Origin of the sequence: Anaeromicropila populeti, from assembly GCF_900112775.1 — a bacterium.
Lineage (GTDB): Bacteria > Bacillota > Clostridia > Lachnospirales > Lachnospiraceae > Anaeromicropila_A > Anaeromicropila_A populeti.
This window is the reverse complement of the sequence record NZ_FOYZ01000010.1, coordinates 115,343-173,013: the sequence shown is the minus strand read 5'-3', so window position 1 is coordinate 173,013 and position 57,671 is coordinate 115,343. Positions and strand designations below refer to the sequence as shown.

Sequence of the window (57,671 nt, the reverse complement as noted above, 5' to 3'; positions counted from 1 at the left end):
GAGCTCTGCGATTTTTTGAAGGATCAGCCGCAGAAAATCACAGGATTTGATGAAAACCTCGTCCGCAGGCTGCTGCAAAAAATCACCGTTTTTGATGACCACTTCACGGTGGAATTCAAATCCGGTGTTAGTGTTGATATAAACGAATAAAGAGCAGGTCGCCCTGATTGTTTTATTTCATAGGGTGGCTTGCTCTCTTTTTTCTTTCCATTATCTAATAAAAATCCATTTTCATAGCCAAAGATTTCTGTGACAAATTTATAAATTTAGAAATAAAAGGAAAACCAACTTGTATTTCTGTCGGACTTTAGGTAACATCGAACTGTCGGACAAAAAGTGAGGTGATTGAATGAGTCCACGAATCGGCAGACCGCCGGCAGATAACCCGAAAACAGACAAGCTTACCGTCAGACTGGATGCAAACTGTACAGACATTCTTGACCGTTACTGCAAACAGCAAGAGGTAAAACGTTCCGAAGCCATGCGGCAGGGAGTTCTGCTGTTGGAAAAAAGCCTGAACTAAAAATAGAGCATGACGGGCATCTTGTTTGACCACAAAACCCATCATACTCGGTTAGAAGTTTCCTTCTGTAAATAGTATAATACATTAGGGAAGTTCTTTCAATACAGAATTTTAGGAGTGGTAAAAATGAGCAGCAACAAACAGGTTGAATTCGATTATTCGAAACTGCGGGGGAGAATCAAAGAATATTATGGAACCCAGGAAAAACTGGCAGATGCATTAAACATCGGAAGAGTTTCCCTGTCCCAGAGATTAAATAACCGGATTGATTTTTTACAAAGTGAAATCAACCAGATGAGTAAACTGTTAGAAATTGAAAAGTTTGATATCCCAGAATATTTTTTTAAGGTTAAAAAATAATCTGCTGCAGTTCCCGCATAATCCTGATGGTAACTGGCACGTTGAAATTTTATAAAGGATCAGTCGCAGAAAATCACAGCATTTGATGAAAGTCTTGTCCGCAGGCTGCTGCAGAAAATCACCGTGTCCGAAGACCACTTCACGGTGGAATTCAAGTCCGGGATAAGCGTTGATATTGAAGGCTAATGCCATAGACAACAAAAGCTCCTCACCACTGGGATAATATCCGGTGATGGGGAGCTATTTCTTTATTTGCAATATTTGACTATTCCAGACAAATCACCATTTGAATGCTTCGATTTTATTGAATAATCAATATCAAATCCATCTTTCAATGGTCTTATCAATAATGCAGGGCCTAACCACTTCTTTTCTTTTGGCCTAAGAGAACCAATGGAAAATTCAAACTCATTCTTGCTATTAGCGTTTGGTATTGCAATATATTTTGATATTTCTCTTTCGTAATCATCTTCATCATACCTTGGATTTCCATTAATTCCACCAGCGCTAAAGTGTGCTCTTATTGACGCCTGATTCTCTGCCAAACTGTCAGCAATACTGTATGTGATATCACTATCATATGAAATATCTGACGATTCAAGCATCAACAAAAGTTCTTTTATAATGCCTTCTTCAAAAATCAATCCCTCCAATCCTTGCATATCTGGATTTATTAATTTCTTCGATGGGCAAATTGCACCAGCATCACTTTCTTTTATCTTTACATGTATATCTATATCTTCATCATACACTGTAGATGCATTTTCAATTGCAAGTGGTATAAAAAGCATTCCATCAAAAGTCGTTACATACCAATCCAGCATTTGCACACGGTGCAATTTGTATTCTAACTCCATTATCTTATCATATTTGTCTTCTTCCTCTTTTGTTCCCTCATAAGAATATGATGACAATACGTCATACTTTCTTTCCAAATTTCCAATATTGAAGAATTCTATTTCTTCAGATATATCTATACCCAAATAATCTTTGCACAAATCTATTATCGAATTTTTATCATCGCCTTTGATGAGTACCCTCCGTAATTTAAAAAGGTTCAGTTTTAAGGAGTTTTTGATTGGGGTTAGCACCGAACCATCTTTTCTAATAATTGCGGTTTCGGCGGTCGCTTTTTCCTCAACAGAATTGTTTTCCTCTTCTTCACTTAAAAGCTCAGATGGTTCTGTGATTTTTATACTCCTGATTTGTTCTATCAGTTTCAAGCATTCTTTTATTATTTGCTCTCTGTGTTTAACAAAAGAAACCGATTTCGATATTTCAATCGGATGAATCAAATTTGAGATAGCACCATCAACAAAACAACCAAGACGCAAGTCAGAGAATCCAGTTTTAACACGCTTTCCATTTTCTAATACATTTTGGACAGTATCTTGAATTACTCCTTTTATATATCGCTTTACCTCTCCCTTACTTTTTCCATCTTTCAATGAAAAAGGTGTTAATCTTCGACTTGCAATATCAAAAGGCATATCCTCTGGCGCACCATAATCAGCGTTTAATACACAAATTACGTTATCCCAATCAACAACATGCGCAGCATATCCTAATTCAAGCATCACATTAGGATTAGGCATATATTTCACCTTTTTGTTTCCATCTTTATCAACTGTCTCATATTGACATACCGCACTAACGTCAGCAATAAAAATATCACAGTCGTCAATTTTTGAAAAAATAGTCTGCGCTATATCAGGTGAGCCATACTCTCCTTTTGTATCACGGTCAGCTTCGATATCAACTGTATCTCTCAATAAGCGAACTGCATCTTTTATACTCTCCTGAATGATATTTCTTGTCTCACTTCCTGGCAAATCAGACTGCCATGAGTAAAATATGGTTATTTCCGAGTTGTCCATTCTATATGTTCCTTCCTCTTCTATTCTCAATATCCAATCCGATGCCTAAACTCTCGCTGACAACAAAATCGGCAACTCAATGCCCGGCATCTAAATCGGCGCCTAAACTATACACACTTTTTATGTTCCTTGCTTATCGCCCTGTTCCCACAAAGCGTTAAGTTTAGACCTCGGATTGAATGTTTTCGTACTCCCAATAGCAAAAAAGACCTGAAATCAGGCCTTTTTCACACTTATTTACCTGACCTTAGACATCAGAACTACGGTCTCCACGTGCAACGAGCCGGGTGGATTGATGTCTTTTACATTGTCGGTAGTCGGAAACACGTCATCGGCACTTTTTGCACTATCGGTAGGCGGGAACATATCGACTAATTATAAAAACAAATTGATTTTTGGTGCTTGTTCGTATACTTTGCCTGATTTGTCTCTTGCAGCATTCTTCAATCCAAATCCGATACACATCCCCATTTGCATTGCTTCTGGACCATGAAGATTAGCATAATACGTATAAGCCATCTGTGTTTCTTCATCCCAGGCTCTCCACAACAAAGGACTAAGCACCATATTCTCAGAATATAGTGGTAAGATCATATTTAAGTAAAATTTAAGTTTATCTATTGATACAGTTTCAAGCTGGTTAAATAATTTTTCATAAATATGTTTTTCCGATTCTAGACAACTTAATAGTAACCACGACTGTGTTATTTCTGGGAAAATAGTAATTGCAATTCTATGCATAATTCCTTTTTTTGTATGTTTAATTCTTTTACCATTTACATCAAAGTCAGGAGCAATATACGCATAACCCGCAAACTTTATTTGTTCTGGAATCCTAATTGCACAAGTTACAACTCCTTCAAATGTATTTCCGATTATTTGTGAATCAAAATGTTGTTTTATAGGTTCAAACTCCTGCATCTTAAGCTGTAACATTCTATACATGCCAATCATTTCTGGAGATTGAAATGCTATCGGATTGTCTCTAAAGTTACTTTGAAATATATCAAATGCTATTCTCTGCTTGTAATATTCAAAAATAAAAGCTTTATAAGCATATACAAATTTCATCTCTTCGCTTGTTTCATCAAAATCCGGAGCATCTTTTTCTATAACAGCAAAGGCTATATTATCATGATAATCACAAAAACAAGTTTCAGTAGTTGCATCATTAGCGCTTACTCTACTCAGTTCCACTATAGGGACTACTTCACCATTATATAAAGGAATGAGAAGAGGTTGTTTTTTTGTGTTTAACATATATACATGACGTTCCGAACCAGCTAATAAAGAAATAATCTTGTTGTTCTGTAACGCATGTGCTCCTTTGATTGGTCCTTTGCATTTTTCTTGATCTGGATGCATACAAAACTTCTTCATCGAAGCCCTCATTTTTTCCATTACCTGAACTTCTACGGGCTTTTTAGAAGGTTTTATTATTTGCGGTTTTCTCCCCTTACAACATTCTTGAAACCTTATATTGCTACCACATGGGCATGGTTCACTATCTTTTAATTTAAATTTTGGTAAGAACAAAACTTCACCCCTTACTTAATAATAATTCACTTTTCATCTGACTCCATGAAATTATCCTCAAATACAAACAAGTTAGAAACTGGAATTTGTTGGCGCAAATAAAAAGTTATATCAATATCTCCGACAGTCACTCCACCGCAAAGTGAACCTTTGAAAGTATGTACCTCACCTTTGGTATCTGTAATGGTCATTTCCCAAGTTCCTATATCGGTAGCATAGCAAGTCAATTGATCACTATCTAGATACTGGGAGAAAAGCTCCAATATTTTCTTTACTGCGGATTTCCCTATATTAAACTGTTGCTTTCTAGAAATCTCGAACCGACCAAAACCATTTCCATATTTATATCCTGTAAACCATATTCCACCATTAGCAGATATGGTCAAATGCTGTTCTACTTCGTCATCAGGAAGTGGTTCTGGACCGAAGCATATATTATTTGAAATAATTCTTACTTTTTGTATCTGCAATTGGAACACCTCCTCCGTAACTACTTAATACTTCTTCGGAAACTTTTCTTTTCCAAGCTGCCATAGGTATTTGTCTATGTCTTTTAGGCTATAGGATTCAAGATTATAAAACTTACTGAATTCCAGCAATATTTTTTTGAATTTAACATAGTCCTTTAGGTCGTGATTATTAAAACTATAAAACCCATCAACATCCCGAAAATAACGAAGAAGCCTATCTACATAACTGTCATAGATAGGGAAGTTCAGGGGTTTATGATGGCTACAATATTTTGTTGCAAAGGAATAAAATTTTTTTACCGTACCGTTATCCATATCGACTCTTGCTATTTCATTTACTAAAGTAACATCACCCGCCGCCAGTCTTTCATCAATATCTAAATCGATGATGTGCTTTGCTACTTTAAATGGTGAGAATATATTTGTACTGTAAAAGTCATTTAAGACCGATACTTTTACAAGAACATCATCTATATCTTTATTGTCAGGGTAAGTCTGGTAAAAGAGTTTGTTTAAAGCACTTTCTTGTAATGCGTAGTTTTCTAATTGCTCCCAAGCTAATAAATACCTATTCACTTCCTCACAACTTGGCCGCAATACATCAGGTCTTGCGTCTTTTGTTTTTTTGGTTCTAGGAACTTTTTCAATAACCATTTTTTCAATCTTGGGAGGCTGATTTGTCTTAGCAAATTCTATGTAGCCATCCACACTTCCATAGGTATTATCGATAAATTCCTTAAATATTTTGAATGTACGCATATAGCCATAAGAATTCATTCTAGGGTTCTTGTGGGATTTCTCATTGCTGAACTTAATTTCTAATAGTTCACGTGCTTTTCTTAAAGAATTATCGTCAATAAATATATCCCAAAAATCCATGCCAATGTCATGGCGATAAGGATAAAAGGAATCACTGTAAATTACACTTTTATCTTTCAGATGTTTATAGTTATCATTTAAATATTTCTTGAACTGCTTCCTTAGTGCTTCTATATGTGAATTGCTGATTCTATTCTTCAATTTTTCTCACCCTCAGCAAGTCTTAAAGTATAACTACTGCCTTTCTTTTCTTTAATAATCTTTCCATCTTTAGCAAGCCCATCTACCGCCTTACGTATAGTGGCTTGTGGTACCTCGGGAATTAACGGGTAAAGTTTCCGTTGAGAAATACCATTATCGTTACTAATAATATCTAATAAAATCGTATCAAGCCGACTCTCTTTCTCAAAACGAATTTTGTATGTATCATAATTTTCTGTAAGCTCTATAAGGTAATCTTTAGTGCTTTGAATATAACTAAAACAAGGATCTTTAGAATTGTGACAGTGTTCCCACATATCATCAAAATAGATTTGACCGCCTTTACTCTTTTTATAACAGTAATTCCTAAAAGCTTCGAAAGCATCTATAGCTTTATGACATTGCTCAATATTCTTATCTATAGAATCCAGCGTACCTACTTTAGCTGTCTCAGAATATATGGCATCCTCATATTTCTGAATTGCCGATGCCCATTTTTGTGAGAAGTTAAATGACAACTCTTCTTCCTTTTCTGTTCTGTGGAACTTTGGATTTATACTTTTTTTCTCATCTGCTATAGCTTTTTTCAAATCATGCTCTAATTGATCTACAGAAGTCCTACCTGTCTGCAAGATTTCTTTATTCCCGCTTATTGCTGCTTGAACTTTATCATCATACTCAGCTTTCTTCTTATTACAGCGATTACAAACTCCATCTTTCCACTTGTGACCAAACAGCCTACATATTAATGACAAAACGATCCCCCCTCATGAATAGTTAAATTATTTACAAACCTTTTCGTACCTCTGCTGGTTAGATGAGGTCTTTTCAATTGCCTTTATATTACCTTCCATTTTATTTACGTAGTTTAAAAATAAAGTCCCAAGCAGAAGTCGATCCTTTCTGGGTATTCTATTCCATACATAACCCTTGAACAAATCTTTAACAAGAAAGACTTCACCTTCATTCAAGTTTTCAGTTTCCTTAATAGCTTCTTCTAGTAACTCATTAACATCACCCATGTTGTCATCTCCTTATCAATAACAATATCAACAACATTGTTAATAAGATTATATGCCTTTTACCAATTCCAGTCAATGAAAGAAAACCACCAATCAAGAGAATATATCTCCTGAATGGTGGTCATTCATGAAGGTTATGTTTATACATCTACTTCTACACCAGATTTAAATTCAATAGTTAGTTTATCATCATAGACCGTTATTTTCTCTATAAGTCTCCTTACTAGCTGCTCATCATATTCCTCAAGGAGGCTGGATTGTTCATTTAGAAATTTTTCCATCTCTTCTAGTCTTTGCTTGGAACCTTTTTTGCCAGCTTCTTCTGCTAAAGCCTTATGTCTTTCCTCTCTGAGCCTGTAAATCTCATCGGCTATATCGTTATAATCTTCTTTGGAATTTGCCAGTCTCAAAAGGTCTTTTTGTAATTCCTCTAGCTTTTTATCTATCTCGGAAACAATATTATTGTCCGTTTCACTTATCACTGTTTCTATATTTTCCTTTAAGATAGTTAAAAAGCCATCCTTTTGCCCTATTAGTTTATTAATTGCATCCACCGTAGCAAGGCCTATCATATCCTCCAGCACGGTTCGGGAATGACAAGTTAACCCTGTATTCTCAAGTCTACTGACGCATCTCCAAACAATCGATTTTTTACCTCGGTTATTCCAATGAACTCTACGGTATATTTCGCCACACTCTCCACAGAAGATAATTTGTGAAAATACATGATTTGAACTAAAGTTTCTTTTCTTTCCACTAGTACTTATATGTCCTCTACTTCTACGAACTAACTCTTCTTGTACCTGCATGAAGATTTCACGCGGGATAATGGCTTCATGGTTATTCTCTACATAATACTGAGGTACGATTCCGTTATTTACAACCCTCTTTTTTGTAAGAAAATCTACCGTATAAGTTTTTTGGAGCAATGCATCACCAATGTATTTTTCATTGCTTAATATTTTCCTTATAGTACTGGTATGCCACCTTTTTTTTCCCGCTCCCGTAAGTATGCCATCAGCTTCAAGTCCTTTTTTGATTTTATCCATACTTGAGCCTTCAAGATACTCTCGGTAAATCCTTTTAACTATTTCAGCTTCCTCCGGCACAATTACTAATCGCTTATTTTCATCTTTGGTATATCCTAAAAACCTAGAACAATTGACCATTACCTCTCCCTGTTGGTATCGGTATTGGTAACCAAGCTTTACATTCTGGCTTAATGACTGGCTCTCTTGTTGCGCTAAGGATGCCATAATGGTAAGCATAATTTCACCTTTGGCATCCAGTGTATTGATATTTTCTTTCTCAAAATATACCGCAACATTTTTATCTTTAAGTTTTCTGATGTATTGTAGACAGTCCAAGGTATTTCTAGCAAATCGGCTTATTGATTTGGTAATAACCATATCAATTTTCCCAGCCATGCACTCATCAATCATTCGATTAAATTCGTCGCGATTTTTTGTATTTGTGCCGCTGATACCATCATCAGCAAAGATCCCTGCAAATTCCCACTCTGAATTCTTCTTAATAAACTCTGTATAGTGTTCAATCTGCACTTCGTAACTACTAGCCTGCTCATCACTATCTGTAGAAACTCGGCAATAAGCAGCGACCCGAAGTTTTGGTGTTTCATCTTCTTTTCGATTGTTGCCTACACGTTTTATTGCAGGTATAATCATTACATTTTTATTAACTGCCATCTTGCTGCACCTCACTTTCTATTAAGCTGTATACATATTCCGCTTGTGTAAAAGGATTTGTATACTTCTGAATTATTTGTCCTATGGAAAACTTCTTATAAATAGTAGGTTTATCTTCTGTCTTGGGTTCAAAGATTCTGCCTAGCTTTTTTGCTCTCTTTACCCTCTCTGTTTCTGCTCTTTCGTAGGTCTCTTTGTCAATGATGGCAGGGTAATAATCATCACCAAGATAACGTTCATTTCTTAGCATCCTTCCAGCAGTTCCATGATAAGCATCTATTCCAGCAGACTTTGCTGCGACCGATAAGGAAAGGCCTGATAAGTAACCCTTATATAAATTCCTAACCTTTTCAGCTTTTTCTTCATCGATAACTGCTATTCCATTCTCTATCCTATAGCCATAGGGCGTGTGCGCCATTTTTCTCACATCCTTTCCCTTAGTGTGATTCCACATTTCAGAACAAAACCTATCTCTACCCTTGAGAAAACGATAATTTTTTCAACATAATCATTGAAAATTTGCTCGCTAAAGGTATTTATCATTTCAGCCTTATTTGTAAACTTTATTAAGTTACTGACTTCCTGCACCTTTGATAATTCTCCATTTAAAGCATGAATTAAAGCTTCTTTTTGCCCCATATAATTATCTGCTTCCATTTGCAGTTCATTGTTTTCTCTGTTAAAAAGGGCTGGTTCTAGATAACCCTTTGCCATAAGCTTTACAAGCAGTTCTCTCTGTTCTGCATTTTTTTCAATTTGCTTCTCTAATTCCTGAATTCTTGAAAGGTTATCTGAGTTGCTCATTCCACGCAAAGCATCTAATAGTGGTTGTAGAATAAGTTTTCTACCGAAAATCAGCTTGTTAATCATAGTAACAAAGGCCGTCTTTATATCCTCATCTCGAATAAACTGCATGGAACATTCTGTTATCTGCTTTAAGTGTTTACTACAACACCAGGCTACATATTTTCTTGTGCCGGATGAATGAATTCGTCTTTTAAAGGTGCTACCACATTCCGAGCAAATAATTTTCCCGGAGAAAGAATACCGGTTTTGGTACTTATCATTACGCTTTTCTATTCCCTTTTCTTTTGCCCTTTGATTTAAGGCAGCTTCTACTGCTTCAAACACTTCATGGCTGATAATTGCCTCATGGTGATTTTCTATTAAATATCTGTTTTTCTCACCATAATTGGTGCGCTTATTAAAACGGGAATCTGTATAGGTTTTTTGCAGTATAACATCCCCGGTATATTTCTCATTTTTTAGAATTCCTCGAATTGTGGTAGCAGTCCAACGACCACCTCTTTTGGAGGGGATACCCTTTTGATTAAGATCATCTGCTATTTTCTGTGTACCCTTGCCTGATAATACTTCTGCGAAAATATACTTCACAATTTCTGCTTGCTCAGGGTTTACCACCATTTGACCATCAATGTTGTCATAGCCATATGGTGGGTAAGAAATCTTAAAAGTTCCGTTCTGAAATCTCCTTTGAATTGCCCACTTGTTATTTTCCGAAATGGAGATTGACTCACTTTCTGCAAGCCCGCTTAATATAGAAAGCATCAGTTCACTTTCCATTGATTGGGTATTGATATTCTCTTTCTCAAAGTAGATATAAATCCCAAGGTCCAACAGTTTACGAACCATCTCCAAACAATCCGTAGTGTTTCTTGCAAACCTACTAATGGACTTTGTAATAATTAAGTCAATCTTCTTGTTTTCACAATCTGACAGCATTCTTAGAAGTTCCGTTCGGTTTTCTTTTTTAGTGCCACTAATTCCCTCATCATAATACAAGCCAACATACTCCCATTCTGGGTTTGCCTTTATGTAAGTCTCATAATGGGATTTTTGTGCTTGTAGACTTACTAACTGTTCATCACTACCCGTAGAAACACGACAGTATGCGGCCACTCGTAGTTTAGGTTTGATAATCGATGCAACCTTATTTCCTTCTATTTTCGTTATCTTTTTCATCGCCTCACCTCCTTCTTGGTAGGTCACATATTACCTCTGAAACCCTTATATATCAACGACTTCAGGGCATTATCTCTGCTAAAAAAGGAGAGAAAGTTTGGCGGTTGAGTGCGTCTATCTTGTTGAATTCTGCCTCCGTTATTAAACCTTTTTGAAGCATCTTTCTAAGTAATTTCTCTGCTTGAATATAATCAAACTCACGCTTTAGCTGCTCCTGTGACATTTTCTTTAATTCGATGCTTTTGTCTATAACCCCATCTGAGATCTTCATAACTTTTTTATCCTCATGCTGATTCATGTAGAATCACCTCCTACCTAATAGCCGCGGGAACAGGTCGAAGTTGAGGATTTGTAAAAATAAAATAAAACCAGAGCATAAAAAAAGAGCCTGCAAGGGAATAACCCCCACAGGCTATATACATCTAATAGTTAGTTTTTTTTAGGGAAACTCTGTGAAGCTAAAGCAAAAATACTTTTTTACTCGCTCCCTTTGATTAATCATACTTAATAAATGCATCCGTAAATCCTGCCTTTTTAGCTTTGGCAAGCTGTGCCTCAGCATTTGCTTTGACAGTGTATGCACCTATTTGTACACGGTAGTATTTCTTTTGCACTGGTTCTGCTGATTTTACTCCTTCGCTTAGAAGTTTCTTAACGTCTGCTCTAAAAGTATCCATGGTCTTGCCATGCTTAGGAAACCAGTGCATAACATCTGCATGGTTACTGGCTATACCTTGCTTATAGCCTTCACTATGACAGATGATATCCTTCTCACTAAGTCCATAGAGTTTGCAAAGATGTACACAAAGCTCTACTGCTTCCTTATAAACTGCATTAAAAAACGAGGTATCGGTCAAACCGTCCTCGCAGATTTCAAATCCAATATGAGTATTATTTGCATCTCCTCCAGCATGCCAACCTCTGTGATTCCAAGGCAATGTTTGATAGGTGGCAATGGAACCATCTGCTAATTTGCCAATAAAAGCATGGACACAAACTTGACGACCTCCAGGTTTATCCTGATTCCAATGATTATTGTATTGGTTCTTTCCGAGCAAACCGTCATCTGGGCCAACATATCTCTTCAACCACGGGTTGTTAGCCCCTGTTGAGTGAATCATTATACCATTCGGTTTTATTGTTTTACCTGCCTTGTAGCAGGCATTGTTCGTAAGTATTAGTTTGTATAATTTCATTATAATCACCTCAACATTTAATCATTTGGCTCAGGTGTAAGATGGACAGGGTACAGGTGATAGGTAAACTTTAAATCACAATAAGCATTTGATGATGTTCCATCACTTCCCATACAGATATACAGTCCGTAACCTGCTGGAACTCTGGCCTGCCGCATTTGAATATGAATGTGCAAGGATTCTGCTGAAGTATTCGACCCGATAGGAGTACTCCGTTGAATTCTGGTAAACGTCTCCTCATCATTGGAAATATACAAGTCCAGTTCCTTTTCACTAGTATCCGATTGACGACAAAGAGTTATCAAATGGCAATCATAAGCCGTTGGATACAGTTCTCCGCCCTGACCGCCAATAACCACACTATTAATAGGTAATATCGTGTGCAAAGGGCCACGGACACTGTTTACACCGCCTGAACCTGAGACATTGCCAGACAATATATATCTTGAATAGGCCGACCGGGTGAAGTCACTAATAATAGCCGTTGCAGTGGATGAGAGAGGTATCGCGGAAGTCACGTTTTCTGCTCTTTCAAGTAGGAAAAGACTCTCACCTGCCTCAACGGTAGTACTACCTATGGAAAACCTTTGACTTGTCCAGTAAGCTGTACATATTGGGTTTGGATCAGTCCCAGTTCCATAGGCAATATTCATTTCGTCATCAATGCCCCTTATAGCTCTAGCAAGTGTCTTAACTGTATTACGGAGGGTGTCTTGAATTAGAACCTGCACATTATTTGCAGCTGGACTGCCCAAAGCTGTAACGAAAGTATATGTTATCGTGCCAATTACTACATCGTTTCCATTTGCTATATTGCTAAATGTGATGGCTGCCCTCCGGCTAATCATATCCGGTGCACTAGCTGTTTCTATTGGATGCAAATGGTTGAGTAGAATACCTGTCCGCCTATATAGATTTTCGCGGGTATCCTCAACCAAATTGTGTGTTGTATTTAGCAAATCATAGTTGTTGTTTAATAGATTGTAAGTGAGGTTGAGCAGATTATTTATTTCATCAATATCCAGTTCAGCTAAAGCTGAAAGCACTTTATTTAACCATTCCTGTGCAGGAGGTTCTGGTGGTTCAACAATTCCATCCACAAGAGCATCCTCGACTATGGTTAGTATTCTTGCACTCTTTCCAACCACATCACCATAAGTAACCCTTATTTCAAGCCGACCAACACCAACAAATGATGTGTCCGTTGCATTGGGCTGCCATGTAAGGACACCATCAGCGTAGTTCGTGACTACCGGATATGCAACCCCATCAGGCCTTTTGTAAATCGCATTTAAGGAGGCACTTGGGTAGTTATTTTCCAGTAGGCTTGATACATCAAACTCAATATTTCGGTAATTGTGTTCACCGCGTCGACCAATGAATACCGTTACCGCTTTTGTTAAGTCAATCATATTTCATCACCTGGCTTAGGAGGTTCCTCATCACGACCATGTAGTTGCTTAAGAACAGCCTTTAGTTTTTCTGGGATGGGTAGCCCAATATGACCTGCATTCTCCAAAATGGATACACCCTCGTTACTTAGATAGAAAAAGATTACCGCCGTTCGCAAAGCGCTGCCATTGTATCCTGCACTCCCCAAAATTTGTGTATCAAGAATATGAGCGATACCTACCATTACAAAGATGAGCACCTTTTTGAAAATTCCCTTGGCACCAATTTCGCTGGACAGCTTTTTATCTGTAATCGCACAAAGGACACCTGTCAGATAATCAATAGCTACAAAAGTGACCAGTGTATATAGAAATCCGTCAAACCCGCCGAGAAACCATCCAAGAAAAGCACCAACAGCCACAAAAGCTAACTGTATCCAATTCCAAATCTCTTTCACTGTAAACACCTCCATTACATTAATTTGTGTATTTAAAAAAGCACCCCTGTAAAATACAAGAGTGCTGTTGCCGTATCACACACCTTACAGCATCAGTATAAGATCGTGGATTTGTTGCATCACATCCGCCTTTGGACGCCCTGTTCCAATAGGGAGCCATGTCACAGGTGGTATATCAAATGCTGCAGAAGAGTCAAAACCATTAACCACTGTAATGATAGTATCAATAGCTTTTCGGATTTCAGTAATGTGAAATGACCATTTTTTAACTGTTGTTCTTCCCGCAATAATCTCTTCACTCCAAATTACAGGGGATAAGTTGTAATAACTTAGCACTATATTTAAAGCGGTTCGAAGCGTCTGAATATGTGCTGCCTTTACGACAGTCTCGTTTGCAGTAATCGTTTCAAAAGGTGGCTGTAGTATAGTAAATGTCCGAACAACTTCTGTGCTTGCCGACTCAATATCACTATCAAGACAGCGGAAGATTACAGTATGGTTTCCTACTGCAAGCGGTTCCGCTTGGTACACCGTACTAACACCATTTCCCAGATAGCCACTCGTAGAAAATCTCTCAGGATTATCCACACTATTAACCCACTCACCTGAATCAATCTTTACTTCCACAATCTGTGTCTGACCGTCTGGTTCAGTGCCTGTAGTAATCATAAAGCGTGGTGTCGTGTTATAAGTAGACTTTCCGGTCATAGGACTGACGATGATCGGAGCAGCAGGCGGACTGTTTTTCTTTACCGTGTTACTAACCACATGGCTTGAAACTGCATCAAGTGTATCTGTTACGCTTATTCGATAGCGGGTATACATTCCAGGTACCGGGGAAGCATTTACCTGATGGGTACCTGAAGTAGCACTTGAAATAATAGTAGTCAATGCTTCATATACCGACCAATTTATACCGTCTGCTGATGTAGCTTGTTGAATAACATATTGCTTGATGGCACTGGTTCCCGGTATCGTTCCGCTCCACATAAGAGTTACTGTATTCGTCTCATATATTGGCGGAGTAGCAGTGAAAGAAGTAGGCGGAATGGGCAGTGTATTTCTGCGGACAGTGTTGCTAGATATAGTCCAGTCAGAATAAAAACTCTCTCCAGCCGTACCACGTGTCCTAACTCTAAACCTACGGTAATAACCGCGAGTTGTCGGTGGGCTAACAACTACGCTGCCACTTGTTGTTGAGGAAATCGCTATTGTTAATGCTGTCCATGCTCCCCATGTGCTGTTATCTGCCGAGTCACTATATTGAATCTCATAGGATGTGATGGTGTTGCCTGCGCCACTAGATGCACCACTCCATGAAAGAGTAACATTTCCTTCAGCTAAAGTTGAACTTACCGAGCAAGCGGTCGGTGCTCCACAAGCCGTGATATCACAGTAAATGCTATTACTGATTTTTTCCGAGGAGTAGACATCGAGATTATCTATCGTCCATACACCAAATTGAGTATATGTTCCTGGAACTCGTGACACGTTAGGGCTATAACTACCTCCACTAGCCGATAGGGCCAATATGGTTAGAACGTTCCACGGACTCCATGTGCTGTTATCCGTAGATGTTCTACTGGCAATCTGGTATCCCTTGATTGCACTCGTACTTCCAGAAGCACCACTCCAAGTAAGCGTGATTGTTTCATCACTATAATTGATTGGAGTAGCAGTCACTGTAGTTGGTGGGCTAGGAACTGTGTTTCTGCGAACAGAGTTCGACGATACTCTCCAGCCTGAATAATAACTTGCTCCTGCTGTACCTCGAGTTCGCACCCGAAACCTACGATAATTACCCCGTGTTGATGGTGGTGCAACTGACAAGCTGCCACTAGTGGCCGTGGTGGTTACTGTAGTTAGTGCTGTCCACGATCCCCAATTCAAGTTGTCAGCAGAATCACTATACTGTATCTCGTAGGAGGAGATGGCATTATTTGTACCACCGGAAGCACCACTCCATGATAATGTAACATTGTCCTCCGAGAGAGTTGCACTCAATGAACAGGATGTAGGAGCACTACAAGCTGTGGTTCTTATTGCCCAGTTAATGGTTAACACTATCTGGCTTAAATCATCTCTGGCTCGAAATCCCATATAGTTTAGTGTGCTGGAGCCAGCATCCATGAATAAACAATTACTAGCTCCACTACCGATGGAATCAATGAGTGCGGTGGAAATTGCGATATCCTTTGTACCTTGTCCGGCAGAAACAGTATAGCTATACCCAGAGGTAACTTTCGTAGGTCTACTCCCGGATATGCTGGTACCCGAACTAGGAGATGGCAAACCATATGCATTTCCAGCATATAGTGTTATAGTTCTGGCTGACCCCCAATCACCTGCAGCTATCCTAACAAGACGAATACTGGCGGAGGTAGGATAATAGTTTGCATAGGTATTTCGAATACTTGTAAGGTCAAATAACATGGCGCCAACATTCTCATAATTATTGGCTGGGGCATAAACCCCTTGTCGAACGTAGTCGGTTACACCCGCAATCCAACTGCCATTACGCCATGTACAAGCATTTATCGCTTGATAGGTTGCCATAGAAATTCACCTCACTCGTAAACCGCTGATACCAATGAGTTCACTAACCCACAAAGGCTGGTATTTAATCTGGTATCAGTAATGTTATTTGCTGCTATTGATGTAGCCGCAGCAGGTATAATAACATCTGCAATACCGAGTTCATATACATCGCTGGTTCTTGTTAAGTCTGGAGCCACTGGTGTAGCAGCTGGAGTCCCGGTAACAACTGCAAGCTGAATATTCCTGCTGATTTGGCTTAAGCGAACAACAATCCGGTCAATGCGTGGATTGCTACCGTGCGCTGTAGTGAGAGGCATATTTAACGCATCTGTATTCTCATATCTATATCCATTAATCCACGCACTTCCAGCCGCCACGCTTACTGCCAATCCCATCCCTGGTGATACCTGCAGATTTGTAGCTGTTTTATAAAATATCCCGTTTGAAACAAGACTTCCAAAGTATGCTGCAAAATCCGTGGCATCATAGACTCTATCTCCATCGGATGAATTGAAAAATCCGCTTTTCTCCATACAAAAATTCCTCCTTCCTAGATGGTTTTCGTATACTCGATAACCACATAGCCCGTATAATCTGTCCGGTCAACACCAGGTTCAACAACGACATTTGTTTTATCCACATAAAGACCGATTTGTGAAGCGAAGTTGTTATACCGTGCAAGCGGTAGTGGCAAGAAGTTGGTGCCATTTGTTGCAAAGCCGGATAAACTAACAACTGTACTTAGGTTTGCTATGCCATGGGCTACACTCCCAGGAGTAGCGTTGGGAAGGGAGCCGAGGTTTACTACTTTTCGATATATTGCCTTACCATCTATCCATAGACGCCCTGTGTTTTGTTCTGTCATAGAGTAATCAGTAAACGCAGAGGAGATTTTAGTTGCAGTAATCGTGCGTTCTGCAATCTTGGCACCAGTGACCGCTCCATTTGCAATCCGTGCTGTAGTTATTGGATCGTTATTAATATTCAACCAGTTCGCTTCACCAGACGGATTGTTAAATACAAAAACAGATATCACATAAAACGTCATTGTGTTGCGAGATATAAAAAATCCCATTGCCCGCTGATATCCGTTTCCCGTGTTATCCCCGCTATGCTTTACCAAAAAGACATGCCCGTCATCGCTTGGCTGATCACTGAATTTGTTGCCGCTCCACGAGGTGAAATAAAAAGCATCTCCAGGGCTCATATGGTGCAGGGCATACTGACCGATCGATATAGCTCCTTCTCCAACAATTACCTCAAGTGAGGGCAGTTTCCCAAACAGATTGTTGATACTATCGGTAACAGTATCTCCTTGGATATTGGGGTCAAGATCATGAATATCTCCAAGTGTTTCTGACACATTGCCTAATGCTTCTGCAATATCAGAGATGCCAGTTGGGGCAGATAATGCCGTTTTAACCTCACTCATATCAGAGCGAATTTTTTGAGCTATTGTTAGCTCGCTCTTTCCGAATACTACGCTGATGCTTTGACCGTCCGCGTCATAAGTCTCCTCCACTTCAGCGATTCGTGTTGTCATAGATACACCCCATGCTTTGGAAATAACCTTAACAACCTGGCCAAGGTCAAAGTCTACCTTATAAGTCAGGTTGCCATGTGGGTTAACTGATGTATCAAAGGAATAACGTATTACTTGCTCATTTAGCTTGCTCTGCCCACGAAAAATCAGTGTATTGATATAATCCACTCCAAAATCTTCTGCCCGTAGGTCTTTAGCATCCACAAAAATCTCATGTCGAGATTCTCCTGATCCACTTGTAATTGCTACAAATGTCCGCTCTGCACCTTCGCCCTCTCCACCTATAAGAGCAGTGTTAGCAAAATCTGCTGCACTTACTGTATAAACCTGCTCAGTTAGGTTCTCATACTCCTTAGAGAACACTGCCTGTGATTCAGTCCCCTTATACAGCATTATTGTAAAAACCCCTGTTTCAGGAGTAAAAATAGTCTTGATACCAACCTCCGAAACTTCACATAGTTCCGTCACTGCGTCCATCAAGTTGCGGTACGAAATTTGGGTGCTAATGGGTATATCTAGGCTTGGGGATGAAAAGGATATACCGCTGATCTTTCTTGCTACATCAGAAGGATTGATAAGATTATTTTCTATAAGTTGCTCCACACAATCAGAAATGTCACCGGACAATTTCTCCGTTTGCCATACAATGCGTCTAGCAAGAAAGGACGTGGCAAAGCGACCACTTACCGTAATAAATTCCTGATCCGTCTGAGACAAGGAAAGATGCTCAATAATCCCAGCTTCTTCATCATCGTTCTTCCAAATGATATTTCCTTCTTTTAGAAGTTCGGCATTCTCTTGTGTAGCGATGGCTTTTAGTTCAAATGAACCACACTGAGAATAACGCCGCGTCCATCGAAGATATTCGAAAGATTCCACGATGCCCACAAGCTCCCGGTATGTATTAAAGATATATAGTTCCATACTCACACCCCCAAAAATTGTGGACGAAAGTAAATACTGACCTCCAACAGTTCCATATTGACTGAAGCGTCATAGCGCAGTGTGTTAGTACCTGCAGCAAGCTGAAAAAACGTTGAATTGGTGTCCAACAGTGAAAAGGCATTTGTAACCGTTGACCCTACAACCTGGGCCACACGCTTACCAGCGAAATGGGTATACACACGAAGTTCATCACCAGCACTCATTGTAGTGAGAAGCCGGATATATTCTCCCGTGTCTATGTTTAGTAGTTCAGGGTTGGTAACCGTACCCAGTGCTCGAAATACGATTTCGCATCCACAAGATACATCACCAATGTTTTCTACTGTGATGATTTGGCTCGGCTGACGCATTCCAAACTCCATACCACTTACTGGTATCTCCAGTTCAAACTCAAATAGAGGTATCCATGATGCCAGTTCCTCTCTCACCTCATCTAATGTTTCGAAGAAAGGGGATGGACATAGTAAACTTACAAAGAAGTTTGGTATGCGTTGTCTAGTAGAAACAGTAAATCCTGCTTCCTCTACCACACAAGCAATTTGCCGTCCACGATATAAAAGAGTTCCTCGCATTTTTGGAGTAAATATCTTAAGAAATCTCTGTCTCCGTACATAAGCCTCGTCAAGAGAATCCGCTACGACCGTACCTTCTAGCGTGATATTACGCATATCCAGTGTGGAGGAAATATAAAAAGCACCGTCTTGATCCGGTGCCTTAAATGTATTAACGGTCTGGCGTATGTTGCCTGTTCCGTCTATCTTGGTAAGAAAATACGGGCGGCTTTGTTTTAGGGTGATACTCTCACCGTTTGAGTTAATATAAGTAAGTTCCACTGCCAGACCTCCTTTAATATTCTAGTGCCAGTTTGCGAGACAGATTTTTGAATTCCCTGGCTAATTCTTTTTCAGATAGAGGCTTTGGTGACACAACAGAGATATTTTGAGTGATACTTGTACCATTGGCATTCCCTTGCCCAGATAAACCTCTGTAATTAAAATCAAAACTAGTTGGTACAGCATTTTGCATATCCCTTGAAACTGCTGTCATTGCATCCTCAAAACCTACACCAATACCTTCACCCATATTGTGGCCAATTCCAGCAAATAGCTTTGAAGGTGAACTGATGCCGAAGAAATTCTTAATCTTTGATACAACATTGCCGAAAAATCCAGAGATTTTACTCCATAGCCATGCACCTGCATCTGAAATACCTTGCCACAAACCTTTGATTAAGTTTCCACCTACTTTAGCCATCTGGCTTATATAACTGGTAAAAGCATTGACCAATCCTGAGATAATCTGAGGTACAGCCTTGACGATCTCTACGATTATCCTTGGAAGATTCGCAATTAATGCCACAAACAGCTGAACACCGGCCAAGATGATCTTGTCGATGTTACCTACAATAGCGTTTACCAAGGATGTTATTATTTTCGGAATAGCCCCAACCACAGTAGTGATAATTTGTGGGAGTGCCTGTATGAGTGATATTAATAGACGTATGCCCGCATCTATAATCAATGGAATTGACCCAATAACTGCACTGATAATACTGTCGATAATCTGCGGGATTGCTTCCACGATTGCTGTGATGATAGTAGGCAGTGCTGTAACCAATGAAGTCAATAATTGAATACCAGCATCAATAATCTGTGGAATGGATTCAACTATAAAATCCACTATTGCTTTTATGATGACAGGTAAGGATGATGTTAGTTGAGGTATTGCATCTACCAATCCCTGTGCTAATCCTATAATCAACTGCAAAGCGGCATCCAAAATAAGTGGTAGGTTATCCATTAATCCTTGAACAATCTGCGTGACTGCCGAAACTGCTGCGGGTATGAGTTGCGGTAGAGCCATGCCAATACCCTCCACAAGTGCGGTTACCAGTTCTATTGCTGCATTTATGAGCAGTGGAAGATTATCAATCAACGCACCGACAATCGTCATTACTGCATCTACTGCCGCTGGAATCAGTTCAGGCAATAAGTTCAAGAGTGTCTCCAACACCTGCGTGAACAGGCTCGTGACAGTTTCCAACAACATCGGAAGCAGGTCACCTATTGCTGTTAATATCGCATCGAACGCAGGCGGTAGTGAGGTTACGATGTTTTCTAAAACAGGCACGATATTTTTAACGACTGCACGGAATGCATCCACAAGATTTCCCGTCAAATTTGTCATGTCTGCATTAGCGTTACCGAGTCCTGCTGTAAAAGAGCCAAGTGCAGCTTGTAATAACCCAATAGAACCAGAAATGGTCTCAGTTGACTCTCTCGCAAAGTTTCCGGCATACTGCTGTGTGTTTTCAAAAAACATCTGCATTGCCACTTCGGCTTTTTCGGCTTGTGTAGCGGTATTCCAAGTGAAATCTAATCCCTTAGCAAGAGCATAAGCTTCGATGTTTGTAGCATTCATGGCAACACCTAAGTTATCCATCATGGTAAAGTTGCCTTTTGCCGCTCCCGTAACCGCTTCCATGGCAGCGGACATATCTATACCCATAACGGATGCCATATCTGCTGCACGTTGCATCGCTTTTTCTGTCAATTCAAGACTTTTTCGCTGTTCAATGCCAGAGCCTTGGAACAATGCACCCATTTTATTAGCCGTTGCCAAATACTCACTTTGGGAAATTCCGAGATTTCTATAGGCTTCTTCACCGGTTTTTTGAATTGAAGCAGCATACGCTCCAAAGACTGCTTCTGAGCCACCTAGGTTTTGTTCCAATTCTCCAAACTGAGTAACTACCTCTTTACCCAATTTTATAGCAGCAGCTCCAGCAGCAACTGCAACTGTGCCCATAGCCACACCGATGCCCTTGAGTATACCACCAAGCTTTTCAAATTTACCTCCAGAATCTTCCGCACTTTTGCCTGAGTTGTCCAACTCTTCACCGAGATTATCTGCTTCAACCGCAGACTGCTGAAGTTCGCGCTCCATATTATTGAGTTCTGCCTGGGCTCTGTTCAGCTGAATCTGCCAATTTTGAGTGCGGCGGTCATTTTCACCGAAAGAGGAGGTGGCATTATCAAGAGCGGCCTTAAGGGTTGAAATCTTTTCTTTCTGTGCGTCGATTTCTTTATTCAAAACCGCATTACGAGCAGTGACCGACTGGATAGATTTATCGTTTTTATCAAACTGACTGGTCACAAGTGCCATTTCACTACCCAGCACCTTAAAGGACTGATTGATATCTCGTAGGGCGTTCTTAAACTCACGCTCGCCCTCGACGCCTATTTTCAATCCAAAATTGTCCGCCATACCTTCACCTCCTCCTATATGCCTGGTGGGATAATATCATCAATCGTTCGAGTTTTCTTCGGCTTTTCGATCCCATGCCATTGCTTGTGGCAAGCCCATAAATCAAAAAACAGTCCAATTGGCATAAGCCAGAATTCCTCTGCGTCCATGCCCATCTGAACTGTTCCATAATAATAAAGTCGGGTAAAGACTTCAGCGTCCGTTACCCGACTTCCATGTTTTTTGGAGTTTCTTCCTCACTTTCCACGTTGCGCTTTGCACCTTTGAACATTGCTTCGGTGATTGCACTTTTATATTCCGCCAAATCAAGTGGTGAGGTAAGAAGCTCCACTTCTTCCTCTGTCAACAATTCTTCTGGTGCGTTCTTATTCTTAAGATTACGAATTAAAATGGACTGGTTTGCAAGCAGTGTGATTAGCCAAACGATCTCGTCCAGTGCCATCTCAAAGTTTTCTGATTTCATCAGTTTTTCTCCAAGATTTTCAAGACCACCGTAACGACCAGCAATTGCTTTTGTTGCACGTGTAGTTAAAACCAGTTCATACTCTTTGTCACCTATTTTGATTGTGGCACTTCTCTCATTATCCATCATTTCTCCTCCTATGGTTCAGGTGTATATACGGGTTCATAAACTTCAGTGAACCAGCCTGTTATGGTGGACGATGAAACACCGGGGTCACCTTCTGTGACTTCTGCTTTCCATGGGTGCTTGCCCAACCCATCCAGCTTGTTCCTGCGCATAACTGTTCCTTCAATAGTAGGTGTAGAAAAGGTAATGGAATCCGCCTTTGTCTGTAAGTTGGTCGCTGGTAGTCCAAACTTAACGCGATATAACCAAAAATATCGGTATGTTCCATTAGCCTTTTGCGCACGAAACCCAACTGCAACAGGTGTACCTACACTCTCACTTGCAGAAATTAATACCCCATTGTCGTCGGTAGACGCACCAGTTAGATCTGCTGCTACTGTCGGGCCAATGTCATCTACACCGAGAGTGAGTGTACCGCTGTTAAAGTCCTTCACAACCTCGGCAGCACCATCATCGGCATACAGAATTGCTTCCACCAATTCTACCGAAAGTTCGGCAGTAATGGCTTTTGCGAGTACCGAAGGCACACCATAGGTTTCCTCGCCATTTGAGTCCTCGGTTATTTTTGCATAGTACAGTTTATCCAAACCGATAGTTGCCATATGTTATTCCTCCATTCCATAGTTTTTCGCCACGTCGATGGCGTAATGATGATATCCAGTATCATCCTCGTGACCAATATACCTACGCTCAGTCACTGTAAAATCATCGTTTAACAAAGCCGTTGTAATCTGCCTCTTTCTCTCTAAGTAATTGCTCTTGGAAAATAGTGATATCCGTACTTCCTGCACATCAAAGCCAGGGCGGTTATCCGCATGAACTTCAAAAACATCCGAAAGTGGGAGTATCACCACGTACTCATCCGGTGCCAAACCTGAAAAAACCCCGGTTTCTACGGGGATAGGTATTGCTGTCAGAAGTGTATTTAGCTCCTCTAAGATATTCATATTTTATCAATCTCCTCCTCTAGCTTTGCGATCATCGCATTGATACAAGGTTTCCTAGATGCAGTTCTCGCAGGCTTTAGGAAGGGTTTTGCAGGCTGACCATGCTTACCATATTCAATGATTGTAGCAATTTTAGCATTGCTCTCACCATCAGAACGTGGCTCGGAAAAGCCAACTTTAACATTGAAGTTTCCGTTTCTATCTTGCTTTGCACTTGAAAGTCCTAGTGAAGATAGTAGCTCCCCAGTACTTTTGGATGGATATTTTGTGTTCTTACCAATTACTTTACTTAGATTCCCCTTAACTTTATCCAGTACCACTTCACCGCCAACTTCCAGAACCTTAGGAAGAATTACATCGGTCTGGTCAGCTAATCGTGATACCTTTAAAAGGAATTCTTCTGGCATCTTTATATTCACTTTTGCCATATCCATCACCTCACAGTTGGTTCTATCTTTTCTGCTAAAACCTCGACATACATGCCTCGTTTTCTTACATCATCAACACTTAAAATCTGATATCTGCCATCATCACAAACGATGACCATTTCACTGGTCACCCTAAGGCCAGATATTTTTCTAAACCTAAATAGGGAAGTTGCAGAAGAAAATGATGCCCTATTTGCCCACCGATCACTGCCATGCCGATCTTCCTTGTAGGCACGTACACTGGCAAGTATGTTATCGCCTATAGCAGCGAAACCATCCTTGTCTTTAATAGGCTCTGTACTGATGATATCAATAAAGGTGTTCATCTTTCCAAAACTCATAATTTACACCTTCCAATCCCGGTCTAGCCTAAGAAGTAGGTTCACCGTGTTCCAAACCTGCTGCCCCGCCTGTACGCTATCGGCGAAGAAACCAGCCGTCGAGCCATCTCTGCTTTCGTAGAAATGACTCGACAGCATGATTACTGCCTGTTCAGTAGTTGGGGGCATAATATTCTCAGTGTAATAACCCTCAGCAACATGCTGATAACTTTCCGCATAAGAGACGGCGGCTTTGATGTAATGCAGCAGAAGTCCATCGTCTGCGTCATGCGTCAGGATCAGATTTGCTTTTACTTTAGGGAGAAGATTATCAGTTGTCATGCCGTCCGCCTCCTTCCGGTCATTCTTCGTCTGTAGCCATTAACCCAGCCGCTTTTAGTTTAGCGAGCAGAGCATTAAAATCTGTGACAAGAGTGGCTGTATCCTCAGCTATGCTGTCGGCTTGATTAGCAGCCATTTTTACCAGCCCAGAGACTGACTCCGTAGCATCGGTAGGATATGTTGGAGCATACAGCTTACCATCTTCACCAATTTTGATTTCGACAGTATCACCCTCATCAGCAGCGGCGGCTTTTACACCACCAAGAGTCTCCTCTGTTGCCACGAGAAGCGGATCGGCGGAGAGCCCCGTTACCGAGGCTCCTTCCTTGATTTCAAGTGTTCCGCCTATAACAGTTTTTTCTCCGCCTTGTTCGGTATAATTCTTAGTGTTATAGCTCATAACGCACCTCCATTAAGCTTTCTGCTGAAGTACTTTTATGGCTTCAGGTAGAATTAATTTTCCATCCACACGCTGAGTAGCAACAAAGCCTACTTGACCAGTAACAGCATAAAGTTCATTAAGCCTCTTAAATACACGACCCTGACGATCAGCTACCCAGTAATAACTAAAATCACCAAATGCGATACTCTTTGCAGCTGCAGCAATAGTTGGCATATATGCAGAAGTATACAATGGTCGATTGAGGATAGTATCCGGTGTACCTGCCTGTAAGGAAGGTTGCCATAGGTACTGTCCTTGACCATCCTTTAGTTTACGGATTGCTTTTACAGTGGCGTCGTTCATAACGAATACAGCCTTATTACGGTAAGGTGCCTTTAATGAATAGAACAGATCAAGAACCTCGTCCATAGTGATTGCCGTAGCACCTGCAGTAGTCACACCAATTTGGGCACCACCTGTAGAAGCAAGGATACCTGTCGGTTTTCCAGATCCATCACCGGTAAAGAAAGCTTCTTCCTCTTTGTTACCGATACGCCTTGCAAACTCCTTAGAGATGTAGGCTTCAAGATTGAACACAGAATCGTTAAGAAGCTCCTCGGAAACTTTGATCATGGTAGCGAGTTTGTAAGCTCCTATAGAAACCTGTCCGAAACTATCATCGCTATCTGGGATAGTGCCTTCTTCATCCACCCAGGAAGCAGTACCTTTTGTAGCTACAACAGGAATTTTCCTATCGCCAGAAGATGTATTGATAACATTGGCCAGTGAACGGAAAATGTTCTCTTCCTCAAGAGCCTCTACTAAGGTACGTTCAAACTCGTCAGGCACAAGATAACCACCCTCGGAGTCTGTACCGATTTGAAGGGCATTTCTTACGTTTACATCAAGGCCTTCACCTGCACGAGTACGCATAGCATTCCAGAATGCTTTCTTGTACTCTGCAGACGCACGTCCTGTCTTATCTTCAGCATGTTTGGACGGTGTGTTTGTAATAGGGCTACTAGTGGCTTTGGAAAGTTCTAAGTCAATAACCGCCTGACGTTCCAAACGTTCTATTTCCTTACCAAGTGCAACAACTTCAGCTTCCATCTTTTCATAGGTTTGTGTGTCCTCTGCGGATAACAATCCATCACCGCCACGTTTTGAATCAAGGAATGCCTTCGCCGCATCCCAAACCTTAGCGCGTTTCTCGCGCAATTCAAGAATTTTACTCATTGTTATTTCCTCCTTTAAATTAGTGAGAAATTAAAGAAAGCCGCTTATCCAGCGACTCTATAGGTGTACCTGTTTTTTGTTTTTGTTTTTTAGGTAGTTTGCTAATAAGTGAGTTAGTAACCGCCATCCTGCTAAAGATAAGGCTATCCGTCAAATCCGGTGTTTCATTTTCCATAAACATGATCTTATCTGCAAAACCCAGTTCGATGGCTTTATTTGCATTCATCCATGATTCTGCATCCATCAGATGAGAAAGCTTTGTTCGGGAAAGACCAGTCTTTAACTCATAGGCATTAATAATACTTTCCTTAACCTCATCTAATAGAGCTTTAGCTCGTAGCATTTCCTCGCTATCACCGATGGCAATAGTCGAAGGGTTATGAATCATAATCATGGATACCGGCGACATATATACATCTCCACCCGCCATTGCAATAACAGAAGCTGCACTTGCCGCAAGCCCGTCAATTTTTACAGTGACCTTTCCTGTATAGTCCATAAGCATGTTGTAAATCTGAGCTGCTGCAAACACATCCCCGCCAGGAGAGTTAATCCACACTGTAATATCACCGGTGCCAGCCAGCAGTTCATCTTTGAACATCTTAGGTGTGACCTCATCACCCCACCACGTTTCTTCGGATATCACTCCATTTAAATAGAGAGTGCGCCCTTCATCAGAGTCTCGCACCCAATTCCAGAACTTCTTCATTTACTGACCTCCTTCGGTTTTGGCAAACGCTCCTGCGTCAGCCAATTTCGTCATATTTCCGTTAACCAGATATAAATCGCCACCTTCCTCAGCTGGGATACGGTTCATGTCCTCCAATTCACGGATATCATTAGCTGACATCCAGCCATTTTGTCGCCCAATAGCATAGCCATTCATTCGGCTTTGATAATCGCCGCGAAGCAGACCATCTAAATTGAACTTGATGAATACTGATGTTTTCTCAGAAGGCAAAATAAGCGATTGCTGGAGACTTTGCTCCCATCTCACCACCCACGGATCGAGAGTGTATTTTACAAACTCCAAAGACTGCTGCTCGATATTAGAGAAGCTAGATTTCTCAAGATCTCCCACCATATGAGGAGGCACACGGAAAATCCTTGCAATCTCATTGATTTGAAATTTCCGTGTTTCTAAAAACTGAGCCTGTTCTGGAGGTATACCGATGGCTTGAAACTTCATGCCCTCTTCCAATACAGCGATTTTATGTGCCTTAGCTGTGCCTTGGTAAGCACTATTCCAGCTATCCTTGACTCTCTGTATGTCTTTAATTACTCCTGGGTGCTCCAGCACACCGCCGGGATTGGCTCCATTAGCAAAGAATGCCGCACCGTATTCTTCGGTAGCAAGTGACATACCGATTGCATTTTTTGCCATAGCAATAGGGCTATAGCCAATGAGTCCATCAAAGCCCAAGCCTGGTATGTGAAGTACATCATCTTTGCGAAGTGTGACATAGCCGCCCTTTGGATTCAGGCCACTTTCGTCTGTATCCCGGTAGTAGGTATAAACCAGTTCACCATTTGATGCTCGACTTACTTCCATCTTGTTAGGAAGTAGAGGATAAAGCGCAATTGCCTGGCCACGACCATTTCGAACTATCTGTGCATAAGCATTGCCCCAAAGTAAAAGATGACTCATCAGTGTTTCTCGAAACACAAATGAAGTCATCTCTGGATTTGGTTCATCATGAAGAAGGTAATACAAAGGGTGGAAAGGAATCTTTTCTTTACCTCCATCAGAACGATATCTATATACATGTAGTGGCAGTCCAGCAATAGCTTCAGCTAGTATTCTTACGCAGGCATACACCGCTGTTGCTTGCATTGCAGTACGCTCATTTACTGTTTTGCCAGATGATGTACCGCCGAATAGGAAGGAAAATGCGCTACCCACACGGTTTTGCGGTTTGTCCCTTGAACGAAACAGTCCTTTTAATAAATTCATAGGCCTCACCTCCAAATTGAAAGAATTACACCACAAACAATCATTGAAATTTATAGAATTATTAAACCTCTCTCGTCATACACCGAGTCTCCACTATTACCTGGTCCACAGCGGATGGCGCGGTCGAGTGCCATAATAGTTGCCACTGCTCCATCTATTTTTTCTGTACTTTTTTCCTTGTCCGGTTTTATATTTCCAGCCGGATCTGTTTTTATATAGATGTTATCCATCATCCACCGTAGTACTGGATGCCCGCCGTGTGCTATTCTTTCTTCTAATGTCAATTTCATAAGTTCCTTTGTAGGTGGTGACATATCTTTAAAACCTTGACCGAAAGGAACTACAGTAAAGCCTAACCCTTCAAGATTTTGCACCATCTGAACAGCGCCCCAGCGGTCAAAAGCAATCTCTCGAATGTTGTACTTTTCCCCCAGTTCTTCAATGAATTTTTCAATGTATCCATAATGGACTACATTTCCCTCGGTGGTTAAAATATAGCCTTGCTTCTCCCAAAGATCGTATTGCACGTGGTCTCGTCGAACTCGGAGGTCAATATTATCCTCCGGCATCCAAAAATACGGGAGAACGGTATATTTATCTGTTTCATCTTCCGGTGGGAACACCAGCACGAAGGCTGTAATGTCAGTGGTAGAGGATAAATCAAGTCCTCCATAGCATACTCTACCTTCAAGGCTCTCTGGTTTTACTGGAAACGCACAGGCATCCCACTTTGCCATTGGCATCCAACGGACAGATTGCTTAACCCACTGGTTCAGACGCAGCTGTCGAAAGCTATTTTCCTCAGCAGGGTTCTGTTTTGCGCTTTCACAAGCTGCTCTAACTTTATCGATACTTACTGTAATTCCTAGGCTTGGATTTGCTTTCTTCCATACTTTGGGATCAGTCCAATCATCCTCTTCTTTGGCACCGTAGATTACGGGATAAAAAGTAGGATCGTATTTTCTTCCCTCAATAATATCAACCGCTTTTTGGTGTGTTTCATAGCAGATACTCTGGGTATCCGTCCCTGCAGTGGTGATAAGAAAATATAGCGGTTGGGTTCTCGCATCACCAGACCCTTTTGTCATAACATCAAATAGTTTCCTATTTGGCTGAGTATGAAGTTCATCAAAAACAACACCATGTATATTGAAGCCGTGTTTTGAATAGGCTTCAGCCGACAATACCTGATAAAAGCTGTTGGTCGGCAGGTACACCAGTCGTTTAGTTGAAGCCAGCAACTTCACTCGTTTATTCAGCGCTGGACACATCCGCACCATATCGGCTGCTACTTCAAATACAATTGATGCCTGCTGGCGATCTGCGGCACAACCGTATACCTCTGCTCGTTCTTCACCATCTCCACAAGTGAGGAGAAGTGCGATTGCTGCTGCAAGCTCGCTTTTTCCCATCTTTTTAGGTATTTCTATATAAGCCGTGTTAAACTGCCGGTATCCATTAGGTTTTAAGATACCGAATAAATCACGGACAATTTGCTCCTGCCAATCGATAAGTTCAAAAGGCTTGCCTGCCCATGAACCTTTCGTATGGGAGAGTGCTTCGATAAAAGCCACAGCGTAATCAGCAGCGTCCTTATCGTAATATGACCCTTCAGCTATAAAGGCGGTCGGCTTATATTTCTTCAGTTTCCGCATAAACACCGCCCCTTTATGAAAAAGGACAAAAGAAAAGAGCCTCAATCCTATAGATGAAGCCCTTTTCTCTATCCTATTTAGATTTAGTTATTTCTTTATATCCACTTCACCCGTCAGTATGAAATGGGCATATTCTGCTTTATGGTCTATTAAATAGACTACCAATTCATAAAACCCTCGTTCATTTGCCTCATACTGTACTCGGTCCACATCAAACATATTTGTGACTCCACTTTCTCGGATGGAAAGGATTTGTTGCTTAATTATCTCATTCATTGGCTACCTCCTCCGATTCTATTGAATCAGTTGTAGCTTTGCGCAGGATTTCCACATCGAAGCCCGCACTCTTATAGCCTTCTAAAATTGTACTGTAATAATAACAACTCGGCTGTCCAAGCGGTCTACCATCATTCATGATGTAGACCATCGCCTTGACGGTTTTGCTTCCCAACTTCACTTTTATTGTTTCCTTTCGATAAAGGAACGGCCATCCCTCGTAACGGTCAAGTGCCGCTTCATCGGTCGGTGTAATCTCCCAAACTAAAACTGGTACGTTGCCACCCTCAAAAGGCTCGATTGTCGCCACAGCGCCCGCGTGTGCCCCTCGAAATAATAGGCGGTGGTCATTGATTTGACTTGCTCCTACCACCTTCGCTGTGGGGCATCTGTCGGCCATTTGCTTTAGATTAAGGTTGGAGCCATAGGCAAGATATAATTTATTCTTCATTGTAATCCTCCTTCTTAGCTTTGTGGGTTAGGGGCAGCTCAGGCCGCCCGAAACCGCCATGCAGCTGAACCCGAAAGTGCTGCTGTCAAATGTTCTCTGCAGTTTGCAAATTCATCCCCAATGAAACCAATCCGGTTTAGATAGGTTCTCATGGCAAATTTCTCGTTTTCCACCTGCGGTTTCTTTGCTGATGCACACTTTTGTGTTAAGGCTTGGTGGTTGATGGCAAGTGCTAGAACAATGTAGCTTCTTATCTTTCCTGCATGAAGTTCGCTATTGAACCCTCTAAGTTCAACTGTATGGTTTCCGGTAAAAAAGCTGTGAAGGTTGAGGAAATGGTAGCGGCTGTTGTGGTAATGAGTGTTTCTACTCTCGCTGTAACCTTCGTACCAAATGTCCTCAATTTGTCTCATGGTTTTAGGCTTTTTACTGTTCATCTTCTCAACCAAAATGCTGTCCATCTTTTTGCAGTAATTCATTCTCTGCGGTGCAATCTGAAGTGCTTTATAAAATAAGTCGTTTTTGCTTGCAATGATATTTACAAAGTTTCGAATGCTTCGTGGGGTATGTTCAGCACCGTCTAGATGAATGTGAATTCCGCAAGATGTATTTGTAAAGGCTCCAGCTTTGCGAAGCTTTCTTACTAGCTCCTGCAAAGTTTCAATGTCCTCACGGTAGGTTAGGATTGGACTAACCAACTCAACGCTATAATCTCTACCTGCAGCTACTTTTCTTCTACCTTCTTTTCTTTGGCAGTTGATGCTCCCATCGTACATAAACTTCCACACTCGACCATCTGAAGTTTTTACCTTCTTGGTGTCGTAGTAAGTCCCGCCTTCACTGTAAAGGCCTTGCAAAAACTCTGCAGCGACTCTAGCCGCCCTTTCCCTTGTAATCCCGGTAAATTCAATCTCAATCCCGAATTTTGCACTTAACATCGTGTCTCGCTCCTTTTAAAGTGTGTTTGTCCTTTCGGCATATACATATATCACTCTAAAAGGCTTATATAGCAAGACAATTCTACAATATAAATCTACATATTTACTGCCATATTGGTCTTAAAATGTGTATTTTTATTCTTCGATTTTCCTGCATAAATCCTCTCCAAAGACCACTCCAAGGGAACTGCCTGAATCCCAACTGACGTGGATGGTTCCCATGTCATCAACACTAGTAACCGTACCTTTAGTCCCAGGCTGAAGCTTGGTATAAGGGTCATTCATTTTAAGTAGCATGACACGAGTTCCCGGAGTGTAATAACTCCTAAGTTGTTTTAGCATTTCTGGGTGAATGATATTCATTATTCACTCACCTCCTTATGCTTGGCAGTTCCGCTTTTGAAGGCAGAGCTACCGGACAGTTTGGAGAGGAGAATTTTTCGTTCGGTTTTGTATTCTGGACCGATAAAGCCAAGTCTTAGAAGGAAACAACGGAAAGCGTACTTTTCATTCTCCACTGATTTCTCGGTCGAGTTGACGCGAGTCTGCTTCTTTGCCATTTCGCAAAGTGCTGTTACAAAGTGAGTATAAGCCTTAACCTCCTCTGCGGAGCACTCACTTTGGAACCAGGGGAAGGTTACAAATTCCTCATTTACGATAATGGGAATAGAGTCAGTATCAAGTGCTTTCTTTATAAGGGTTTCTTTGCTTTCTACCAATCCTTTTAGGTTATCAAGTGCGATTTCGGTAAAACTCTCCCTCGGCATTTGAATAATCAATCTAACATCTTCGATTTCATCTGGCTCGGCGTATACGGGAGATTCTTCGTAATCATTATATGGGCTTACCCTTCCACCAAGAGCCGCTTCATAGGGAATTTGAATATTTTCAGGAACAAGCTCTGCTTTTGGAAGTGGTGTGTCATATTCTGCTGTAACCGCATTGAAGTCATAAAGGCCTAATAGATCATTAACCAGTTCAGAATTATCTGGTCCTCTGACTACCCCGTTTTTGTCAATGTTGTAGTCTGCCACCTCATATGCAAATGTAGGTGCTCCAAGATATCTTACAGGAGCATTCAGTTTTTGGCTGATTGCGTTGACTAACTCTTTTCTTTTTGCTCCTGTGACATTATAGTTTATCTGCATTTTTATACCGCCTTTCTATTTTCGGTACATACATATATCACTCTAAAGGCTGTTAATATCAAGTCATTTAGGGCATCTTTCTGTAGAAAATACTGTTCCATTAATCGGCGGTATTCCGTGCAGATAACACAATGCCAGTCAGCACAAAACAGACGCATGGAAGTGCTACACCATTACCCCACATTTTGTACTCAGCTGAATCGGAATGAGGGTTGTTAAGCCATTTAATAATTTGCTTTCTTGTTTTCGGCTTGCTACTCTTACCCATGATTTTGCGATGGGTTTCCCAAACCTCCGTCCAGAATGAAATTTCATCTTCTGTAGGATTTTCCGTACCAAGGTCATCACACCAATCATCCGGGAAGCCTTGCAATCTTGCACATTCTGTTGGTGTAAGCCTTCGGACGATATAATTTGGCTCATCGTTTTTCTTGACTGTAATAAGCATATCGTTTGATGCATCCTGACCGTTAAAACCACTTGGATGTGCACCTGCAGAAATCGTACCGCTGATATTTTGATAAGGTTGTGCCACAGCCGATGGGCCTTGAGCATTTAATGTTGAAGCAACACTGTCTTCTGTTATCCCTAAATTTCTAGCAAAATTCTGTCCGCAGTTAAAGGTTTCACGATCAATTGCATACACAACACCATGTCGATCCACTGTATTAAGAGTAAAACTCATATTATCATTTATGCCAGCTCCTTGAGGACCGTTTTTATCCTGTCTTCCAATCATAGAGCCTTGAAGAGCAACTACAGCAATACCACCTTGATTACATCCCGGATTTCCACCATTAGCATCGATGGTTCGAGAAGTATCCGCTTCATATATACCGCTATGAGGATTGCTTGACTGCATAGAGTTGCTCTTATCAGAACAGATGCCAAATGCAGTAGGCACAAAAACGGTCTGGTCATTGTTGCATCCAAGGGTCGCAGACTTATCATCTTGAATTAACGCACCTTTACCGCCACCTTCACACCCAGAACGAATTTTTAGGGTCTTTGGAGTCTCATTTAATGATACAGCCGCTGGTACGACTCCTGCCCTTAACGTTGGTGAAATTTCCTCCTCATATCCAATACTACGACTATCCGATGAATGTTCTGTGCAGAATCCAGCAGTTGTTACAAAAGGTTGATTATTACCACCCTTCCCATATGTAGCGGATACAGTTGGTGCTACATCAACGGGGCCTTTGTATCGTGTATCTTGACTGTGGTTTTCAAACATTACACAGGGTGGATGATTTGCTTTTGCTCTAAGTGTTGCTGTCTTACCATCAAGCACATCGATGCGTTGTCCACCTTGATCGTTTAAGCATACAGTGCCTGTCTTTCCAGTGCAGTTTTTAGCATTTCCGGAAGTTCTTTGCCACGGGCTGCCGCTCGGCGCAAAATTCCTTGGCATGCCTTCGGACTCAAATAGTATTTCTGCGGCACATCTGCCTGCAAAATCTGCGACAAGGTAGATTCTACGACGACGTTGGGGTACTCCGAAATATTGCGCATCGATAGTTCGGTAAGCCACACTCCATCCGTCTCCCATATAGATGTCAGCGTATGGCCATCGTCCTTTTTCATGTAAAGGCACCGAGGTGTTCGGCTCTTTGACACCGATGACCGCTTCGAGGACTGCTCTAAAGTCCTCTCCTTTATTTGACGAGAATGCGCCGGGGACATTTTCCCAGACTGCATACCTTGGATATTGTCCATTGGTCTTACACCTCATTTCCTTGATAATTCTTATTGCTTCATAAAAAAGGACGGATTGTTCTCCGTCCAGACCAGCTCTTTTACCCGCCACACTCATATCTGTGCAGGGAGAGCCAAATGTTATGATATCTACAGGTGGAAGCTCCGCACCATTTAATTTGTTTATATCCCCATAATGCTTCATCTGAGGGATGCGTTTGGTCGTAACTCTTATAGGAAACGGCTCAATTTCAGATGCCCATAAAGGCTCAATGCCACAGAGCAGACCGCCTAGAGGAAAACCTCCGCTCCCATCAAAAAGGGAGCCGAGTCTCAATTTACTCATCTACATTCACCTCCGGCAGGTCACAATATCTTATTTTCGAACCATCTCTTAGGAGAAACACACTGTCTGATTTTCCAACTTGCTCAATATACCTTTTCACAATGACATCACAGTACTTTTCATCCAGTTCAATGCTGTAACAGATTCTATCTGTCTGCTCACAGGCAATCAGTGTGCTTCCTGAACCACCAAAAGGATCAAGCACGATACAATTAGAAAGGCTTGAGTTCATAATGGGATATGCCACAAGTGCCACTGGTTTCATGGTTGGATGGTCGCCATTTTTCTTTGGTTTCTCAAATTCCCAGATGGTGGTCTGCTTTCTATCGGAATACCAGTTATGCTTGCCTTTCTTTTTCCACCCAAAGAGAATAGGTTCATGCTGCCACTGATAAGGAGAGCGACCGAGAACAAGGGACTGCTTTTTCCAAATACAAGTACCGGAAAGATAAAATCCTGCATCGGAGAATGCTCTTCTAAAATTGAGTCCTTCGGTATCCGCATGGAATACATAAATAGAAGCGTCCTTTGCCATCGCTGCTTCGGTGTTCTGAAATGCTGCAAGCAGGAAATCGTAGAACGCTTCGTTAGCCATATTGTCATTTTTGATTTTTCCAGCAGTGCCTTCATAGTTAACATTATATGGAGGGTCCGTAACTACCAAATTAGCAGTTTTCCCATCCATCAAGACATCAAAGGTGTCTTTCTTTGTACTGTCTCCGCAGACTAATCGATGCTGTCCAAGTAGCCAAATATCCCCTAAATGCGAAACAGCGGGCTTTTTCAGCTCGCTGTCTACATCGAAATCATCTTCTTTTATATTATCCTTAAGGGAATCCTTGAAAAGATCGTCCAACTCTCCTGGGTCAAAACCTGTCAAAGACACATCAAAGTCTGAAGCATTTAAGTCCGTGATGAGAAGTGCTAATTTGTCTTTATCCCAATCACCACTTATTTTATTTAGTGCAATGTTCAGCGCCTTCTCCTTTTGCTCATCCAATTCAACAACTACGCAATCTATCTCCTCCATGCCCATACTCAGCAGGATTTTCAAACGCTGATGACCTCCGATGACTCTGCCTGTGGTCTTATTCCATATTACGGGTTCTACATATCCAAACTCCTCAAGGGAACGTTTAAGTTTCTCATATTCCGGATCACCCGGTTTTAAATCCTTCCTTGGGTTATATTCAGCGGGGATGAGTTGTTTAGTTTTTATCTTCTCTATCAACATACTTTTCCACCGCCTTTCTAAATTCACTGTACTTATTTACATCCTCCCACGGGAATAGACAACTATTAAAGTGACCATAAACAGCTGTATCAGAGTAAATCACATTCCTTAGACGCAACTTCTCTATGATTGCCGCAGGTCTTAAATTGAAAATCTCCTGTGCAGCAAGAGTTAATATTTCGTCAGAAACAATACCTGTGCCAAGAGTATTTACAGAAAAGGCTACAGGATTTGCCTTACCAATGGCATAGGATATACTAACTTCACATCTCTTTGCATAACCACACCAGACGATATGCTTTGCAATGTACCGAGCCATATAGACACCGCTTCGGTCAACTTTGGTGGGGTCTTTACCACTAAGTGCGCCACCTCCATGGGATGCAAGTCCTCCATAGGTATCAACCATAATTTTTCTACCAGTTAAGCCTGTATCGGCAGCGGGACCACCTTCGACAAATCTACCAGAGGGGTTAATGAGAATTTCTGTTTCATCATCAAATGGGAAGTCCTCAAAGCACTGCCATAGGACATTGTTAAGGATATCTGTCTTTAGTTCTTCCTGTGTTTTATTCTTATCATGCTGTACCGATATCACAATAGTCTTTATTCGCACTGGAGTGTCCCCTTCATATTCCACCGTCACCTGCGCTTTACCATCTGGGTGGATACCTTTTATCAGTTTCCCTTTTCGGCAATCATCCAGTCTCTTTACAATCCTGTGAGATAGTACAAGGGGTAGGGGAAGCATTTCTCCTGTTTCCTTTGTAGCATAGCCGTACACAGTTCCTTGGTCTCCAGCACCTATCGAACCATACTGTTCATTTATTCCATTTCTTACTTCCAGTGCAGTATCCACGCCAGTTGCAATATCTACACTTTGTTTGTGTACAAATACATAAATCAAGAATTTAAGAGGGTTGTATCCAATCTCTTTAAGGACATTCCTAACAATGTATCGGATGTCTATTTTCTCGCTGCAGGAGATTTCGCCCGCCACGATAATTTTCCCTTTGGTTGCCATTACCTCACAAGCAACACGTGATGCTTTATCTTTACGTAAACATGCTTCTAAAATGCTATCTGCTATGATGTCGCATAGTTTATCAGGATGTCCAGCACATACACTTTCAGCTGTTAAATATCTTTTACTCATTACATATCTCCTCATCTTTATTTTCCTCTGCGGGCAGATAGCAGTCGCTCCATCACATCGTCCTGTGGGTTTAAACCAGAATACTCTGTAGCACAATTCTCTTTAACGATTTGATAAATCTCCATCCACAATCTGTTTGTCTGACTCATAAAGTTCTGACTCATAGCTACATAAGGACTTTGAATAGCATTGCCGGTAGTTGGATGCTTGGCAAGAAAGCCAAACTCAGTTACCGCCTCCTCACACTGTATCCATCTGGCCGCACTCATGGCATATCGTTCTAGAAGCTGTGGGAGCACCAAATGGGCACAGCCTCGCTCCTCAAGCCATTTCCAAGTAATTTCATAAATCTCGCTGGCTACTAGGGTTTTCCCGTCCTTTTGCACCGCTGAGAGCATGGCCCTTGGCTTTGGCATTTCCTGCCCCTTTAAATCAGCGGTATTTTGGAAGTCAATGATTTCTAGCTTTCTCTTACCTGGATTTCCCTGTGCAATTTTATCAGCAAGTGGTTTCTTTTTTTGACCAGAACCTATACGGGCACCGCCACGATTTGTTCCATCTTTGGCCATTCACTCACCTCTTTTCGTTGATGGGTCTATTACCCTGTTTGAAACCGCGAATTTTCACGCGTTACCCCACGCCCGTTACACAAATGAAAAGCTGTGGAGATTTGACTCCCCCTACCGGGTTCCCCAACGGTCTCCATCTCTTGCTGTGATAGCAGAGTGGCAAGGAGTACAAAGAGCCATCAGATTACTTCTATCGTGAGTCCCTCCTCTTGCAAGAGGAAGAATGTGATGTACCTCGGTTGCTGAGGTCAGCTTTCCTTGCCGTTTACACTCCTCGCAAAGAGGATGAGCCGCAATGTAGCGGTCACGTATTCTCTTCCATGCACGACCATATCGCTTACGAGTTGCTGGATCGCGGTCATACTTTTCATACCGTGCAGCTTCCTTTTTAGCATGTTCTTCACAAAAACGTCTGTCAGTCAGCTCTGGACAACCAGGATAAGAGCATGGTCGCTTAGGTTTCCTTGGCATACTACACCTCCTTTTGCCCATAGAAAAAGCCCTCGCAGGAGAAATGCTCCCGTGAAGGCTTCTGTTTGCTAATATTCCATACTACCATTATATAACTTTCACTACGGACAAACAGTGTCATCGTATGCCAACCTGTGCCAAAGTGTGCCAACTTTTATTTAGGCACCTTTAAATGCTGCAAGGCTGATGAGTGAAGTCTATGCACAGTTCTCATAGAAACATTAAGGTTGACACAGATTTCTTCCCAGTTAAGAAAGTTAATGTAACGGTAGCGAAGAAGCAGCTTCTCATCCACGTTTTCCATCTGGTTAATCGCTTCACGAATATCTGACTTAAGCTTTATTAAACGTTCCACCTCTTGTTGTATCTGCTTCTCCAAATCTACTATTCTAATCACGTATTTTTCAAAAGGTGGATCAGTACTTTTTGTTTTACTGACTTTTTCCTCAAGAACAGGAGATGAAACACTTCTTGAGAGTTCCCTTAGATTTTGCAACTCCTCAAGATCGGAATTAATCAGCTCATTTAAGCGATAAGCTTGTTTCAAGAATTCCTTTGCCGTCATCGCACCACCTCCTCATGTAGCTTTTTAATTAGCATCTCAGGATCGAGGGATGTCAGGGTAGTGAAATACCCGGAATGAAAGAAACGCTCAATCTCACATTTCGTATATCTAGCAGAATCATTGCGAGGGTATTTCGCTAGTCTTTTCAGAGCAAAACGATAATCCTTGACCGCCTGTAGAATAATGGCATTTGCCAGTTTTTCAAATGCATCCATCATACAACACCCCTCGCTTTCCCCAGATTTGCTTTGACAGCGTTAATAAGATCGGACTGTGTCTTTTCCTTTCGTTTCAAGGCTCTCATCACATCTTCATCAATCGTTCCTTTTGCAACAATGTGATGGATAACCACCATTTCATTTTGTCCTTGTCTCCAAAGTCTTGCATTTGTTTGCTGATAGAGTTCCAGACTCCAAGTAAGACCAAACCAAATAAGTGTTGAACCACCACTTTGTAAATTGAGACCGTGTCCTGCTGATGCGGGATGGATAACCGCCACAGAAATATCACCGTTGTTCCAGTCCTTGATATCCTTGGATGTTTTAATTTCTCTAACATTAAATCTTGCTTTAATACGCTCTAAATCGTGATTATACCAATATGCAATAAGGACAGGTTTGCCGTTTGCACCTTCGATTAAATCTTCAAGAGCATCCAGCTTGCGGTTATGGATAATATGAGTATTTTTATCATCATCATAGACAGCACCGTTTGCCATTTGAAGGAGTTTGCCCGAAAGGACTGCTGCATTCATGGCATCAATCTCCTCATTGGCAAGCTCAAGAACCATCTCTTCACGAAAGTGATCGTATACTGATTGTTCTTTATCATTTAGATACACCGACACTTCATTTATCACGCATTCTGGCATTTTCAGAAAATCAACCGACTTCATTGAAATGGTAATATCTGAAATTAGCCGATATATGGCATCTTCTGCCCCAGGTAACGGTTTATATGAAAATACAATCTGCTGATTACGTTTATCTGGAGTAAAGAAGGAATTGCGGTAGTGAGTTATGTATCTGCCGAGTCTTTTACCCATGTCGAGAATACGAAACTCTGCCCACAAATCCATTAACCCGTTACTGGATGGAGTACCCGTAAGACCCACAATACGTTTCGCCCTAGGTCTGACTTTTAGTAAACTCTTAAATCTTTTTGCTCCATAGGACTTAAAAGATGACAATTCATCAATGACCACCATGTCATAATCAAAAGGAATGCCACTTTTGTTTACTAACCAGTCAACATTTTCTCTGTTTATAAGATAGACACTTGCTGGTTTCCTAAGAGCTGCTAACCGCTCCTGTTCTGTTCCAATAGCCACTGAATACTCCAGTCCTTTTAAATGCTCCCATTTGTTTATCTCAGCTGGCCAAGTATCCCTTGCTACCCTTAGTGGGGCAATGACCAGAACCTTTCCAATTTCAAAACTATCAAGGCATAAATCAAATATAGCAGTTAAAGTGATTACGCTTTTGCCAAGACCCATCTCTAAAAACACCGCTGCTATGGGATGCTCAAGTATAAAATTCGTAGCATATGTTTGATATTTATGAGGATTGTATTTCATAGAGTATCCCTCCAATCTGCTCAACATCATCAATGACATAGCAGTTAAAGCCTAACTTTTGTAATTGCTTTATTCTTCTAATCTGTAGTGGTCGAGGTTTCTTTCCGGAAGCCTTTAATTCCACAAAAGCGATCTTCCCTAACGGTAAAAGCACTAAGCGGTCTGGCATCCCATCTAAACCCGGACTAACAAACTTTGCTGCAATGCCTCCCATCTTTTTTACCTCAGCCACCAGTTTCTTTTCGATATATTTTTCAAGCATAAATACCTCCCATATAAAAAGGCTCGGAACAAGAAAACAACTTTGACCCATTTTTCCTATACGCGCGCGTATGCGTGTATGCACAGGCTACACTTTCTTCTTTTTTACTATTTATAAATAAATAGGATACTTCTTGTTCCACTTGTTCCGAACCGTAGATTTTCCTTTTGATTACTAGCTTCGGGGAAAGAACCAGTATGAGAACAAGGTAAGGTACAACTAGCTTTGTTCCTCGGTTCGGGAATAAGCTCGTTGCTTTCCATAGATAGGGAAATTGATTGTTCCGTTCTTGTTCCCGGTGTACTTGTTCCACCCACTGATCTTTCTCATAATGGCACCGATGGCATAAGAATCAGATGTTCTCATTGAGGATGCATCTTTTCCAAAACATTCACACCAAATCTCCATATTGCAGACAAGGGTTCTTTTTACTGTTCCAACACGGGTGCCGCCGCCAAATTCGCTACCGCCGAGGAAATTTCTACGCTCGTATAAAGACATAGTGTCCCAATCATCCGGCAAAAGAGTATCCAGATAGGTACGAACCAATCCTTCTCGTTCATCTGTTTCCATGGCATCTGCCTGCTCACTAGTTGCCATGGATGCATCATCACCTTCAAGGTAGAGTTTTTCTCCCTTCTCATAAAGCACTAGTGTCTCTGCCCAAATCTGCTGTACTTCCTCTTTAGTCATCTGCCAAGCTTTCTTTTTATCATTACCGCTAATACGGACTGGCCAGAATCTTCGATTGCCGGTTATATCTCGAAGAAACCCGCTTTCTGCATTTGTAGAACCTACAATCACACATTGACGGGGATGGCTCTCCACATTGACTCCATAACTTGCCCGGTACTTATCATCTGCCCTCGAAATAAAAGACTTCACAATTTCCACATCCGTCTTACGCATTCCGGCAAGCTCACCCAGTTCCAATAACCAATATCCCTGAAGTTTCTCAGCGCCGGATTTATCTTTCATATCCGTAATGGTCAAACTATCTGAAAACCAATCTCCAGCAAGTTTTGCAAAGAAAGTTGACTTACCGATACCTTGAGGACCGTTTAAGATAAGGACACTATCAAACTTTGTGCCTGGTCTATAAATGCGGGCTACCGCTGCAACCATCGTTTTGCGGATAACTGCTTTTGTATAGGAATTATCTGTTGCACCGAAATAATCAATTAATAGATTATCTACTCGACTAATTCCATCCCATTTTGGCAGGGAGTCCAGATACTCCTTAACAGGATGGTAGGCTCTTTCAGCCGCTACCGCTAACACAGCATCCTTGGTCTTGGTAGGGGAATAGACTCCGTATTTGCTGCTTAAATACACTTTAAGAAGTGCATTATCCGAATCATTCCAACCCGCCTTGATCTGTTCCCAAGGCAGACCTCCTTTGGCATCAATACCATCACGGTGGCAATTAAAAGCTATATGCTGTAATTCCTTGTCATGACGAATAATCAAAACGATGTTGTCTAGAGTGTCTTTTATTCGGCCTTGCTTATCCAATTCCAAAGCTGTCTGCCAATCCTCATCACTAAACTCCTCTTCAGCCTGTGCCTGTCTCTCCTTAGCAAACTCAGCTTTTACTTTTTCATCTTTAATAGCAAACTCGCACATTGCCACAAAAGACGGCATCTTACCGGGAGCTGTGGTGGTAGAAGCTTTATCATCTAAAGAACCAAATTTATGAATACGAACGAGATCAAAAGCATTGAGGAGTAATCCACTTGCTGGGTCTGTAGCATGGTGGCTGTATGCGAATTTATCATCATAGATAATCACACCGGCACTACTATCAGCTGGAATATAATCGTATCGTCCTTCCATAGCAGATGGGGCATAAACTGCACCTAAGAATTTCTCAATTGCTTCACGTACGGGATAGGCACGACAGAATGTTCCTACCACACCTTCCTTTAAAAGCGGATCTGCTTGTTCTTTAAGACTGCGATTTATAACTTCAGACTGCCTGCTTGATACTGGCCAAGTTGATGTATCCCGCCAGTTTTGATATTTTGAAAGATAAACATCAGGGTCAAGCAATTCTCCATCCTGCTCTTCATAGACGAATTCACCATTAGAGGAAGTGGATGGCCAATACATAAGGCGATGGGCTTCATAAGTCGTATCATCGAAAAGATCTATGCCGATTTCTTTTGCCACCATACGTCCAACGGCTGCGTATTCTTCTTCGCTGACTTCACGAGCGAGAGGAACGATTAGCCTAAGTCTTGGATTTTCCGGTGTATGCTTATGGGTGGAATAAACACAGCATTTGAAATCAAAAAGCATACTGATTTGTTCCCAGATATCTGGTCTACCGTAATCCATATCTAAGGTAAGCAAAGAACGGCATAAAACATTGCCCTTCTTTCGCCTTCCCCCTTTTAAATGGCCTCCGACAAAACCACCCACATCTTTGATATCATCTTGTTGGCCTCTTTTTAATTTCCGATATTCTTCTACTGTTTCCGTAGTACGTTGTGTTGTCTTTACACGGGCACAAAAATCCTCCCACGAGATATCTTTGTTTTTCCATTTCTTGTCCATCCGACTGTTGCCCACAGCGATTTTCATAAGCTTTCGACCTCCTCATGCTCTGGACTAAAATATCTGACCGTTTGTCTGCGTTTCTTGGCTACTTCAATCTCCCTTGCCATCCCGCTTGAGATGGTATTGCCTAGCACCCAAACCTCGGAGCATTTGCCCATAAGCACGATGTCCATAAATATGGCAAGTTCACGTTCCTCTGGATTTTCATCATCCATAAACTGTGGAAACATAAGGTGGGGAGCAATTGGGATGCAATTATTCTCCAAGGCAAATCTACAAAAGTTGCGAGCCTTTTTAACGTTTCCTTCTACATCACCGGAATAGGGAGAACAGATATATACAAGTGGCTTAAAGGCAGATTTTTTCTCTGCCTTTTTCTTTCTTATTATGTTGGTCAGTGCCTCATGGGGAGTTGGGTCATGGTATCCTTCATGATTGAATTTATCGATTCCCATTACACACCCTCCATTTCTATCTGCGGCAAAATACCATCTGCCTTCAACAGTTCGTAAATGAAGAGTCTGCCTTTTTGAGTCCAATATGTATGGACTTTTGTATGCAGTTCACCGTTACTACCGATGTAGCTATGTGTCTTGGTGCTGGTATAGCCTTTTTCTGCATACTTCTGATATAAAAGCCAGATACCACCTTGTTTAAATTGGATGCCCTTTTTATTAAGATAGCGGTTCATCCAAATAGCTGACTTACCGTAATCTTTGGCAATTGCTGATGTAGAAATGAGGTCTTTGCAATTTAGAACTACATCATAATAGGAGACTTTCGGTTTCATTTCTGCAATTTGCTGATTCTGAACGGCAATCGTACCTTCAAGCACTTTATTTTGTTTCCTTACTTGAGTTAGCTGTTGATTAGCAATCTGAAGTGCCCTTGCCATGATTGCTTCTGGGGAATTCCATCTTCTTTCTATTTCAAGAAAGTATTGGCGACACTCTTTCCCTTTTGGAGTACGCTGTATCATGCATAGCTCTTTTGCCATATCAATTGTTATTTGGTGGTCAACAGCAGGTCTTCCACCTGTACTTTCCGACAGAAATGTCGAAAAGTCCGTACCCTCCACAAATCCATACTCACACATTCTTGGAAACCATTTATCATAGGGTGTTTTCACTTCCAAAACTGCATGCAAATCACGGCCAAGCACTGTGGGGTGGTCATTTTCATAATTGATTCTTACTAATTCGTCCATACGAATTACCTCCTGTAATATAGTCAGAGAGGAAACCCCTCTACCTAATAGCCACAGGAGGTAATGAATGTTGAGGATTTTGAAAAAATATATTTAATCTTTTTGATAAAACTGACACTCATAGCCATCAGCACCAAGTAACAGGCCTTTTGCCCATGTTGGTGTCCTAGCCATTTGTTCACAAATAGTAGAAAGTGACCTCCTCATATCCGCTTCGATTATAATTTCATCGTGTACATGAGCCACAATGGAACAATTCTTTAATGTCTGCATGGCATGGCACAAAATGTCACGGCTGATTGCCTGGACAATATTCTCTACAAATTTTGGACCGTAGCTTTCGATTCTTTCCCACTTCTTCGTCCCACCGATACCTTCATAAGTAACTGACTCACCACCAAATACATTCTCTCCTATACGAGGTTTCACATAGGAAAGCCGCCTGCCGGAAGGAAGGACAATAAAGAGCATTCCACTTTGATATATAAATTTAATACCGTGTGTTTCTGTAGGAGTTTTCTGCTTAACGCAGGTTTTTACAGAGCGGTCAACATCCCACCATAGTTTTGTAATATTGGGATTGGATTGTCTCCAAGCCGTTACAAGAGGTTGAAGTTCCTCTTCTTCAATTCCCATCTCCAAAGCACCCATTGATTTCAATGCTCCAACAGATCCACCGTAACCTAGGGCTAATTCAGCAATTTTTCCCTTCTGACGAAGATGTCCATTAACACCGTTTTTCTCCACAGGTACATTAAACATCTGAGATGCACTTGCACAGTAAATGTCACCGCCATTTTGGAATACATCTATTCTCCATTTTTCTCCCGCAAGCCAGGCTATAACGCGAGCTTCAATCGCTGAAAAATCTGCAACTATAAACTTCATGCCCTCCTGCGGTACAAAAGCAGTACGGATAAGTTCCGACAGTACCTCCGGAATAGAATCATAAAGTAAGGTAAGAGCATCAAAGTTTCCGCTACGAACTAAAGCACGAGCCTGTTCCAAATCGGGCATATGGTTTTGAGGGAGATTTTGTAGTTGAATAAGCCTGCCTGAAAACCTACCAGTTCTGTTTGCTCCATAAAACTGAAACATTCCTCTTGCACGACCATCATTACATACTGCATTCTCCATTGCTGTGTATTTTTTTATCGATGATTTTGCAAGCTGCTGACGAAGTTCCAAAACGGTGCCTAGTGGTTCAGGTGCTGTCTTTAACATCTCAGCAACTGCTTTTTTACCAAGACTATCTGTTTCCAATCCGTTATCAGCAAGCCATTCTTTCATTTGTTGTACGGAGTTTGGTTTCTCTAAATTAGTTATATCCTGCATTAAAGCCATTAGCTTTTCCCGCGACTGTTCATCCATCTTGACGGCTTGTTTTACAAAAGCCATGTCAATAGCGATACCACGATCATTGATTCTCTGGTCAAGATGATATTCTGACCATATATTCTCTGGAAGCGGGAATTTAGATAGTCTCTGCTGTATTGACATCTCGGCTTCCACATCACGGAGGTTATATGCTTTAAATCGCTCCCATTTATCCATGTCGTGTTTTGGCAAATTACGAACTCGTCCTCCGTTTGATTTAGTAGGGGAGCAAGGTGTACAGAAATATTTAATGAGGTCTTTGCCTTCCGTCAATTTTTGTTTTTCCAATCCTAAGACTGCACCGACACCTTCAAGTGAAAGTGGAAGTCCCATATAAGCCGACCATATCATTGAACATTTCCAGGATGTAGGGTCAAGATAATCAGTAAGGTTAAGCCATTTTGATAGGCAAACACGTTCAAACATAGCATTAAAGGCCCATTTAATAACAGAATTATCCATAAGGGCATTGATTATTTCATTTGGGATTTTCTCTCCACAGGCAATATCGACCACCTGAACTGCACCGCCATCAACCGAATAACCAAACAATAGAATTTCAAAATCATCACTCTCGGCATAACGGTAGACTCCACATTTTTGAAGATTGGCACTACTAAATGTTTCAATATCAATTGAAATAGAATTCATGTATTACCACCCTTTCCAATGCAAACGAGGTGACAGAAGAACAACTTCCACCACCCCGTTTGTATTCATACTTTAGCTGTTATGCTAGGAAATCATCATCTTCAATTGTGGTGAAATCATCAGCCGCTGTGGTTCTGCTGCCTAAAGGCTCTCCATCTCTAATCTTTTGGATGTTACCAAGTCCACAGGCCACACCCTTGTTACCGTTAGAATTGAAAGCATAGAAATTAAGTGACACTCTTGCATAGCAACCACTGTATACCTCATTGCGATCCAGAATAGGCTTGACTGCTTTATCTACAATCTGAGGCGGAGTAGTGCTGTTGGCATTTACAAAATAATGTCCTTTATAAGCCTCATCATCTCGTTCTACATCACCATCTCGAAGTGGTAGCTTGATAGCAGCCTTATTTGGCTTTTTACCACCAAACTTTGCAATGCCCTCTTCAATAGCAGCATCAACTGCTGCATTGATGGCATTAATGGTTTCCTTATCCGATTTAGGAATCAATACCGATACACTATACTTTTCTGCCCCACCATTGATGGATACCGGTTCCCAGCCATGAAAGTAGCTGAGACGTGTGTTTACACCAGTGATAACCTTCGTTCTGTTTTTATTATTCATATTCACATTCCTCCGTTATTTCGTTAAATTCGTTTTTTGCGTTTGATACGTTCATAGCCGGACGCTTATCCGATAGCGGGACCAGAGTCGGCTTTCCCGGTGGCTTGTATATAAGATCACCGAGTATCTTCTCAAATTTTGATTTGCCCATCAGCCTTTCCATTTCCGTAAGAGTGATGAGACTCTGACGAAAGATATCTTTATAACCGTTTGCTTTGGCTACTTCAGCCACAGCATCTTCATCCTTGTATTTGCGGACAGATCTGCCCTCAACAACCTTAAAACCATGCCACTCTTTCCCATGATTAACAGCTGCATCGGTGGCATATGCAATGATTTCATTTGCCCATTTCGTAAGGTCGGACAGTTTAGATAGAACTTCCTCGATTTCAGAGTCCGTAAGTAGTGGAGGTAGTTTAAACTCCGATTGTGCCAATTTCAGTTTTTCCTCAGCCCTAGCACGGCATTTAACTGCCGCTCGGCAGAAAGTACACCACTCACCCGGAAGATATTCACCTTCACCGTCATAAGCTTTTTTTGCCTTTGGTTTTAGTTCTTTTTCTGCCCAAGCTTTTAAATCCTCTACCCGTATTGTCCATGTGCTGACATTCTCTCTGCGTGGCTGGAAAATGGTCATGGACACTTCCTCGATGTCGTACAAACTATCGTAAATTTCTAAAGCACCCAGTGCATACAGTTTCATCTGTGGATTGTCCACCGCATCCACCAATACTCCCATGCCATACTTGAAATCGATAATGTGAAGTTTCTTATCTGCAATAATGATGCAGTCACCGGTTCCAAATCCCTGTGGAACATAGCAGGAAAAATCAAGACGCTGTTCGATTAGTATTAAAGGGTCTGTGCAGCTCTGCTTTGCCAGCTCAAGCTGTTCCATTACAAATTCCACATAGGCATCACTGTGTTCTTCCATCGCATCGGAGTTATAAACTGAGACAGGACGCTTACTTCTCATGTGAAGTGCTTTTTTAAGCTTATGTTCACAGAGAGCATGGGCGGCGGTGCCTTCAGCGGCTGCACTGGATTCGTTATTTACAAACTCCAGTTCCAATCGTGCAGACGGAAGGCAATTCAGCCACCTATGGGCGCCTGATGCGGAAAGAACTGCATGATCACTCATTCCCAAGTACCTCCGCATCTTTTAACATATCTGCATAATGTTTTGGGGCCACTTCGCTTAATTTAGAGCCACCGTATTTTTGGATTATTTCTCTTACTTGAGCAGTAAGACCGGCTTGACTCTTTTCAGCGAGTTTTGCTCTTACTTCCTCTAGAGTGATCTCCTTTTTCTTTGGCGCAGGTTCTTTTACAGGTGAAGTCGGCTCTTTTGCTTCGACAGGTTCATTGCCCGCCATTGCATCGGCAACCGCTTGTATGCTGTCTGCCAAAGAGCGCATATCTGAAACCACATCAAGAAGTAGTTTGATTTTGCTCATGGTTTAATCCTCCCTCCTTAATCTCACTAATGGCGAGTTCCTGTACGGTGTCACCCGGAACAAGGATAGTCAGTTTCTGCTTATCACCAAGTAAGAAACGGAGGAAACGCTCCCTTATGGTGACATTACGGCAAGTTACAATCCCGCCAGTCTGTGGAGTTTTTGAAACACTGATTTTCAAGTAGTGTTTCATGTTCTTCACCTCTTTCCGAGAGCGTTTATGTACTGCCCTCTATCTATTAGCCGTGGCAAGAGGGGAAAGTTGAGGATTCTGGAAAAACTTTTTTGAAATTCTTCTTAGCTGTATCTAAACGGTGTGAAATGGCACTTTTACTAACACCCTCACGCTCTGCATACTCTGTTACAGAAACACCATCTAGGAATATAGCAATCAGTAACTCTGCTTGTTTTTCCTTGAGGGTCTTGCGGATAATTTCACAGAGGTATTCATACTCTTCTTGTTTCTCTCGAGTCACTTCATCGGTGTTATCAGGGAAATAGTCCATATGATCCGTTGCATCCTCAGATTCGTCATCTTTGCGGAATGGTTTCTTTGGCATCCCTCTGTGTCTATCAAATTTATGCCAGTTATTGTACTCGGGTTTGTTGAAACGCTCGTCCATAATCTCTTGTGGTGAACGGCGTGCTACAGTTTCCTTCTCCTCGACAGAAGATAGCCTGTCCTCGTAATCTGCATCAATCATTAAAGTGAAGTCCTCGTCTGGTACCTCTAGATAGATAGATTTGTTTTCGTGCTGAATTCTAATTTTCATTTTGCATCCTTTCCGCCGGACTGCATTGGCGGCAAAGGATACAAAAATAGGTCTGTGCCTCGAAGTACACAGACCCTTTGTCCTGAAAATGAGCGCAACAAGGTAAGGTACTTTTATTGCAACGCATAACAATCCTAAACGGACTGAAACGTAGCAATATGTATCCTTTGCCCTTATTGCAAATCAGGCATTTGATATTTTTTTGTAGACGAGGAATGGTCTAATTCTTGCTAACTACGAAGGACCTTTCCTTCGTCTAGTATTATTGTAAGAGAGAATTGGACAGCCTTGGCGGACACCTCATGCCCGTTAATTTCAGGCTTAAAATTAGGCTTTCCCTCACAAAAACACCTAAAAACGACAATAAAAAAAGCCATACACAAACCCCTAAAAGGATTCATGTATGGCTCACATATTTTGCAACTAAAAAACGGACATCCCGTGTCCGCTTTTTCAAAAATATTTTGATTTTTTATAATGGCTCTGCGCCATGTTCCTGTAAAAATGTTCTAATCTCATCCATCGATTTTGGATATAGGTGAGTCAATGCAAAATCATACCAAATATGACTATTGTTATTGAAGTTCAACGAAAATGGAGAATTGCTAATTATATGGTTACTAATTTTAGGTGGCAGATGAAGTCCAAGGCAAATTAAAACTATGGAATTAATAGAGCCTGGTTCTTCACCATTAACTATTCTTCTTATGGTACGCTCATTGACCATTATTTCCTCTGCTAATTCGTTATAAGTTACTTTTCTCCACTTACGAACTATTTTAAGAGAGCTGGTATAGCTATTTGGCAATTCATTATAGATTCGCATTTCTTCAGCTATTGTTTCGGCTAGTAGTTGGGCCTTCTTTTCTGGAGCCGCATACTCAAAACCATTACAATATTTTATATCAAAATCAATATTCGATGTCTTATCACGATTGAGAAAACATTCAGTATAATATCTTTCCTTGCACCCAGATTTGACTGATAACTCGAAAACCAAGCAGCACTCATCCATATGGGTTCGTGCATAGTTCGAAAGTACAGTCTGTCCAAATATATCCTGCGTTATATATTTTGGATGGTTTAAGACAAAGTGGGAATCTACATATATATAACTTCCGTCCCTAACTAAAGCGGCCATTTCTGGATTGGTTATGCTTTGGATGGCAGCATCCTCTGCACCTATAGAAAAGGTCTGATTTCTTTCAAGAGCACCCTTCTTAAATCTATGAGGCTTGACGTAGCGACCATCTATGTAAGTAAAGGTTCCGATTGCTTCCTCATATCCAGCATCAATCATTCGGATTTTAGCTGCTGTCCGAGATACACTGAAGAACGTTGCTAATGCATCAATAACTGGCTCCATTACATCTATAAGTTCAGATGTTCCCAGTTCTGAACGGAATTGCTTAATAAATTTGAACGCTTGGGTTTTAAACATAGCAAGTGGCATTTGTATCTTTGGAGCGAGGGCATTCGCCTGCCACTCCATCCAGTCAGTTGCATCTCTGGTATTGTCTTTTATACCTCCGACCACCTGACACTTGATTCGTGTGGCACTGCTGTTATACAACCGCTCCAATTCAAATGCTTTTCTATGTTGATCCCAATGAACACACTCATGCACAATAGTATTATTGACTGATCCCAGATTACGAAGGAAGTAAGCTTTAGGGTCCACGATTATTGTACGGCCACTCACACGGGTCTGTACCATTTCATCGATGTCTACATTATAAAATTCTGCATCACAGTCGTGAAAGTATATCTGCCCAAAAACAGAGAAATCCTTTGTAATCTCCCTCATTTCTACTGTAAGGCCCATTTTTTCTGCCAACACCTGTGGCTCAACTGCCATTGGGGTTTTTAATGCTTCAGGGTAATGTCTTCTAAGGAAGTCTGTGGCAACAGATTCTAGTTGTTCCTTATGAATGATAGGGACAAGGGAGTCTGACATAGGTTTCGGCTGCTTATTTTTGCTAGTATACTCCGTTATACTAGAGATTGAAAAATCATCCAAATTGCAATCCAAATCACCTGAGCATTCTAGCATAAACCATTGCCGGCAATTTTCTGATTCATCATAACGATGATTTGATTCACGGACTTCGAATTCCGCTTCAACAGCAACATCAAATTCTATTTTCATGTCCGGTAAGTCATTAACAGATACGAACTTTACTTCTATATCTGATAACTCAATGCCGCCAATGTTTTGAACTCTGTATAACCGTAAGTCTAAATCTTCACAATTATCCGTTGCATAGGTTTGTATGGCAGAAAATATCTCATTATAGAATCTACCATCCACGTAATCTTTAAAAGAACGATTACCCGCCAAGGCACTCCCTCCTCACCCCATATGAAATTAATATCTTTAAGGATTTTTACTATTCAAACATTAGTTCATAGGTAAATTATAACATGTATTTTGATTGCCTCAACATTTATTTTACGTTTGCGAATTTTAATTGTTGCTTCGCTAACTTTGTGATAAACTTTATTTATTAACTTAGGCTAGGTACTAAGGCGAGGTGATATTATGTCCATAAGTTATAAAAAACTATGGAAACTTCTTATTGATAGAGATATGAAAAAAAAGGACTTAAGAGAAGCAGCTGGTATTAGTACAGCTTCAATGGCTAAGCTTGGAAAAAATGAAAATGTTAATACTGACATTTTAATAAAAGTATGTAAGGCGCTTAACTGCGATATTTCAGATATTATGGAGATTGAAAAAACTACAGAAACCCCACCAAAAACAAAGGAGTGAGCTAATGAAACTGTTATATTCAAACATCCTACCTCTTGGAACATCAGAGGGTCAACAAACAATTATAAATTGTTTTAACGAGCAAATTGCAAAATCAGACCGTGTTGAAATTGCGGTTGGATATATTTCTCGTGTTGCCTTGGAAGAACTCGACAATCTGGTCGAAGAGCATAATATATCTAGTATATGCCTTACCATTGGAATGTACTTCATCGAAGGAATGCCAGAAGGATCATATAATACTGCTTTAGAAATCAACAAAAAATGGACAGAGACTGGTATAGGTGAAATTAAGATCGTAAAAGCATTCAAATATCATGGAAAAGTATACTGCTTTTATAAAGATGGGCAACCTTTTTCTGCTATTATTGGTTCCGCAAACTTAGGTGTAATCAAATTAGATGCTAATAACCGTAGGCAATATGAAATCTCATCGGTTACTGATGATGCTACTGAATGTAAAGAAATTGCTGAATTTTTAGAGAAGCTAAAGGCTCAGAACTGCTCTGATAATATTGCTAACATTATAGGAATGCCAATAGTCAGGGAAGTTAACACATCACTTAGTGGCATTGATACGGTAACACAGATTCCCCAAACTGGTGTACAGCTTTATGAACAGCATAAAACAGACGTTTCTTTTGTACTGCCATTAAAAGTTCCTGCTTACGATGAGCGGCATATGGATGATGGTAAGCATTTCACAAAGTCAAATATAAATGTTAGCTATGCCGCACCACGAAGTAAAAGGAAATCCCGTGATTGGTACGAAACTCAATTGACTGTTAGCAAAGCGATAACTCGTTCAGAAGGTTACCCTGAAAAAAACAAGCCTTTTTTTGTTGTAACCGATGATGGCTATTGGTTTAAAGCTCATACCACAAGCGATGGCAATAAACAATTCAGTGCTGTTGGCGATGAACTCATTCTTGGTCGTTGGATTAAAGGTAGACTTGCAGCAGCAGGTTTAGTAACACCAGTTAATGACACCCAAGCTGATACTGATCGTAAGGGAATGATTACGAAAGAAATGTTACAAGCATACGGTTGCGATAGCCTTGTACTTTCAAAAACAGATCAGAAAGCATTGGACGAAGATGGCACCGAGCTTGATGTGTGGGTTTTATCGTTTGAAACAATTACTAACGAATGAGAGGTGTATCAATGCAATATTTAAAAAAATACTTGCAAAAAATAAAAGAGCGAGGTAACGAAAAATTAGCTGAGTCCATTTCCAAAACAGCTGAAGATATTGGCAATCAACATATTCGCAATTTTTCATTTATAAGTCATGAGATTGGCTTGTTGTTTGGTAATGTGCAATCTGGAAAAACTGGTCAAATGTTTGGCGTTATGTGCAAAGCTGCAGATTTAGGATTTCCCGCATTCATCTTACTCACAACAGACAATGTTGTCTTGCAACAACAAACCTTAGATCGAGTTAGAGACGACTTAGACGGCTTCTGTATTTGTGGCGAAAACGACTCAGGCTTATTTATTGAAAATAGCCTTGTTAAGCCAGCCATTGTCGTTCTAAAGAAAAATGCAAGAGTACTAAGATTGTGGGCAAATGTATTTAATTCTACAGGCTTTATGAAGGGCAACCCTCTATTCATCGTTGATGATGAGGCGGATGCGGCTTCCTTAAATACTCTAATAAACCGTAATAGTCAGTCATCAATTAATAGATATCTGGATTCTATAAAAAATGGAGCATCAAGTAGCTTATACTTACAGGTTACAGGTACGCCTCAAGCAATCTTATTACAGACCCTTGCGTCTGGTTGGCATCCATATTTTACATACTACTTCCATCCAGGGGATGGCTATTTAGGTGGAGACTTTTTCTTTCCAACAAGCGGTAAACCTGAATGCATTGATTTTCTTGAAACTATCAAACGACCGACACGAAGTGTTGTTATACGCCACCTTGCTGTATCTGCTCAGATTTTAGCATCAAAAGGAAAAGTATCAAATTGCCTTCTACATCCGAGCGTACGACAAAATGTCCACCAGCGTTTTGCTGACGATGTCGCAAAGGAACTAGATTGGTGTATGGAGCATATCAATACCGAATTCATCACAGAATTACAAACCCACTATGATTCTTTAGAACCCAACAAAAGTGAGAAACTTTCTTTTGAAGTTATCTATAAAACTACTAAGGATTTGTTGGAAAACAAAGGGATAAAAATTCTTGTTATGAATGGAAAAACAGATGTTGAGAGTCCAGATTATGCAACAGGCTGTAATTTTATCGTAGGCGGAAACACTCTAGGCCGAGGCGTAACTTTTCCAGGGCTACAGACAATTTATTATACAAGAACCAGCAAAAAGCCTCAGGCGGATACTATGTGGCAACATAGTAGGATGTTTGGTTATGACAGAGACTCTGGCATGATGAAGATATTTATAGATGAACAACTCTATAAATTATTTGCGGACATTAACGCTACTAATAATGCCATTATCGCACAAGTAGAGCAAGGAATTGAAAACATAAAAATTTATTATCCAATTGGATTGAATCCAACTCGAAGGAATGTAATTGATAACAAACGAGTCAATATCCTTTCAGGGGGAACGAACTATTATCCGTTCTACCCAGATAATAACACCATAGATGATATATCAAAACTATTGGAGCCTTTCTCCAATGATGATCCTTATTACCAGGTAAATTTGAGGTTAATTAAGAAAATATTATCTCACATTATTGCTAGCCCAGATTTCAAGTTAGATGCATTCCTTTCTGTCATTGATACACTTCTTTCAGAACAACCAGCTGGACAGGGTATTTTGATTGTCAGAAGAGGAAGAGATGTTGCACAAGGGACAGGAGCCTTGTTGTCTCCGAACGACTGGAAACTAGGTGGCACTTTCCATGACAAAGTAGTTCTGACCATGTATCAAGTGACTGGTACTAAGGGATGGGGTGGAAAAGCAATCTGGGTGCCAAATATTAAACTTCCTCACGATACAATGTATTATGATGTGTCTGAGGATGATATAGAAGAAGAAGCATAGGAGGGCAAGAATGGATGTTCACCAACAACATAGCAAAAAGGATTTTATTTGCCCCTCCACTCCAAGGAGCGGACACTTTATTAATATTAAGCGGATATGCTACCCCTAATATGGCATCATGGCTTATTAAGAGTTTTCAAGAACAAAATATGCACCCTCTAAATATTTCATTGCTTATTGGAATGGTTCCTTACGATGGATTAAGCGTTCCTATACATGAGGGCTTTATGGAACTCCATGGCAAAACATATCCAAAAGCAGTGGATAGCTTTTCATGTAGTTATGTTTGCGAAAACCCTCCAGTTCACGCAAATTTATACATTTGGCTAAAGGAAGAATCACCAGTACAGGCATATACAGGTTCAGCTGATTTTGTGCAGAATGCATTTATCCAATCCAGAAAAGAAATAGTTGTATGCTGTGATCCTAAAGAAGCTTATAAGTTTTATGAAGAAGTTGAAGCAAACTCAATTTATTGTAACCATGCAGAGGTCGAAGACCATATCGTTCTCCGTCCAACACATCAAATTCTTGATGCTGAAAACAAGCCTCTAACCACTTTGGCTGGCGAGGGTATTACTTCTACGACTCTATCGCTTCTCACAAATAAGGGTGAAGTTGGAGAAAAATCCGGATTAAATTGGGGTCAACGAAAGGGCAGAAACAAAAACGAAGCTTATATACATCTTCCTGCAAAAATTGCAAGAAGCGGTTTCTTCCCGTTAAATAAACAACACTTTACTGTTATTACAGACGATGGTCATACTCTTCTCCTAAGAGTTGAGCAACAAAACGACAAAGCAATTACAACACCTCTTAGCAACGCTCAACTCGGAGAATACTTCCGAAACCGTTTAGGTCTTGGAAATGGTGCGTTCGTAACAAAACAAGATTTACTAAACTATGGAAGAACAGATGTTACCTTTTACAAAATCGACGATGAGCAGTACTTTATGGATTTCCATGTATAAACAAAGCAGTTACTTTGCCTTCTCTACAAAGTAACTGCTTTTTCATTCTTTAATACTTGGCTCTACGCTCTCATATTCAATTCCAGCAAAACACTTCAATATTGCCTCAAAAATGATTTTTGCACCCTGACAAGGTACTGCCATTCCAATTTGTTTGCGTACACTCTCTTTACTTCCTACGAATCTATAAGTATCAGGGAAAGTCTGTAATCTTGCCCGCTCTCTGTTAGTCAATGCTCGTGGTTCTTCCCAATGGTAAATATGTGTTCCTCCACCACCGCTTCCCGTAACCGTATAGGAAGGCTTAGTTGGATCGAGCCTCTTATATATTTGACTTATTTTTGCTCCTCTAATATTAAGTCGCAAATCTTCTGGAAGGTCTGCCGTAAATGCATTTTGTCCAGGTAGAATATGCTGCAACCTTCTAACAACAGTTTCGGATTGTCTTGTCAATTCATTATTATATGCATCCTCTGGAATAGGGGGATTTTCTATTGCATTTTTGCAAGTATTATCGATTCCGACATAGGGTGCTGTCGATGGGACTTTAAATTCAACATCGATGTCATCCCGTATGCCAACGATAATCAAACGGTGCCTCGCTTGAGGGACTCCGTATTCCTCAAATTTGTAGAGATGAGGTGTAATTGTATAGCCAGCTTCCCTCAGTTCCTTGAGAATCTTAGTGAAGGCTTTCCCATCATTTGCATTTCTAAGTCCTCCAACATTTTCTGCTAAAAACCACTTGGGTTTAAACAGTTTTAGAGCTTTGACACCATACGAATACAAGGGACCGAATACCCCGTCCATACCTTTTTGCTCACCAACAACACTATAGTCATTGCATGGGAAACCAAATGCCAATGCATCAATCGGGGCTAGTTTAGACATATCGAATTTGCGAATATCCGCATGGTAAACAGTATTAGGAGTATCAGGACAGATATTTAATCTATATGTTTCACAGGTATCTGCGTCATAGTCATTTGCCCACTGATGTACAATCGCAAAGTTTGGATCTTCAATACTAGCATTCATTGCACCCCAAGCGATCCCACCTGGGCCGCAAAATAATTCACCTAATCTAAATATCATAATATCACTCTCCCTCCTTTGAAATACCAATTTTATTACCGTTCCGCATAGTCAAAAAATCTATGAACAATTGCACCATTGCTACCCCGTCATCATCTAAGTTTTCTAAACCATGAATCTGGCAATTGGGATGCATATCATTTTCTGATATATAACCTGCGGCTAACAATATTTCAAACGGGTGAAAATTTAAAGCACGTGCGATTTCACATAATGTTGCCCAATTAGGGTTTTTTCTAGTTCCGTTCTCAATTTTCATTATTTCACTGTCGCTTGAGCCACAAGCAATTGCTAACTTTTTAAGAGAAAGCCCCATGGCTTCTCGACGACTTTTAATCATTTGTCCTATCTCAGGCATCCTCTCACCTCTGCATCATCTTATCATCTTCGCTGCCTTTTGTCAAGAACATCTTACTTAAACGCTGCCCAAAAGCAGCAATGTAGTAATTTTCAATTTAATGCACAGCTCTTCTCCTATACTCAGACCACATCTATTCTATCTCCACAACCCTATGAAGTTATCTATTCTGTCAACTCAACCCCACGCACTTTATTACAGTCGACCTGTTTCCTCAATAAACAAAAACAAGGATTTTCAAGATTGAAAGGCACTGCCAGTCATCAGACAGAAAATCTTCCAACCTCGGAAATCCTTTATTTATCAGTACTTTGAATAGTCCTATTTTTCAACCCTTGACATCAAGACAACACACTCCACATGCACCGTCTCAGGGAACATGTCCACACAGCAAACCTTTTCCACCCTATACCC

Annotated in this window: 64 protein-coding genes (2 of these 64 running past the window's edge); 7 read left to right on the top strand and 57 right to left on the bottom strand. The window is 40.9% G+C overall.

What is annotated here, in order from left to right; all coding sequences use genetic code 11:
* From BM305_RS13485 to BM305_RS13480, 3 genes are all read left to right on the top strand, one after another.
* Nucleotides 1-150, top strand: the 3' portion of a protein-coding gene (locus BM305_RS13485) for a recombinase family protein (RefSeq protein WP_207649492.1). It extends 1,419 nt beyond the left edge of the window; 150 of the gene's 1,569 nt are visible here — the last part of the coding sequence; the start codon falls outside the window, past its left edge; it ends in the stop codon at nucleotides 148-150.
* Nucleotides 151-349: 199 nt separating this feature from the next.
* The gene (locus BM305_RS19190; RefSeq protein WP_177214731.1) at nucleotides 350-523 is read left to right on the top strand and encodes a hypothetical protein; all 174 of its coding nucleotides are present in this window, start codon (nucleotides 350-352) and stop codon (nucleotides 521-523) included.
* 126 nt (nucleotides 524-649) lie between these two features.
* Nucleotides 650-883: a DUF739 family protein gene (locus BM305_RS13480; protein ID WP_092561649.1), complete on the top strand. Its 234-nt coding sequence runs from the start codon at nucleotides 650-652 to the stop codon at nucleotides 881-883.
* Nucleotides 884-1,131: 248 nt separating this feature from the next.
* Here the strand turns inward: BM305_RS13480 and BM305_RS13470 are convergent, their stop codons facing one another.
* From BM305_RS13470 to BM305_RS13210, 54 genes are all read right to left on the bottom strand, one after another.
* The gene (locus tag BM305_RS13470) at nucleotides 1,132-2,715 is read right to left on the bottom strand and encodes a hypothetical protein (RefSeq protein ID WP_242940544.1); all 1,584 of its coding nucleotides are present in this window, start codon (nucleotides 2,713-2,715) and stop codon (nucleotides 1,132-1,134) included.
* Nucleotides 2,716-3,135: 420 nt separating this feature from the next.
* On the bottom strand, nucleotides 3,136-4,296 hold the full coding sequence (locus tag BM305_RS13465) for an SEC-C domain-containing protein (RefSeq protein ID WP_092561645.1): 1,161 nt from the start codon (nucleotides 4,294-4,296) through the stop codon (nucleotides 3,136-3,138).
* A gap of 26 nt (nucleotides 4,297-4,322) precedes the next feature.
* Entirely contained in the window at nucleotides 4,323-4,766 is a 444-nt protein-coding gene (locus tag BM305_RS13460; protein ID WP_092561643.1) for a hypothetical protein, read from the bottom strand.
* A gap of 24 nt (nucleotides 4,767-4,790) precedes the next feature.
* Nucleotides 4,791-5,786: a hypothetical protein gene (locus BM305_RS19510; protein ID WP_242940543.1), complete on the bottom strand. Its 996-nt coding sequence runs from the start codon at nucleotides 5,784-5,786 to the stop codon at nucleotides 4,791-4,793.
* A complete protein-coding gene (locus BM305_RS13450) occupies nucleotides 5,783-6,541 on the bottom strand; it encodes a hypothetical protein (protein ID WP_044036489.1) in 759 nt (252 codons plus the stop codon). Before BM305_RS13450 ends, BM305_RS19510 begins: the two co-directional genes overlap by 4 nt.
* 27 nt (nucleotides 6,542-6,568) lie before the next feature.
* A complete protein-coding gene (locus tag BM305_RS13445; RefSeq protein ID WP_056975877.1) occupies nucleotides 6,569-6,808 on the bottom strand; it encodes a single-stranded DNA-binding protein in 240 nt (79 codons plus the stop codon).
* Nucleotides 6,809-6,948: 140 nt separating this feature from the next.
* Nucleotides 6,949-8,514, bottom strand: a complete 1,566-nt coding sequence (locus tag BM305_RS13440) for a recombinase family protein (RefSeq protein WP_092561641.1) — start codon at nucleotides 8,512-8,514, stop codon at nucleotides 6,949-6,951.
* A complete protein-coding gene (locus BM305_RS13435; RefSeq protein ID WP_092561639.1) occupies nucleotides 8,504-8,932 on the bottom strand; it encodes a recombinase family protein in 429 nt (142 codons plus the stop codon). The genes BM305_RS13440 and BM305_RS13435 overlap by 11 nt, the downstream gene beginning before the upstream one ends.
* Before the next feature lie 5 nt (nucleotides 8,933-8,937).
* Entirely contained in the window at nucleotides 8,938-10,497 is a 1,560-nt protein-coding gene (locus BM305_RS13430) for a recombinase family protein (RefSeq protein WP_092561637.1), read from the bottom strand.
* 61 nt (nucleotides 10,498-10,558) lie between these two features.
* Complete coding sequence (locus BM305_RS13425; protein ID WP_092561635.1) at nucleotides 10,559-10,795, bottom strand: SHOCT domain-containing protein; 237 nt, start codon at nucleotides 10,793-10,795, stop codon at nucleotides 10,559-10,561.
* Nucleotides 10,796-10,991: 196 nt separating this feature from the next.
* Nucleotides 10,992-11,693 (bottom strand): N-acetylmuramoyl-L-alanine amidase, encoded by a 702-nt coding sequence (locus tag BM305_RS13420; protein ID WP_092561633.1) that lies wholly within the window; start codon nucleotides 11,691-11,693, stop codon nucleotides 10,992-10,994.
* A 17-nt stretch (nucleotides 11,694-11,710) separates the two neighbouring features.
* Complete coding sequence (locus BM305_RS13415) at nucleotides 11,711-13,105, bottom strand: hypothetical protein (RefSeq protein ID WP_092561631.1); 1,395 nt, start codon at nucleotides 13,103-13,105, stop codon at nucleotides 11,711-11,713.
* A complete protein-coding gene (locus BM305_RS13410) occupies nucleotides 13,102-13,542 on the bottom strand; it encodes a phage holin family protein (protein ID WP_092561629.1) in 441 nt (146 codons plus the stop codon). The genes BM305_RS13415 and BM305_RS13410 overlap by 4 nt, the downstream gene beginning before the upstream one ends.
* Nucleotides 13,543-13,626: 84 nt before the next feature.
* The gene (locus BM305_RS13405) at nucleotides 13,627-15,975 is read right to left on the bottom strand and encodes a phage tail protein (protein WP_242940542.1); all 2,349 of its coding nucleotides are present in this window, start codon (nucleotides 15,973-15,975) and stop codon (nucleotides 13,627-13,629) included.
* A gap of 134 nt (nucleotides 15,976-16,109) precedes the next feature.
* Nucleotides 16,110-16,613, bottom strand: coding sequence for a hypothetical protein (locus BM305_RS13400; RefSeq protein WP_092561625.1), 504 nt, complete (start codon nucleotides 16,611-16,613; stop codon nucleotides 16,110-16,112).
* 17 nt (nucleotides 16,614-16,630) lie between these two features.
* Nucleotides 16,631-18,547, bottom strand: coding sequence for a siphovirus ReqiPepy6 Gp37-like family protein (locus BM305_RS13395; protein WP_092561624.1), 1,917 nt, complete (start codon nucleotides 18,545-18,547; stop codon nucleotides 16,631-16,633).
* 2 nt (nucleotides 18,548-18,549) lie between these two features.
* Nucleotides 18,550-19,401 carry a phage tail family protein gene (locus BM305_RS13390; protein ID WP_092561622.1) on the bottom strand — a complete coding sequence of 284 codons (852 nt, stop codon included), beginning with the start codon at nucleotides 19,399-19,401 and terminating at the stop codon, nucleotides 18,550-18,552.
* Between the two features lie 13 nt (nucleotides 19,402-19,414).
* Nucleotides 19,415-21,835, bottom strand: a complete 2,421-nt coding sequence (locus BM305_RS13385) for a phage tail protein (RefSeq protein WP_092561620.1) — start codon at nucleotides 21,833-21,835, stop codon at nucleotides 19,415-19,417.
* Between the two features lie 14 nt (nucleotides 21,836-21,849).
* Complete coding sequence (locus BM305_RS19185) at nucleotides 21,850-21,990, bottom strand: hypothetical protein (protein ID WP_177214730.1); 141 nt, start codon at nucleotides 21,988-21,990, stop codon at nucleotides 21,850-21,852.
* A gap of 47 nt (nucleotides 21,991-22,037) precedes the next feature.
* A complete protein-coding gene (locus BM305_RS13380; protein WP_012102977.1) occupies nucleotides 22,038-22,424 on the bottom strand; it encodes a hypothetical protein in 387 nt (128 codons plus the stop codon).
* Nucleotides 22,425-22,435: 11 nt separating this feature from the next.
* Nucleotides 22,436-23,026 carry a major tail protein gene (locus BM305_RS13375; RefSeq protein ID WP_012102978.1) on the bottom strand — a complete coding sequence of 197 codons (591 nt, stop codon included), beginning with the start codon at nucleotides 23,024-23,026 and terminating at the stop codon, nucleotides 22,436-22,438.
* Nucleotides 23,027-23,029: 3 nt separating this feature from the next.
* Nucleotides 23,030-23,296, bottom strand: a complete 267-nt coding sequence (locus BM305_RS13370) for a hypothetical protein (RefSeq protein WP_456297652.1) — start codon at nucleotides 23,294-23,296, stop codon at nucleotides 23,030-23,032.
* 71 nt (nucleotides 23,297-23,367) lie between these two features.
* Nucleotides 23,368-23,799: an HK97 gp10 family phage protein gene (locus BM305_RS13365; protein WP_092561711.1), complete on the bottom strand. Its 432-nt coding sequence runs from the start codon at nucleotides 23,797-23,799 to the stop codon at nucleotides 23,368-23,370.
* Between the two features lie 5 nt (nucleotides 23,800-23,804).
* Nucleotides 23,805-24,140 carry a head-tail adaptor protein gene (locus BM305_RS13360; protein WP_092561616.1) on the bottom strand — a complete coding sequence of 112 codons (336 nt, stop codon included), beginning with the start codon at nucleotides 24,138-24,140 and terminating at the stop codon, nucleotides 23,805-23,807.
* A 3-nt stretch (nucleotides 24,141-24,143) separates the two neighbouring features.
* A complete protein-coding gene (locus tag BM305_RS13355; RefSeq protein WP_012102982.1) occupies nucleotides 24,144-24,461 on the bottom strand; it encodes a head-tail connector protein in 318 nt (105 codons plus the stop codon).
* 19 nt (nucleotides 24,462-24,480) lie between these two features.
* The gene (locus tag BM305_RS19660; protein WP_092561614.1) at nucleotides 24,481-24,861 is read right to left on the bottom strand and encodes a head fiber protein; all 381 of its coding nucleotides are present in this window, start codon (nucleotides 24,859-24,861) and stop codon (nucleotides 24,481-24,483) included.
* A 12-nt stretch (nucleotides 24,862-24,873) separates the two neighbouring features.
* Nucleotides 24,874-26,079 (bottom strand): phage major capsid protein, encoded by a 1,206-nt coding sequence (locus BM305_RS13345; protein WP_012102984.1) that lies wholly within the window; start codon nucleotides 26,077-26,079, stop codon nucleotides 24,874-24,876.
* 19 nt (nucleotides 26,080-26,098) lie between these two features.
* Entirely contained in the window at nucleotides 26,099-26,788 is a 690-nt protein-coding gene (locus BM305_RS13340) for a head maturation protease, ClpP-related (protein WP_092561612.1), read from the bottom strand.
* Complete coding sequence (locus tag BM305_RS13335; RefSeq protein ID WP_012102986.1) at nucleotides 26,789-28,033, bottom strand: phage portal protein; 1,245 nt, start codon at nucleotides 28,031-28,033, stop codon at nucleotides 26,789-26,791.
* Between the two features lie 50 nt (nucleotides 28,034-28,083).
* Nucleotides 28,084-29,688: a terminase large subunit gene (locus BM305_RS13330; protein WP_041700827.1), complete on the bottom strand. Its 1,605-nt coding sequence runs from the start codon at nucleotides 29,686-29,688 to the stop codon at nucleotides 28,084-28,086.
* An 87-nt stretch (nucleotides 29,689-29,775) separates the two neighbouring features.
* On the bottom strand, nucleotides 29,776-29,964 hold the full coding sequence (locus BM305_RS13325) for a DUF5049 domain-containing protein (RefSeq protein WP_012102988.1): 189 nt from the start codon (nucleotides 29,962-29,964) through the stop codon (nucleotides 29,776-29,778).
* Nucleotides 29,957-30,415: a gamma-glutamylcyclotransferase family protein gene (locus tag BM305_RS13320; protein ID WP_018664387.1), complete on the bottom strand. Its 459-nt coding sequence runs from the start codon at nucleotides 30,413-30,415 to the stop codon at nucleotides 29,957-29,959. Before BM305_RS13320 ends, BM305_RS13325 begins: the two co-directional genes overlap by 8 nt.
* 38 nt (nucleotides 30,416-30,453) lie before the next feature.
* Nucleotides 30,454-31,353, bottom strand: coding sequence for an amidoligase family protein (locus BM305_RS13315; protein WP_092561610.1), 900 nt, complete (start codon nucleotides 31,351-31,353; stop codon nucleotides 30,454-30,456).
* Between the two features lie 135 nt (nucleotides 31,354-31,488).
* Nucleotides 31,489-31,695 carry a DUF4314 domain-containing protein gene (locus BM305_RS13310; RefSeq protein WP_330393482.1) on the bottom strand — a complete coding sequence of 69 codons (207 nt, stop codon included), beginning with the start codon at nucleotides 31,693-31,695 and terminating at the stop codon, nucleotides 31,489-31,491.
* A 20-nt stretch (nucleotides 31,696-31,715) separates the two neighbouring features.
* Complete coding sequence (locus BM305_RS13305) at nucleotides 31,716-32,501, bottom strand: virulence protein (protein WP_092561608.1); 786 nt, start codon at nucleotides 32,499-32,501, stop codon at nucleotides 31,716-31,718.
* 100 nt (nucleotides 32,502-32,601) lie between these two features.
* Nucleotides 32,602-34,545 carry a DNA cytosine methyltransferase gene (locus BM305_RS13300; RefSeq protein WP_092561606.1) on the bottom strand — a complete coding sequence of 648 codons (1,944 nt, stop codon included), beginning with the start codon at nucleotides 34,543-34,545 and terminating at the stop codon, nucleotides 32,602-32,604.
* A complete protein-coding gene (locus BM305_RS13295; protein ID WP_092561604.1) occupies nucleotides 34,538-35,779 on the bottom strand; it encodes a site-specific DNA-methyltransferase in 1,242 nt (413 codons plus the stop codon). Before BM305_RS13295 ends, BM305_RS13300 begins: the two co-directional genes overlap by 8 nt.
* Complete coding sequence (metK, locus tag BM305_RS13290; protein WP_143099180.1) at nucleotides 35,754-36,935, bottom strand: methionine adenosyltransferase; 1,182 nt, start codon at nucleotides 36,933-36,935, stop codon at nucleotides 35,754-35,756. The genes BM305_RS13295 and metK overlap by 26 nt, the downstream gene beginning before the upstream one ends.
* Nucleotides 36,936-36,952: 17 nt before the next feature.
* A complete protein-coding gene (locus BM305_RS13285) occupies nucleotides 36,953-37,504 on the bottom strand; it encodes a P27 family phage terminase small subunit (RefSeq protein WP_024400905.1) in 552 nt (183 codons plus the stop codon).
* 111 nt (nucleotides 37,505-37,615) lie between these two features.
* Nucleotides 37,616-37,975 (bottom strand): HNH endonuclease, encoded by a 360-nt coding sequence (locus BM305_RS13280; RefSeq protein ID WP_092561600.1) that lies wholly within the window; start codon nucleotides 37,973-37,975, stop codon nucleotides 37,616-37,618.
* 154 nt (nucleotides 37,976-38,129) lie between these two features.
* Nucleotides 38,130-38,540: a DUF1492 domain-containing protein gene (locus BM305_RS13275; protein ID WP_035150326.1), complete on the bottom strand. Its 411-nt coding sequence runs from the start codon at nucleotides 38,538-38,540 to the stop codon at nucleotides 38,130-38,132.
* Nucleotides 38,537-38,755, bottom strand: coding sequence for a hypothetical protein (locus BM305_RS13270; RefSeq protein ID WP_085333708.1), 219 nt, complete (start codon nucleotides 38,753-38,755; stop codon nucleotides 38,537-38,539). Before BM305_RS13270 ends, BM305_RS13275 begins: the two co-directional genes overlap by 4 nt.
* The gene (locus BM305_RS13265) at nucleotides 38,755-40,116 is read right to left on the bottom strand and encodes a DEAD/DEAH box helicase (RefSeq protein ID WP_242940546.1); all 1,362 of its coding nucleotides are present in this window, start codon (nucleotides 40,114-40,116) and stop codon (nucleotides 38,755-38,757) included. The genes BM305_RS13270 and BM305_RS13265 overlap by 1 nt, the downstream gene beginning before the upstream one ends.
* Entirely contained in the window at nucleotides 40,097-40,378 is a 282-nt protein-coding gene (locus BM305_RS13260; RefSeq protein ID WP_092561598.1) for a VRR-NUC domain-containing protein, read from the bottom strand. The genes BM305_RS13265 and BM305_RS13260 overlap by 20 nt, the downstream gene beginning before the upstream one ends.
* A gap of 219 nt (nucleotides 40,379-40,597) precedes the next feature.
* Nucleotides 40,598-42,964 carry a virulence-associated E family protein gene (locus tag BM305_RS13255; RefSeq protein WP_092561596.1) on the bottom strand — a complete coding sequence of 789 codons (2,367 nt, stop codon included), beginning with the start codon at nucleotides 42,962-42,964 and terminating at the stop codon, nucleotides 40,598-40,600.
* Nucleotides 42,961-43,395: a DUF7768 domain-containing protein gene (locus tag BM305_RS13250; RefSeq protein WP_072903408.1), complete on the bottom strand. Its 435-nt coding sequence runs from the start codon at nucleotides 43,393-43,395 to the stop codon at nucleotides 42,961-42,963. Before BM305_RS13250 ends, BM305_RS13255 begins: the two co-directional genes overlap by 4 nt.
* Nucleotides 43,395-44,147, bottom strand: coding sequence for a phage antirepressor KilAC domain-containing protein (locus tag BM305_RS13245; protein WP_092561594.1), 753 nt, complete (start codon nucleotides 44,145-44,147; stop codon nucleotides 43,395-43,397). Before BM305_RS13245 ends, BM305_RS13250 begins: the two co-directional genes overlap by 1 nt.
* A gap of 93 nt (nucleotides 44,148-44,240) precedes the next feature.
* Entirely contained in the window at nucleotides 44,241-46,175 is a 1,935-nt protein-coding gene (locus BM305_RS13240; protein ID WP_092561592.1) for a DNA polymerase, read from the bottom strand.
* A 79-nt stretch (nucleotides 46,176-46,254) separates the two neighbouring features.
* The gene (locus BM305_RS13235) at nucleotides 46,255-46,803 is read right to left on the bottom strand and encodes a DUF2815 family protein (RefSeq protein WP_044036310.1); all 549 of its coding nucleotides are present in this window, start codon (nucleotides 46,801-46,803) and stop codon (nucleotides 46,255-46,257) included.
* The gene (locus BM305_RS13230) at nucleotides 46,796-47,944 is read right to left on the bottom strand and encodes a DUF2800 domain-containing protein (RefSeq protein WP_092561590.1); all 1,149 of its coding nucleotides are present in this window, start codon (nucleotides 47,942-47,944) and stop codon (nucleotides 46,796-46,798) included. The genes BM305_RS13235 and BM305_RS13230 overlap by 8 nt, the downstream gene beginning before the upstream one ends.
* Nucleotides 47,937-48,260: an rRNA biogenesis protein rrp5 gene (locus BM305_RS13225; protein ID WP_092561588.1), complete on the bottom strand. Its 324-nt coding sequence runs from the start codon at nucleotides 48,258-48,260 to the stop codon at nucleotides 47,937-47,939. Before BM305_RS13225 ends, BM305_RS13230 begins: the two co-directional genes overlap by 8 nt.
* On the bottom strand, nucleotides 48,235-48,453 hold the full coding sequence (locus BM305_RS13220) for a hypothetical protein (protein ID WP_092561586.1): 219 nt from the start codon (nucleotides 48,451-48,453) through the stop codon (nucleotides 48,235-48,237). The genes BM305_RS13225 and BM305_RS13220 overlap by 26 nt, the downstream gene beginning before the upstream one ends.
* Nucleotides 48,454-48,499: 46 nt before the next feature.
* Nucleotides 48,500-49,033 carry an ECF-type sigma factor gene (locus BM305_RS13215; RefSeq protein WP_000702208.1) on the bottom strand — a complete coding sequence of 178 codons (534 nt, stop codon included), beginning with the start codon at nucleotides 49,031-49,033 and terminating at the stop codon, nucleotides 48,500-48,502.
* Between the two features lie 472 nt (nucleotides 49,034-49,505).
* Nucleotides 49,506-51,374 carry a helix-turn-helix domain-containing protein gene (locus BM305_RS13210; protein WP_000918425.1) on the bottom strand — a complete coding sequence of 623 codons (1,869 nt, stop codon included), beginning with the start codon at nucleotides 51,372-51,374 and terminating at the stop codon, nucleotides 49,506-49,508.
* Nucleotides 51,375-51,575: 201 nt separating this feature from the next.
* Here BM305_RS13210 and BM305_RS13205 point away from each other — a divergent pair, with 201 nt between their 5' ends.
* The 4 genes from BM305_RS13205 to BM305_RS13190 are packed head-to-tail and all read left to right on the top strand — an operon-like array spanning nucleotide 51,576 to nucleotide 55,804.
* Nucleotides 51,576-51,806, top strand: a complete 231-nt coding sequence (locus tag BM305_RS13205; protein WP_000028496.1) for a helix-turn-helix domain-containing protein — start codon at nucleotides 51,576-51,578, stop codon at nucleotides 51,804-51,806.
* 4 nt (nucleotides 51,807-51,810) lie between these two features.
* Complete coding sequence (locus BM305_RS13200; RefSeq protein ID WP_000772283.1) at nucleotides 51,811-52,959, top strand: restriction endonuclease PLD domain-containing protein; 1,149 nt, start codon at nucleotides 51,811-51,813, stop codon at nucleotides 52,957-52,959.
* A gap of 11 nt (nucleotides 52,960-52,970) precedes the next feature.
* Nucleotides 52,971-54,833, top strand: a complete 1,863-nt coding sequence (locus tag BM305_RS13195) for a Z1 domain-containing protein (protein WP_001199693.1) — start codon at nucleotides 52,971-52,973, stop codon at nucleotides 54,831-54,833.
* A 14-nt stretch (nucleotides 54,834-54,847) separates the two neighbouring features.
* Nucleotides 54,848-55,804 (top strand): restriction endonuclease PLD domain-containing protein, encoded by a 957-nt coding sequence (locus tag BM305_RS13190; protein WP_000494898.1) that lies wholly within the window; start codon nucleotides 54,848-54,850, stop codon nucleotides 55,802-55,804.
* Between the two features lie 42 nt (nucleotides 55,805-55,846).
* Here the strand turns inward: BM305_RS13190 and BM305_RS13185 are convergent, their stop codons facing one another.
* The 3 genes from BM305_RS13185 to rlmD form a co-directional block, all read right to left on the bottom strand.
* The gene (locus BM305_RS13185; RefSeq protein WP_000577432.1) at nucleotides 55,847-56,899 is read right to left on the bottom strand and encodes a DNA cytosine methyltransferase; all 1,053 of its coding nucleotides are present in this window, start codon (nucleotides 56,897-56,899) and stop codon (nucleotides 55,847-55,849) included.
* A 4-nt stretch (nucleotides 56,900-56,903) separates the two neighbouring features.
* Nucleotides 56,904-57,239, bottom strand: a complete 336-nt coding sequence (locus BM305_RS13180) for a helix-turn-helix domain-containing protein (RefSeq protein WP_242940541.1) — start codon at nucleotides 57,237-57,239, stop codon at nucleotides 56,904-56,906.
* A 339-nt stretch (nucleotides 57,240-57,578) separates the two neighbouring features.
* Nucleotides 57,579-57,671, bottom strand: the 3' end of a protein-coding gene (rlmD, locus tag BM305_RS13175; protein WP_092561584.1) for a 23S rRNA (uracil(1939)-C(5))-methyltransferase RlmD. 1,299 nt of this gene lie beyond the right edge of the window; the window shows 93 of its 1,392 coding nt (coding positions 1,300-1,392); its start codon lies off the right edge, out of view; its stop codon occupies nucleotides 57,579-57,581.

Coding starts and splice junctions, on each gene's coding strand:
- BM305_RS19190 (WP_177214731.1), top strand. CDS start 350: ATGAGTCCACGAATCGGCAGACCGCCGGCAGATAACCCGAAAACAGAC.
- BM305_RS13480 (WP_092561649.1), top strand. CDS start 650: ATGAGCAGCAACAAACAGGTTGAATTCGATTATTCGAAACTGCGGGGG.
- BM305_RS13445 (WP_056975877.1), bottom strand. CDS start 6,808: ATGGGTGATGTTAATGAGTTACTAGAAGAAGCTATTAAGGAAACTGAA.
- BM305_RS13440 (WP_092561641.1), bottom strand. CDS start 8,514: ATGGCAGTTAATAAAAATGTAATGATTATACCTGCAATAAAACGTGTA.
- BM305_RS13435 (WP_092561639.1), bottom strand. CDS start 8,932: ATGGCGCACACGCCCTATGGCTATAGGATAGAGAATGGAATAGCAGTT.
- BM305_RS13430 (WP_092561637.1), bottom strand. CDS start 10,497: ATGAAAAAGATAACGAAAATAGAAGGAAATAAGGTTGCATCGATTATC.
- BM305_RS13425 (WP_092561635.1), bottom strand. CDS start 10,795: ATGAATCAGCATGAGGATAAAAAAGTTATGAAGATCTCAGATGGGGTT.
- BM305_RS13420 (WP_092561633.1), bottom strand. CDS start 11,693: ATGAAATTATACAAACTAATACTTACGAACAATGCCTGCTACAAGGCA.
- BM305_RS13415 (WP_092561631.1), bottom strand. CDS start 13,105: ATGATTGACTTAACAAAAGCGGTAACGGTATTCATTGGTCGACGCGGT.
- BM305_RS13405 (WP_242940542.1), bottom strand. CDS start 15,975: ATGTTATTTGACCTTACAAGTATTCGAAATACCTATGCAAACTATTAT.
- BM305_RS13400 (WP_092561625.1), bottom strand. CDS start 16,613: ATGGAGAAAAGCGGATTTTTCAATTCATCCGATGGAGATAGAGTCTAT.
- BM305_RS13395 (WP_092561624.1), bottom strand. CDS start 18,547: ATGGAACTATATATCTTTAATACATACCGGGAGCTTGTGGGCATCGTG.
- BM305_RS13385 (WP_092561620.1), bottom strand. CDS start 21,835: ATGGCGGACAATTTTGGATTGAAAATAGGCGTCGAGGGCGAGCGTGAG.
- BM305_RS19185 (WP_177214730.1), bottom strand. CDS start 21,990: ATGGGCATGGACGCAGAGGAATTCTGGCTTATGCCAATTGGACTGTTT.
- BM305_RS13380 (WP_012102977.1), bottom strand. CDS start 22,424: ATGGATAATGAGAGAAGTGCCACAATCAAAATAGGTGACAAAGAGTAT.
- BM305_RS13375 (WP_012102978.1), bottom strand. CDS start 23,026: ATGGCAACTATCGGTTTGGATAAACTGTACTATGCAAAAATAACCGAG.
- BM305_RS13365 (WP_092561711.1), bottom strand. CDS start 23,799: ATGGCAAAAGTGAATATAAAGATGCCAGAAGAATTCCTTTTAAAGGTA.
- BM305_RS13360 (WP_092561616.1), bottom strand. CDS start 24,140: ATGAGTTTTGGAAAGATGAACACCTTTATTGATATCATCAGTACAGAG.
- BM305_RS13355 (WP_012102982.1), bottom strand. CDS start 24,461: ATGACAACTGATAATCTTCTCCCTAAAGTAAAAGCAAATCTGATCCTG.
- BM305_RS19660 (WP_092561614.1), bottom strand. CDS start 24,861: ATGAGCTATAACACTAAGAATTATACCGAACAAGGCGGAGAAAAAACT.
- BM305_RS13345 (WP_012102984.1), bottom strand. CDS start 26,079: ATGAGTAAAATTCTTGAATTGCGCGAGAAACGCGCTAAGGTTTGGGAT.
- BM305_RS13340 (WP_092561612.1), bottom strand. CDS start 26,788: ATGAAGAAGTTCTGGAATTGGGTGCGAGACTCTGATGAAGGGCGCACT.
- BM305_RS13335 (WP_012102986.1), bottom strand. CDS start 28,033: ATGAATTTATTAAAAGGACTGTTTCGTTCAAGGGACAAACCGCAAAAC.
- BM305_RS13330 (WP_041700827.1), bottom strand. CDS start 29,688: ATGCGGAAACTGAAGAAATATAAGCCGACCGCCTTTATAGCTGAAGGG.
- BM305_RS13325 (WP_012102988.1), bottom strand. CDS start 29,964: ATGAATGAGATAATTAAGCAACAAATCCTTTCCATCCGAGAAAGTGGA.
- BM305_RS13320 (WP_018664387.1), bottom strand. CDS start 30,415: ATGAAGAATAAATTATATCTTGCCTATGGCTCCAACCTTAATCTAAAG.
- BM305_RS13315 (WP_092561610.1), bottom strand. CDS start 31,353: ATGTTAAGTGCAAAATTCGGGATTGAGATTGAATTTACCGGGATTACA.
- BM305_RS13310 (WP_330393482.1), bottom strand. CDS start 31,695: ATGCTAAAACAACTTAGGAGTTATTACACTCCGGGAACTCGTGTCATG.
- BM305_RS13305 (WP_092561608.1), bottom strand. CDS start 32,501: ATGCAGATAAACTATAATGTCACAGGAGCAAAAAGAAAAGAGTTAGTC.
- BM305_RS13300 (WP_092561606.1), bottom strand. CDS start 34,545: ATGAGTAAATTGAGACTCGGCTCCCTTTTTGATGGGAGCGGAGGTTTT.
- BM305_RS13295 (WP_092561604.1), bottom strand. CDS start 35,779: ATGTTGATAGAGAAGATAAAAACTAAACAACTCATCCCCGCTGAATAT.
- metK (WP_143099180.1), bottom strand. CDS start 36,935: ATGAGTAAAAGATATTTAACAGCTGAAAGTGTATGTGCTGGACATCCT.
- BM305_RS13285 (WP_024400905.1), bottom strand. CDS start 37,504: ATGGCCAAAGATGGAACAAATCGTGGCGGTGCCCGTATAGGTTCTGGT.
- BM305_RS13280 (WP_092561600.1), bottom strand. CDS start 37,975: ATGCCAAGGAAACCTAAGCGACCATGCTCTTATCCTGGTTGTCCAGAG.
- BM305_RS13275 (WP_035150326.1), bottom strand. CDS start 38,540: ATGACGGCAAAGGAATTCTTGAAACAAGCTTATCGCTTAAATGAGCTG.
- BM305_RS13270 (WP_085333708.1), bottom strand. CDS start 38,755: ATGGATGCATTTGAAAAACTGGCAAATGCCATTATTCTACAGGCGGTC.
- BM305_RS13265 (WP_242940546.1), bottom strand. CDS start 40,116: ATGAAATACAATCCTCATAAATATCAAACATATGCTACGAATTTTATA.
- BM305_RS13260 (WP_092561598.1), bottom strand. CDS start 40,378: ATGCTTGAAAAATATATCGAAAAGAAACTGGTGGCTGAGGTAAAAAAG.
- BM305_RS13255 (WP_092561596.1), bottom strand. CDS start 42,964: ATGAAAATCGCTGTGGGCAACAGTCGGATGGACAAGAAATGGAAAAAC.
- BM305_RS13250 (WP_072903408.1), bottom strand. CDS start 43,395: ATGGGAATCGATAAATTCAATCATGAAGGATACCATGACCCAACTCCC.
- BM305_RS13245 (WP_092561594.1), bottom strand. CDS start 44,147: ATGGACGAATTAGTAAGAATCAATTATGAAAATGACCACCCCACAGTG.
- BM305_RS13240 (WP_092561592.1), bottom strand. CDS start 46,175: ATGAATTCTATTTCAATTGATATTGAAACATTTAGTAGTGCCAATCTT.
- BM305_RS13235 (WP_044036310.1), bottom strand. CDS start 46,803: ATGAATAATAAAAACAGAACGAAGGTTATCACTGGTGTAAACACACGT.
- BM305_RS13230 (WP_092561590.1), bottom strand. CDS start 47,944: ATGAGTGATCATGCAGTTCTTTCCGCATCAGGCGCCCATAGGTGGCTG.
- BM305_RS13225 (WP_092561588.1), bottom strand. CDS start 48,260: ATGAGCAAAATCAAACTACTTCTTGATGTGGTTTCAGATATGCGCTCT.
- BM305_RS13220 (WP_092561586.1), bottom strand. CDS start 48,453: ATGAAACACTACTTGAAAATCAGTGTTTCAAAAACTCCACAGACTGGC.
- BM305_RS13215 (WP_000702208.1), bottom strand. CDS start 49,033: ATGAAAATTAGAATTCAGCACGAAAACAAATCTATCTATCTAGAGGTA.
- BM305_RS13205 (WP_000028496.1), top strand. CDS start 51,576: ATGTCCATAAGTTATAAAAAACTATGGAAACTTCTTATTGATAGAGAT.
- BM305_RS13200 (WP_000772283.1), top strand. CDS start 51,811: ATGAAACTGTTATATTCAAACATCCTACCTCTTGGAACATCAGAGGGT.
- BM305_RS13195 (WP_001199693.1), top strand. CDS start 52,971: ATGCAATATTTAAAAAAATACTTGCAAAAAATAAAAGAGCGAGGTAAC.
- BM305_RS13190 (WP_000494898.1), top strand. CDS start 54,848: ATGTTCACCAACAACATAGCAAAAAGGATTTTATTTGCCCCTCCACTC.
- BM305_RS13185 (WP_000577432.1), bottom strand. CDS start 56,899: ATGATATTTAGATTAGGTGAATTATTTTGCGGCCCAGGTGGGATCGCT.
- BM305_RS13180 (WP_242940541.1), bottom strand. CDS start 57,239: ATGATTAAAAGTCGTCGAGAAGCCATGGGGCTTTCTCTTAAAAAGTTA.